The sequence below is a fragment of the Pseudomonas sp. NPDC090592 genome (genome assembly GCF_044769185.1).
Taxonomy (GTDB): Bacteria; Pseudomonadota; Gammaproteobacteria; order Pseudomonadales; family Pseudomonadaceae; genus Aquipseudomonas.
In genome coordinates, this window is sequence record NZ_JBIVXJ010000006.1 from 56,544 (window position 1) to 113,857 (window position 57,314).

Consider the following 57,314-nt stretch of genomic DNA (forward strand, 5'->3'; position numbering starts at 1 on the left):
CGAACCCGGCTGGTAACGGTAAGCGTCGCACCGTCGTCCTCCACCCGGACTACAAAAATGCCACCGCCTTTGGCGTTTGGCTCTGCACCGTAAGTACCCACAAAGGCAACAAGGCCGGCGCCAACGTGTTGTTTTTTATTATTGTTCATTTCAATCATCCTGATGGTTCATTCGACTAATTTTCCCAGAAATCTCGATGCGATTGGCTGGAAAATGAACGATGAATCCTTTTTGTCTGTATTTTCTAGCACCCAATCGCGAATGGTTCAAACTGTTTAAGCTTTTTTTGAGCTATCTCCATCGCAACGGCAGTGGCAACGGAGTGCCAGCAGCTTGAGCAACGAGTGGTCAGGCCTCAATGGTGCATCACCCTTGGGCAGTGGTGGTGGCCCTGTGAGTCGTGGTGCACTGTTACAAGCAGTTCTTCGCGACGTCGGTCTTGAGAGGGAAGGGAGCGGTTTGGCGTGGAAATACGATACGCTGACAGGATTCAAGGTTTTCGGCGCGTAGCTGTCGCGCCGCTATCGATAGAGTGCGTACATGGCTGTTCTAAATATGAAGGATCTGCCCAATCTCATGCATTTGCGTACCCTCGTCAGGGTGGCTGATCATCGAACCCTGACCAAGGCTGCTCGCAAGATGCTCCGCTCGCCTTCTGTGGTGCACGATGGGATTGGCGAACTGGAAGCACAGCTGGGGGTAAGCATGTTCGAACGTGTCCACGGTGGTTGGAAAATAACTGCCGAAGGACAGTGCGTTCTGGCACGCGCCAGGCGAATTCTGGCCGAACTTGCCGTTTTGCCAACGCTTCTAGGGCAGCCCCCCGTCACCGTGCATGAGCAGTTGTACTTGCTGAATGCCCGACGTCTGATCGCCTTTATAAAATTATGCCGCATGCGCAACATGGGTAAGGTCGCCAGCGAGATGGCGGTGACCCAGCCTGCAATCAGCAGTGCGATAAAGGCAATGGAGGCGGGAACGGATGTGAAATTGTTTGATCGCCATGGCCGCGGAGTGCAACCAACCGAGATCGCTCTCGCGATTTTGCCAGTCATTAAAAAATCCATTAATGAGCTCCATCACATCGCTCAGGACCTGTCTGCGTTGGCCGGCGAAGTAAAAGGGAAGGTCAGGATCGGGGCTCTGCCGCTTGGGCGAACCCGCATCATTCCTCAGGCAATCATTCAACTGCTCACCGCCCATCCAAATGTCCAGATAGAGACCTTCGAAGCAAACTATGAACAGCTTGAAGCAGATCTACGCAACGGCGATCTAGATCTAGTGTTTGGAGCCTTACGGCTAGATGATGGCAGGGGTTTGCTCAACGAAACCTTGTTCGAAGAGCGGCTGTTGATCATCGCGCGGGCGAATCACCCGCTGGTTGGAAAAAAAATTCCGCTTCAAGCCCTGTCTGCTGCGCAATGGATACTGCCGCGAGCACCAAGCCCTGCGCGAACGATGATTGACAGAAGTTTTGCGCAGCACTCAATTCCGGCACCCTTGGCTAGAGTCGAATCCGGTGATATGGCCGTAATCCGGGGGCTCTTGGCCACCACGGATTGGCTGGCGATCGTCTCGTATCACCAGTTTGAGATGGACCTGGCAAACGGTGAGTTGACCGCTCTAGATGTTCAGCTTCCCGAAACCAACCGTCAAATTGGGATCATCACCCGGGTGGAGGCGTTACATCCTCCCGCTGTTGCAGCAATGATCGAAGCGCTCAAACAGCAGAAGCCATAAACAAAACCGATGCCCTTCTAAAAATTTCCGCCCCCCGCGCTGCGGCGATACGTCATACAGTCTACGCACCCCAGCACCGCTGACTCAGGAATGCGTATGGCCAGAATAATAGGGGGGCTTGCAGTCTCCCACACCCCAACCATCGGCTTTGCAGTCGATCACGATAAGCAGGAAGAAGCCGCGTGGGCGCCGATATTTGAGAGCTTCGAGCCGATCAAGGTATGGCTTGAGACCAAGAAGCCTGATGTCCTGTTCTACATCTTCAATGACCACATCACATCCTTCTTCTTCGACCACTACGGTGCATTTACTTTAGGCGTTGATGATCGCTATGGCGTTGCGGACGAAGGTGGCAATCCCCGGGACCTGCCGGCGGTAGGCGGACACGCCGCTCTGTCCAGGCACATTGGCAGAAGCTTGATGGCGGATGAGTTCGATATGGGCTTTTTCCGTGACAAGCCGCTGGATCATGGGTTCTTTTCACCCATGTCAGCTTTGCTGCCTCATCACGATGGCTGGCCAGTGCAGATCGTACCGCTTCAGGTCGGTGTGCTGCAGTTCCCGGTGCCGAGTGCACTGCGCTGCTACAAGCTGGGTCAAGCTCTGCGGCGTGCAATTGAAAGTTACCCCGAGGACTTGAAGGTCGCCATCGTAGCTACGGGTGGTGTTTCGCACCAGGTGCACGGAGAGCGCTGTGGTTTCAACAATCCAGAATGGGATGCCCAGTTCCTGGATATGTTGGTCAATGACCCAGTGGCGCTGACCCGTATCACGCAGGCCGAATACGCAACGCTTGGCGGCATGGAAGGTGCGGAAGTGATCACCTGGCTGATCATGCGCGGTGCTTTGTCGGGCAACGTGAAGCAACTGCACCGCGATTACTACCTGCCTTCCATGACTGGCATCGCGACTTTGCTGTTGGAGAACCAAGCTGAGCCGCTCTCGCCTAAACAGGTTGAGGAGCACTTGGTGCATATCAATCATCAAGTGGCTGGCATTGATGCGTTGCCCGGCACGTATCCCTACACCCTTGAGCGCAGTGCACAAGGCTATGCACTCAACAAGTTTCTTCGCCGCTTGATCGAGCCTGATTTCAGGGCGCGTTTCCTCAGCGAGCCAGAGACCCTGTTCGCTGAAGCCGAGCTGACTGAACAGGCGTGCGATCTCATCCGTCGGCGGGACTGGCGCGGATTGATCCACCATGGCGTGATTTTCTTTGTGCTGGAGAAATTGGCCGCCGTGTTGGGGGTTCCTAACCTGGTCGTGTACGCCGCTATGCGCGGTGAGCCACTTGAAACCTTCATGAAAAGCCGTAACCAGCAGGTGCTGTATTCCGTTGCAGCCAAAGCCAGCAGCTAGTCCTCACAGAAGAGTAAACAATATGACAACTGTTCAAAAAAGCGCTTTGGTAGTCAGCGCGCACTCTGCCGATTTTGTCTGGCGCGCAGGCGGCGCTATTGCACTGCACGCAGCCCAGGGTTACGCAGTGCATGTGGTGTGTTTGAGCTTTGGCGAGCGCGGTGAATCCGCCAAGCTGTGGCGCAAAGGCAGCGACATGACCGAAGAGAAGGTCAAGGCTGCTCGCCGGGAAGAGGCTCAGCAGGCAGCAGACATTCTCGGCGCTACTGTTGAATTCTTCGATATGGGCGATTACCCGTTGCGAGCGGGGACTGAAGACTTGTACCAACTGGCAGATGTGTTCCGTCGGGTTCAGCCTGAGTTCGTGCTTAGCCACTCGCTGAAAGACCCTTACAACTACGATCATCCTCTCGCTATGAACCTGACCCAGGAGGCGCGGATCATCGCCCAGGCAGAGGGCTATCATCCGGGCGAGAAAATCGTTGGGGCGCCCCCGGTCTATGCGTTCGAGCCGCACCAGCCTGAGCAGTGTGAGTGGCGGCCAGATGTGTTGCTGGACATCACCAGCGTGTGGGACAAAAAGTACGCCGCGATCCAGTGCATGGCCGGGCAGGAGCACTTGTGGGAGTACTACACGCGCGTAGCGCTGCAGCGCGGCGTGCAAGCCAAACGCAACATCGGCATCACTGCCAAACGAGACATCATTTATGGCGAGGGTTACCAAAGCATCTTCCCTCGCGTGACTGAAAATCTTGCCTGATTGCGCGTGGAGGGCACATGAATAAATTGATTGGTAAAACTGGCGTAGTCGTGCGCCACATCGCACGTGCGGACCAGTCAGTGATTGATGCACTGGCACCTCTTGGCGTGGCGACTGTACATGAAGCTCAAGGCCGCAAAGGTCTGCTGGCGCAGAATGTACGGCCTATTCAGGAAGGGCGCGGTATTGCCGGAAGTGCAGTCACAGTGCTGGTAGCGCCAGGTGATAACTGGATGTTCCATGTGGCTGTTGAGCAGTGCCAGCCAGGTGACATCTTGGTCGTTGCTCCGAGCTCTCCTTGCCACGATGGCTATTTCGGCGACTTGCTCGCGACATCGCTCCAGGCGCGCGGTGTGCGTGGCCTTGTAATCGCTGCCAGCGTGCGCGATAGCAAGACGTTGCGTGAGATGGAGTTCCCGGTCTGGTCCGAAGGGCTGAGCGCTCAAGGCACGGTCAAGGAAACACTGGGGTCAGTTAACATCCCTGTAGTCTGTGCCGGGCAATTGGTCTACCCGGGCGATGTTGTGATCGCGGATGACGACGGCGTGGTTGTTGTGCGTCGTGAGGAAGCGCGTCAAGTTCTGCACGAGGCGACTGAGCGTGAGGGCAACGAGCTTGCCAAGCGTGAGCGGCTTGCCAATGGTGAGCTCGGGCTGGACATCTACAACATGCGTCCACGCCTCGCCGAGCGCGGTCTTCGTTATGTCGATCATGTAAGCGAGCTGGAGGTCTGATATGGCTCAAGTGCGGATCCCTTGCCTTCTGATGCGCGGTGGCACCAGCAAAGGTGCTTACTTCGAAGCGGGTGACCTGCCTGCCGAGCCAGACAAGCGCGATCGTCTTTTGCTTGCTGCAATGGGATCACCGGATTCGCGCCAGATCAATGGCATCGGCGGAGGAGACTCGCTCACTAGCAAGGTTGCCATCATTCGTCGCTCGCAACGCAGTGATGCAGATATCGACTATTTGTTTGCGCAAGTTCTGGTCGATGAGGCCCGGGTCGATTACGGCCAGAACTGCGGGAACATCCTTGCGGGCGTCGGGCCTTTTGCTCTGGAGCGTGGCATGGTGCCGATCACTGGAAACTCCACGACGGTGCGGATTTTCATGGAGAACACCGGCCAGATCGCAGTTGCCAAGGTACCGACCCAGCAGGGGCGGGTGGAGTATGAAGGTGAGACGCGCATCGATGGCGTGCCGGGTGGGGCTGCACCGATCGTCATTGAGTTCGAAGATGTCGCCGGCTCTAGTTGCGGCGCGCTGCTGCCCACTGGCAATGCCCAGGACATGGTCCAGGGGGTGCCGGTGACCTGCATCGACAATGGCATGCCGGTTGTATTGATCCGTGCTGCAGATCTCGAGCGAACTGGCTTGGAGTCGTGCGCTGAGCTGGACGGTGACCTGGAGCTGAAGGCGCGTTTGGAAGCCATTCGATTGCAGGTTGGACCGATGATGAACCTTGGTAACGTTGCCCAGCGTAATGTTCCCAAGATGACACTTGTCAGTGCACCGCTTTCGAATGGTGCCATCAATACTCGATCCTTCATTCCGCACCGTTGCCACGCCTCGATTGGGGTCTTCGGCGCTGTCAGCGTGGCGAGTGCCTGCTTGCTTCCCGGTACTGTGGTGCATCCTTTGGCGAAGGTAACGGATGACGCCGTCCAGCGGCTTTCCGTCGAGCACCCCAGCGGAGAGTTTACTGTGCAGATCCGGCGGGAAGGCGCGAGCTTGGCCTGTGGTCTGGTGCGAACCGCCCGCGTGCTTTTCGATGGTGTGGTGGTGATCGACGCGGTTGCCTAGCTCTGCTGTAGATTCAACTGAAAGGCCCGGCAGGAAATTGCCGGGCCTTTTCATTTGTACTGGAGCCGCAGCGGATTCAGTGGTATGCGACAGGGCTCGCGTTGGATCTGCGGGCCCTGTCGAAGGCGTCAGGAGAAGCTGCGGTGTGGATCAATGACGAATTTCTTGGGTACGCCGGCGTCGAACTCCCCATAACCCGCAGGCGCTTGATCCAGGCCGATCACCTGCACCCCTACGATTTCGGCAATGTTGATGCGGTCCCACATGATTGCCTGCATCAGTGCCCGGTTGTACTTCATCACCGGTGTCTGGCCGGTGTGGAAACTGTGTGACTTGGCCCAGCCGAGGCCAAAGCGGATGCTCAGAGAGCCGATCTTGGCCGCAGCATCCGTCGCTCCTGGATCCTCGGTTACATACAGGCCTGGGATACCGATCTTGCCAGCGACACGGGTCACCTGCATCAGAGAGTTGAGTACGGTGGCCGGTGCCTCGTGTTTGGCGCCTTCATGGCCATGGCCGCGGGCCTCGAAGCCGACGGCGTCGACGGCGCAGTCCACTTCAGGCTCACCAAGAATGTCGATGATCTGCTCGTGCAGTGGGGTGTCTTTGGACAGGTCAACCACTTCGAAGCCTTGTGCCTTGGCGTGAGCCAGGCGGGCCGGATTGAGGTCGCCGACGATGACGCAGGCGGCCCCCAGCAGGCGTGCCGAGGCTGCGGCGGCCAAACCGACCGGGCCGGCCCCCGCAACGTAAACGGTGCTGCCCGGCCCCACGCCGGCGGTCACTGCACCGTGGTAGCCGGTGGGCAGAATATCGGACAGGCAGGTCAGGTCACGGATCTTCTCCATGGCCTTGTCGCGGTTGGGCAGTTTCAGCAGGTTGAAGTCGGCGTACGGTACCAGCACATATTCAGCCTGGCCGCCGGTCCAGTCGCCCATGTCGACGTAGCCATAGGCACCGCCTGCGCGTGCCGGGTTGACAGTGAGACAGACCCCGGTATGCATTTCTTTGCAGGAACGGCAGCGTCCGCAGGCGACGTTGAACGGCACAGAGACCAGATCGCCAATCTGCAGGTGCTCGACGTCGCGACCCTTTTCAATGACTTCGCCGGTAATTTCGTGGCCAAGGACCAAGCCAATCTGGGCAGTGGTGCGGCCGCGAACCATGTGCTGGTCAGAGCCGCAAATGTTCGTCGAAACTACCTTGAGGATTACACCATGCTCGATCTTCTTGCCGCGCGGGTCTTGAAGTTTTGGGTAGTCGATATTGCGAACTTCAACTTGCCCGGGGCCTGCGTAGACGACACCTCGATTAATCGAACTCATTGAACCTCCAGTCTTGTAGTAAGTATTGCCAGAACAACGAACTGCCAATGTTCCGGCGATTTCAAACTACACCACCCCATAACTGTTCTACCAGCCTGCTCCGAGCGGTGGATCATAGGGCGATACCGCTATTTTAGCGGCCTCGCCCGCGTGCCATGAGCGTTTCGCCCTGTTCCGACCAGTCACTACCGATAAGGAGAACCGATGAAGCTATAAAGGCAACCGCCACGACAGCGGCCAAGGCTATCGATAACGTATCCCTCACGAGTCACCACCGGCTCATATAACAAAAACGGGAGATTAGCCCATGCTGCAAACTACCCCTCGGCCTGCCCGTCAGCGCAACCAGGCGATGGCGGACCATCGGACCCCTCTCATCAAGAATGCCTGGTACGTCGCTGCGCTGAGCAGCGAGGTTGGGCGGACCTTGCTTGAACGTCGCCTGTTGGACATCTCTGTGGTCATGTACCGCACTGAAGCGGGCGCCCCGGTCATTCTCAATAATCGCTGCGTTCACCGGTCTTTCCCTTTGAGCAAAGGCCGCCTTGAAGGCGACGACGTGATTTGTGGCTATCACGGCATGGTCTACGCCCCAAGTGGCCAGTGTGTCGGTATGCCTGCTTTAGCCAACCCGCCGAGTCATGCATGTGTTGCCAGTTACCCGGTGGCTGAGCGCGGGCCTTTCATCTGGGTGTGGATGGGAGACCGGGAAAAAGCGAACACGGACTTGATTCCGGACACTCATTGGTTGGCCGACCCGAAATGGAAAACGCTGGGTGGCGAGTTCCAGTTCCGTAGCAATTACGTGGCCATGCATGAAAACCTGCTGGACCAGACCCACTTCTCGATCCTGCACGCCAAGACGGGTATCGGTACTCCAGCATACGTTCGCTCTGATCTGGATGTGCGTCAGGACGGTGATCGCGTGATCATTCTGCGGGCATTGAAAAACTCACCGCCACCCCCTGTCTATGCCGTACCGATGAAGCTTGAAGGGCGTGCAGTCGACAGATTTTCGGATGCTCGCTTCGAGTCGCCAGCGATTCACATTGCACACGCCAAGATTGTGAACCTTGAGCCGCGGGATGGTGAAGCACAGGAATACCTGGTGAACATCACTCACGCCTTTACTCCTGAGAGCCAGAACACGCTGCACTACTGGTGGTTCAACAGCCGTGATTTCCATCATGAGGATGCGGAAATTGACCAGTATGTTTTGGACAGTCACCGTGCCGCTTATCTGGAAGACGTTGAAGCGCTGACCTGGATTCAGGAGTTGCTCGACAAGGAACCAGGGGCGGTTGAGGAACTGAGCTTCGCCCCGGACCGTCCAGGTATCATGTGCCGTCGTACCCTGCTGCGCCTGTCGCAGTTGGAGTCCGGCATTCCCGTGCAATCGGCCTGATCGCGGGGAGCCGAACATGATTGAAGTCATCGTGGCGAAGAAGCAGCTCGAAGCCGAAGGAATCTGCAGCTTCGAACTGGCCCGTGAAGATGGTCAGCCACTGCCTGCTTTCAGTGCGGGTGCGCATATTGACGTCCACTTGGCTGGTGGATTGACCCGCCAATACTCGCTCTGCAACAGCGCGTCGGAAACCCATTGCTATCAAATTGCTGTCCTCAAGGAGCCGACTTCCCGCGGCGGTTCCCAGCAGATGCATGAGGCAGTTCAGGAGGGGCAGCGACTTTCGATAAGCGCGCCTCGTAACCTTTTTGAACTGGATGCCAGTGCAGAACATTCGCTGCTGTTCGCCGGCGGCATTGGTATCACGCCGATCCTCTGCATGGCCGAGAGACTCAGCCATGCAGGTGCCTCGTTCACACTCCATTACTCTGTACGTAGCAGAGATCGTGCTGCGTTCTTGGTCCGCCTGCAGAGCAGCCCCTTCGCGGATCGTGTACATGTGCACTTCGACGATGAAGTGCCACTAAATGCCCGCACCGTTCTCGCCAACCCCGCGGCAGGCACTCATCTGTATGTCTGTGGACCGGGCGGATATATGGAGTACGTTTTGTCCAGCGGTCGAGCTGAAGGCTGGCCGGACGAACTGCTGCACCGCGAGTACTTCAGTGCGAGCGCAGAAGTGAGTGCGCCAGGCGAGGCATTCGAGATCGAAATTGCCAGTTCAGGTGAGGTCATGCGCGTGGAGGCAGACCAAACCATTATCGATGTCTTGTATGACGCCGGGATTGATGTCCCCGTGTCTTGCGAGCAGGGCGTGTGTGGCACCTGCGTGACGCGCGTACTGGACGGCATTCCCGAACACCGTGACAGCTTCCTTACCGATGCCCAGCGGGCTGCGAATGATCAGTTCACACCATGTTGCTCCAGGGCCAAATCACCACGCCTGATTTTGGACCTGTAACGACAGGCCGGTCCGCCGGCCTTTTCAGTTGTACCCGACAATAAAAACAAAGATGGGCATTTATGAAAAATACAATAACCGCGCTTAAGCTCGTGGTTGGCGCTTGTGCCTTGCTGTGTGCTAGCGCCACCGTGTATGCCGATGATGTACTGGCTCCGCCTGATGTGCAGAATGCGAGACCACTGCGGCCGGGCATTGCACGCTGGGCTGAGGACTACAGCTTTCTGAGGGATCCAGCAAAACGTACCGACCCATTGGACGCGCTTCGCTATGTCCCTTTTGGAGAGAGCAATTGGGTTACGTTTGGTGGTGAAATGCGTTATCGCGCAGACAGTCACCAGGAACCTTTCTTCGGTTTGCGTGGGCGTGACTCCAACAGTTACCTACAGCAGCGGCTTCAGGTGCATGCCGATGTGCACTTGCTGGACGATCAGTTTCGGATTTTCGCTCAACTCCAGGACACGAAGTCTTGGCGCAAGGCATTTTATTCACCGAATGACCAGAGTGATACCGAGTTCCAACAACTGTTTGTGGACTGGAATCTGCAACTGCCAACAGGTTACAAGTTGACCACGCGAGTCGGTCGGCAGGAGATGGTCTACGGCAGTCAAGTTTTCATCAGCGATCGCGATGCACCGAATCTTCGCTTCAATCTTGACGGTGTCAGGCTCATGCTCAAGACACCTGGCGGGTACAAAGTTGACGCGTTCGCCATGCGGCCCGTGGCATATGGTTTGAAGTCTTTCGATGATGAATCGAGCGACGATATTTTCTTTGCTGGCCTGTATAGCACGTTCAACTTCAGCAAACCCTGGAACCTCGACGTTTACGCGTTGGATCTGGAAACCAAGAATCGCAGCTTGGCCGGTGTCAGCGGGGATGAGGTTCGCTACACCACGGGTACGCGCATTTTCGGTAAGGCTGCAGGTTTTGACTGGACCTGGGATGTAGCGGGGCAGTTCGGCCATCTCGATGATGCCAATATCCGCGCATGGGCAGTTGCTGGTACCAGTGGCTACACCTTTGATGCTCCCTGGCAGCCGCGGATTGGCCTTCGAACCGATGTTGCCAGTGGTGACAGCCGGCGCGGCGACAACCGAGTGGGCACTTTCGACCCCCTCTACGGAAAAAATGGCTACTACGGTGAGGCAGGGATTACCACCTTGTCCAACTTGATCGTGGTGGGGCCCCAGGTCGCATTCTCTCCGTTGCCCAGCTTACGGATCGAACCCGCCATATTTGGCGTCTGGAAACAGCAGGCCGAAGACGGTGTGTACTTCACTGGTATGGGGTTGGCCCCGGGTACGACCAATACCGAAAGTCGCCATGTGGGGACGATCTACAAGACCAACGTACGTTGGTTGGCGACCCGAAACCTCACGGTTGACTTCGACTGGGAATATCTGGCTGCGGGCAATGCGCTGCAGGAAGCCGGCGGCAAGAGCGTTCATTTCGTCAGCGTGCGCCCAACCTTGCGTTTCTGACTGCATTATCCATAACAACAATCGAGATCAGCACCATGACAATGCCTATCGTGAACATTCGTGAATGGATCGATTCACGGCCGATGACCCGCTATCAATGGGGTATCCTTTTTCTCTGTTTCTGCATCGTCACATTAGACGGCTTCGATGCAGCGATCATGGGCTTCATCGCACCTGCCATCCTGCAAGAGTGGGGCATTAGTAAAACCGCATTCGGTCCCATTATGGCCGCCGCGATGGTAGGGCTCGCAGTGGGGGCGCTGGTCTCGGGGCCTTGGTCCGATAAGATCGGACGCCGTCGGGTTCTGCTCGCTTCGGTCATCACATTCGGGACATTCAGCCTGCTCAGTGGTTTCGCTCAAACCCCGACGCAACTGGCCGTCTTGCGCTTCCTCACAGGTCTCGGGCTCGGTGCAGCCATGCCGAACTGCACCACGTTGCTTTCGGAGTTCATTCCGGCTCGGCTGCGTGGCTCGCTTGTTACGCTGATGTTCATGGGGTTTGGCTTGGGGTCAGCCATGGGGGGATTCGTTTCCGCGTGGATGCTGCCGCACTGGGGCTGGACCTCACTGTTGATTCTAGGAGGGGTGTTGCCTCTGCTGATGCTGCCTTTGCTCTGGCGTGGTCTGCCCGAGTCTGTCGAGTTTATGGTAAGTAAAGGTCTGCCAAGCGCTCGCATTGCAAAGGCTCTGCGCCCATTGGGTGGACAGTTCGATGACGCTTGCCAGTTTGCAATCAACGGCGGGAGTCCGGCAGAGCAAGCCCAAGGCCGGATTGCAGGTCTCTTTGGGCCCAGCTATCGCCGAATTACGCTCAGCCTCTGGGCTACTTACTTCATGGGTTTGCTGGTGATCTATCTACTTACCGGCTGGCTGCCGACTCTGATAAAAGATGCCGGCTTACCTATCGAGCGGGCGGCTATCATCACCGCCCTGTTCCAGGTCGGTGGTTTGGCGGGCATACTTCTCGTCGGCTATACCATGGACCGAGTGAGCGCGCGCAAAGTGATTGCAACTGCATATGCAGGCGGTGCTGTGTGCGTATTCGCCATCGGCTTGCTGGCGGTTGACAGTTCCTTGCTGGGTGTTCTGGTCTTGCTCGCTGGCTTCTGTATCAATGGCGCGCAGACAGGCCTTAATGCCTATGCACCTGGGCTATACCCAACGGCATTTCGAGCAACGGGTGTTAGTTGGATGCTCGGCATGGGGCGGTTCGGCGGTATCGCTGGCTCGATGATGGGAGGCGCGCTGCTCAGCCTCGGAATGCCGATGAATTTGATATTCGCGGTTTTGGGGATTCCTGCCATCCTGGCGGCTCTTTCACTGCTGGCGGGTCCGCGTGTCAGTGCACCGCGGGTAGCGGTATCGCTGGGGCACTGAGATTCTATCGGACATAGTCTTGGAACCTGCGTTGGTTAGGCCGGCGCAGGTCTCTTTGGCCAAGGTTTTGCAGTTTAATTTGATTTTATTTTTATATCATTGGCGGATCGTAATGGCGGGTTTGTTGATTTTTACTTAAGTATTGCGTTAGGGAAAAACACCTATAATTTTCTGGAACATGATCAAGCTTTAAACCATCATGCGCTTACTTCTTCATAAGCATGAGACATCATGAGCAAGGTATGGCGCACCCTCAGGCAGCAGGCTGAGCAGTTTGCAGGATGGAATCCTGTTCTGCGATGGAACGTGGAGTATCGCGTGCTTGAACATGACTCCTTGGAAGCCGCTTTGGCGGCCAACCTTGGCCTCAGCTTGAGGCATTTGGGCGGTGACAAGCTTGAGGCTTGGCTTGCCGCGCTACTCCGCTCTGAGCCGGCAATAACCATACAATCTGCTGCAGATATCGATCGCTTCGTGAAGGATGACCCTTCCTGTGTCGATCACTATGTCGCGTTGTCATCATGCGCAGGCTTCCAGGCATTGCAGCTCTACCGGATCAGTCACATGCTCTGGCTCAACCGAGAACACCACAATGCTTTGATGTTGAAGAATTGGGGTGCACAGGTATGGAGTATCGATATCCACCCTGGTGCGCAGATCGGCAAAGGTGTTGTCTTCCGCCATGGCCAGGGCCTTGTGATCGATGATGGTGTGGTGATCGAAGACGACGTCACGCTCTGGAACGCCGTCAGCATTCTTCGCGGCCCGGCAGGGGAACGTAAAAGTCCTATCCTGAAGCGGGGGGCCACTGTTCATGCACAATCTGTGGTGTGTGGGGGGGTCACGGTCAAGAAGGGCATCACTCTGCCGGAATGTACCCTGTTTACTGAATCGGTTGCCGATCTGTCGAGTTAGGCCGGCTGCCGTAGAAAGTCGCGCTCCAGGCATTTCATCAGGTTGCGAATTTTCGTCAGGGATTCCTGGTACTCGTCTCCCGCGGTCGATTCGGCCACTATCCCACCACCGCCCCAGCATTTGATCGACCCATGGCTGGCAACTAGCGTACGGATCGTGATGGAGCTGTCCATGTTGCCGGACGTGTCCAGGTAGAAGATAGACCCGCAGTAGATACTGCGTTCGGTCGTTTCCAGTTCATCGATGATCTGCATGGCGCGTTTCTTCGGTGCGCCCGTGATCGAGCCACCGGGGAACGCATCGAACAGCAGGTTTATTGGATCTCTGCCATCTGCCAGTTGGCCGCGAATGACGCTGACCAGATGATGGACATTTGGATATGACTCAATTTTGAACAACTCGGGGACGGTTACCGAGCCAAACATGCAATTCTTGCCAATGTCGTTGCGCAGAAGGTCAACGATCATCAGGTTTTCTGATTTGTCCTTTTCGCTGGCTGCGAGCCTGCCTGCATGGTCGCGGTCTTCAGCGTGTGTCCGGCCTCTGGGCATCGTGCCTTTGATAGGCCGTGTTTCAACCTGCCCGTTGTTGCACTGTATGAAGCGCTCGGGGGAAAAGCTCATAATGGCGTCATGTTCGCCCAGGTTGATGTAGCCACCGAATGGGGTAGCGCAGTGATTGCGCAACGCCTGGTAAGCACTCCACGGACTGCCCATGTAGTCGGTGGAGAATTGCTGTGTGAAATTTACCTGGTAGCAGTCACCTGCGGCGATGAAATCCTTAATGCAGCAGATCGCATCATGGTAACTGTCGTAGGTGATGGCCGGTGCGAATGGGGCGGCGAGTATGAATGGTGCGTCCTCGTTCTTTGCTGCGCCCGACAGAAACAGCGAAATGATGCGCCGGCGTTCCTGTTGATTTACAACGGGGTGAAATATCAGTCGAGTTTGGCGTGCTTCGTGATCTGACACCAGCGCCCAGGTATACAAGCCGATGCGGGCTATGGGGAGATTTGCGGCCTTGGGTGAGGGCAGCAATCCAAGCAACGTGCGGCCAAAATCGTAGCTGAGATATCCCATGAGACCTCCCGTGAAGGGTAAGTCCGCATTGGCCCAGTCCCCTTTCAGGCCCGCGAGTGCCGACCGTAGACGTTCTGCAAATTCGCCTGCAGGCTCGCCTGGAAAAGGTTGAAAGTTGCACACCGGCCATGCACTCATCAAGTCGTAGCGACCTCGTAGGGACGCAGGGCGCCCTGAGTCGAAAAGAACAGCACCGGGGGCACTCCGGATTGCTGAAAAATAGCCGGTGGGGTCTGCGAAGTAGGGGAGAGGATGCACGTGAAAAGGCTGCATGCAGGGCTCCAGGAAATTCAGTGCGGATGGGGTGAGGACAGGGCTGTTTCATGAGCTGCGAGCTGGCGCCGATCGCCAGGGCGTTTAAAGTTGCCAGCTTGCATTGCAAGACGAAACGAGCTGACGGCGAAAGAGTGACGCACAGGCGACAGCGACGGGCCAGGCTGCAGCTGGCTCCACAATTCGGCGAAGGAGACCCCAAGCCCTGGATGCGTGAGGTGTGGGGCGATCTGCTGCAGCGGATAGAGTACGAATGCCCGGTCAAGAATTTCTGCCCTGGGCAGCTCTATTCCTTCATGGATGCCCGTTAGGTCATCGAACAGCAGAATATCGATATCAAGCGGAACGCAGCGGTGAGCGCTGCCGGCGCGTCCATGAAGGATTTCAATTTCTTTGATCCACTCATGGAATTCCGCCAAGCAGAGGTCGGTACTGCCACTTACAACCAGGTTGTAGAACGGGCTCTGTCGAGCGTCGGTCGATACGCTTTCATAAACCGGAGAGCGACGAAGACAGATGAGGTGTTCTTGTAGCATCTCCAAGGCCATCTCAATGTGGATTTCCCGCTCTACATTGCTACCTAGGCCGAGATAAACGTGATGTGTTGGCATGAGTTGAATCCACACGTTCTCACCTATTTGACGTCCATTCCATTTGGCGTCAAATAGGTCGGGGAAGGGTGCCATCAATGGCGATCAGCTTCAGTCAGCCTACGACGTAGTTCAGCAGCAGCGTGGCTAGCAGGGCGACGATGGAGGCAACGACAGTACCTCCGGTGAATTTCTTCAGCGCCTCCGATAGAGAGACGTTCAAGTACTCTTTCACTACCCAGAACGCCGAGTCAGTAACGTGCGCCCAGCCAATTGAACCTGCACCGATTGCGATCACCAGGATCTCTGGTTTCAGATGGGGATCGGCTGCCAGCATCGGATTGATCATGCTTGCCGCGCTCACCATGGCGACCGTGGCCGACCCTACGGCGAAGTGCATCAACCAGGCGATGAACCAAGCCAGGATGATCAGGTTGATATCGGTGCCGGCCAGCATGCTCGAGATGGCCTTGCCGACGCCGCTCTCTATCAGTACGGCGTTGAACGCGCCGCCGGCACCGATCACGAAGATGATGTTCGCCAGTGCCGGGAAGCTGCGCTGGGTGATGTCCAGCAGTTGCTGCATCGTGCGGCCTTGACGCAAGCCAAGTGACCAATAGGCGAAGGCCACTGAAATCATCAGTGCGGTGAGCGGGTTGCCTACAAACTGTGCTACGTGCTGCACAAGGGAGTCCGCGGGCAGCCCGGCCGCCGCAGTTTTGAACACCATCAGGATGAGCGGCAGCGCGATGGTGAGCAGGGTAATGCCGATCCCGGGCAGTGTCCGATCAGCCGTCAGATGCTTGCCATGGGATTCCAGGAAGGTCTGTTGTTTGTCACTGGCGGCCTTGCTGCAGAACAGGCTGACCCAGATTGGCCCGGCAATGATCATGGTCGGAATGCCAACCAGAAGGCCGTACAGAATCACGGTACCGACATCCGCATGCAGCATGCCGGTGATAGCCATAGCGGCGGGGTGCGGGGGGAGAATGCAGTGAATGGTCATCAGGGAGATGGCCAGCGGAATCCCCAGGAACATCAGGTTGATTTTCGTTTCGCGGGCAACGACGTAGACCAGCGGGATGAGCAGTACAAAACCCACTTCGAAGAACACCGGAATGCCGGCAATCGCACCCACGATAGCCATGACCCAGTGGGCTCGGGTAGACCCCAGATTATCAAGCAGTGTCTTGGCCAGCCGCTCGGCCCCGCCAGACTCCTCAAGCATTTTGCCCAGGATCCCCCCGAGCCCGATGATGGCGATCAAGAACCCGAGGGTTCCGCCGATCCCGGCTTCCAGAGATTTCACGATTTGAGTGGCCGGCATACCGGACCCGAAGCCGACAACAAAGCAAGCAATGATCAACGCCAAGAAGGCGTGAAGCCGTACTCTCATGATCAAAAAAATGATCAATGCAATCGAGGAGAACAGAACTCCCAACAGCCAGGTTGTATCTTGCATTTCTATGCCTCGCACCTTGTTTTCTTTATTTGTGCAGCTATAAATGAGATGGATAAAGTGCCGAAGCCTTATTGGTTTTGCATGGTTGCTTCAACTTGATGATTAAGAAAAGTTGGAATACCCCCTTGGACTGATGCCCAAGAGGGTACGAGTCACCTACACGACTTTTTGATCAAACACGTAGGCGCTATGGCGAAACGAGCGCAAGGCGCGGTCATTTCAACCGATAGACTCAGAGATGTACGAGTCAGGCGATGGCGGGAACACGATCGTCTTGTTCTCGTTCATGAACACACGGCCATGGACATAAGCGTGAATCGCACGGGCCAACACTTGGCTTTCCACATCGCGACCCAGGGATACGTAGTCATCAGCGCTTTGCGCATGGGTGATGCGGACGATGTCCTGCTCGATGATCGGGCCTTCATCGAGATCGGCGGTGACGAAGTGCGACGTGGCGCCAATCAGCTTAACGCCGCGCTCGAAGGCTTGCTTGTAGGGGCTGCCACCTTTGAAGGACGGCAGGAACGAGTGGTGAATGTTGATGATTCGTCCCGACATCTGCTGGCACATCTCGTCCGACAGAATCTGCATGTAACGAGCAAGCACGATCAGCTCTGCGCCGGATTCGCGCACGATGTGCATCTGCGCGGCTTCAGCTTCTGACTTGTTCTCCTTGGTCACCTTGATATGGTGGTAAGGAATGCCATGACCCTCGACTACTTTCTGGAAGTCCAGGTGGTTGGAGATGACGCCGACAATGTCGATGGGCAGCGCGCCAATGCCCCAGCGGTACAACAGGTCGTTCAGGCAGTGACCGAAGCGAGACACCATCAGGATGACTTTGCGTTTGGCACGCTCATCGAAGAACTCGTAATCCATCTTGTACTTGGCTACAAGCGGTTGGAATGCGTTGCGCAGATCCTCCAGCGACTGACCTTCTTCCGAGCGGAAAGTGATTCGCATGAAATAGTGGTCGGTGCTTTCATCGTCGAACTGCGCGCTATCACGAATGTTGCAGCCGCGAGCGGACAGGAAACCAGTGATGTCAGCAGTCACGCCGCGGATCGAAAGGCATGTTACTCGAAGTACGTAATTGTTCTTTGTATTGGTCATGTTGAATCACCTTAGACGGCAACAGCTTCTTTATTGGTTACGATCTTGTGCTGGCGCTTGAACGCGGTCACGGTGTTGGCCAGCAGGCATGCGATGGTCATCGGGCCTACTCCGCCCGGCACGGGCGTAATCGCCGATGCATGGCCGGCTTCGTCAAAGGCCACGTCACCGACAATGCGCGAGCGACCATCACGCTCAATTCGGTTGATACCCACATCGATCACCACTGCCCCTGGTTTGATCCAGTCCCCCTTGACCATTTCGGGGCGACCCACCGCCACCACTAGAATGTCGGCGGTGCGGCACAGCGCGGGAACGTCGCGGGTCTTGGAGTGCGCCACGGATACGGTGCAGTTTTCCGCCATGAGCAGTTGCATCATTGGCTTGCCGACGATGTTGGATTTGCCGACAACCACTGCATTCATGCCAGCCAGGCTGCCCAAGCGATCTTTGAGCATCATCAGGCAACCCAATGGGGTACAGGGCACCAAGGCGTCCTGACCGGTTGCAAGGCGGCCTGCATTGAGGATGTGAAAACCGTCGACATCCTTGTTCGGGTCTATCGCGTTGATGACCGCGTTGGTGTCAAGGTGCGCTGGCAGCGGCAACTGCACCAGAATGCCGTTAACTTCCGATGCGGCATTCAACTCAGCCAGCAGCGACATGAGCTCGGTTTGAGTGGTAGTGACCGGAAGCTTATGAACAAACGACTGCATGCCAATCGCCAGCGTCTGGCGGTGTTTGGCGCTTACATAAACGCCACTGGCTGGATCTTCACCCACCAATACAACTGCCAGACCTGGAACAAGTCCGGTCTGCTCTTTAATTTCGTTTACATCATCTGTCAATTTTTCGACGAGATTAGCCGCAAAGCCTTTACCGTCGATACGGTCGGCCAAGAATTGGTCGTTCATGAAGTTATCACCTCAACGTCATTGACTGGCGTGATTGGTTTTCTTTGGCGCTGCATTTCGAGACGGGGATATGAAATTGCATATCCCCAGAAGCCGCGCAGGTCTTATTTGACCAGCGAGGCTCCGCGCGCCATGAATGCCTGGAACTGTTCTTCAGGAACGAAAGCGCCACCCGTTGTCCAAACGACGTGTGTTGCCTGAGCCAGTTTATTGCTCAGTCCGTGAGCTTCTTGATAGGTGCGACCTTGCTTGCTGTTGACGATGAACGCCGGGCCGGCAAAACCTGCAGTTGCCGAAGGTTCAAGACGAATGTCCTGAGTGGTTTGAGCCTTCCAGAGCCAGCGGAACAGATCATCGTCATCGACCGTAAACACACCGGACAGCATCGGTTTCATCACGTCGGCAACGAACTCCGACATCCGAGCCACTGCCATGCCATCGGCCTCAGTACGGTTGGTCAGGCCTACGTCGTAGACCGATACCAGCTCTTTGGCGCCGCTCATCATGTGCACCAGCGCGCATGGTGACTGCACTGGCTCGACGAAGAATGCGTGGGCTGCGTCGCCGAAAATGGCTTTCAGGCCGTAAGCAGCACCACCGGGTGCGCCGCCGATACCGCACGGCAGGTAGATGAACAGGGGGTGGTCTTCATCGATGGTGACGCCCTGGTCTTTCAACTGTGCTGCCAGTTCGCTGGCGGCAGCGCTGTATCCGAAGAACAGCACCTGCGAACGTTCGTCATCCACGAAGTAGATGCTGGGGTCGGCTTCTGCATCGATGCGAGCATGTTCAACAGCGGTGGTGTAGTCGGCCTTGTGCTGCACGACTTCAACACCCAGGCGAGTGAGGCGATCAACCTTCCATTGTTTGGCGTCTGACGACATGTGCACGACGGCACGGAAGCCCAATGCACGTGCAGCGATGCCAACGCTCAAACCCAAGTTGCCGGTACTGCCCACCGCAATCGTATGCTGATTGAAAAGGGCCCGTGCCTGCTCCCCAGCCAGGACGGTGATGTCGCCGCCTGGATTCAGGATGCCGCGTTTTTCAGCCATCTTCTTGGCGTGCATGAAGACTTCGTAAACGCCGCCGCGTGCCTTGATGGAGCCTGCAACAGGCAAATCGCCGTCGGCTTTGACGAACACCCGACCGTACTGCGAGGTGCCGTAGCCCAGCGCGCCGCGGAGGTCTTCTGCTTCGATCAGCTTGGACTGGATACGGCCCTTCGATGCTTTCAGTTCGGGGAAGCAAATCTCCAGCAGCGGAGCCAGCATTTGCCAGTTATCTTCGGCCTCTTTCACCTGAGCAGCCCGGACCGGCAGCGACGGTTCGGCGATGCCGTTGGCCTTCAGGTTCGGGTTCAGCCAAAGCGCAGGGCGGCCAGCCAGAACATCGTCGCGCGCTGGATCATTGGGAAGTTGAACGCTCATTTTTTATTTTCCTGCAGCGTGAAGTCGGGCGGGTGATCTACGCACCCGCCACATACCCCTTAGGCATAGATTGGGAAGTCTGCAACCAGTTTGGCAACCACTGCACGGCTCTTTTCGATGACGGCTGCGCGGGTCGCTTCGTCGGCGCGTTGAGCATCGAAAATATCGGCGATCAAGTTGCCGATCACTTCGAACTCTTTGGCGCCGAAACCACGGGTGGTGCCCGCCGAGGAGCCCAGGCGCAGGCCTTTCCACTCCGAGGGCTTGGCGCTGTCGAAAGGAATCGGATTCTTGTTCGAGGTGATGTTGATTTCGGAGAGCGCGTCTTGCGACTGCTGGCCGGTCAGCTCTTTAGACGAGACGTCTACCAGAACAACATGAGTATCAGTGCCACCGCTGACGATGCGTACACCACGCTTCTGCAGAACTTCTGCAAGCAAGCGAGCGTTAGCTTTGACGTTTGCACCATAGGTCTTGAATTCATCGCTTAGGGCCTCGCCGAGGCAAACAGCTTTACCGGCAATGGTCGCCAGATGCGCGCTGCCTTGCACGCCAGGGAAAACTGCTGGTTGAAGCTTTTTGAACAGGTCTTCGCGGTTGGTCATGACCAGGCCACCGCGTGCACCGCGCAGGGTCTTGGTGGTGGTGCAGGTCACGATGTCAGCGTACGGGATCGGTGATGGGTGCACGCCTGCGGCGACCAGGCCTGCGAAGTGAGCCATGTCCACCAGGTAGGTTGCACCAACCTTGTCGGCGATCTCACGCATACGTGGGAAGTCGATCTCGCGCGGGTAGGACGAGCCACCTGCAATGAGGAGTTTTGGCTTGTGCTCCAGGGCCAGTGCTTCAACGTTGTCGTAATCGATACGACCGGTTTCGCGATCAACACCATACGAAACAATCGAGAACCAACGACCCGACTGGTTAGGCTTGGCGCCGTGGCTCAGGTGGCCGCCCGAGGCCAGGTCCAGACTCAGGACGGTGTCGCCTGGCTGCAACAGTGCGAAGAACACGGCCTGGTTGGCCTGAGTGCCCGAGTGCGGTTGCACGTTCACGAAATTGCAGCCGAACAGCTCTTTGGCTCGATCGATTGCGGCTTGTTCGACAACGTCAGCGAAATCTGCGCCTCCGTGGAAGCGCTTGCCTGGGTAGCCTTCAACGGTCTTGTTGGTGATGACCGAACCGATGGCTTCCAGAGAGGCCGCGCTTACCGAGTTCTCAGAAGCGATCAGCTCGATTTGGCCCTGTTGACGCTTTTTTTCGTCCTGGAGAGCCTTGAAGACCAGCGGATCGCGCTCAGCAAGGTTGTCGTTGAAGTAGGAGTGGGTCATTACGGCGGTACCTTTCTTGGGGTTTTTTTCAAACCTATACCCTGTCCTAGATCAAAAAAAGCGAATAATATTTCAATAATACGTAAGCAAGACTTAACTATTTTTTTGAGCTTGTGCTGGCGGGAGAAAAACATGGATATCAGTAAGTTACGTGCGCTGCGAGAGCTCTCTGTGCGCAAGACAATGGCTGCTGTTGCTGACGCGATGCACGTTTCGCCATCCGCGGTCTCCCAACAAATTTCGTTGCTGGAACAGGAAGCCGGCATCGACCTGGTTGAACGACGCGGGCGCGGCGTCGACCTGACCATTGCAGGCAAGAAGCTGGTGGAGCGCGCCAACCGGATCTTTGAGGAACTCGAGGCGGCCCGTGCTGATATGGCTGAGCTGAAAAAAGTGGTGGCCGGCGACTTGCGGATCTCCGCGTTCCCTTCCGTGGCGGCAGCATTGATGCCCAAGACCATCCAGACGCTCCACGTTGCTTATCCTCGGCTCGAAGTGCTGTTCGAGGAAATGGAGCCGGAGGAGGGCATGAACGCTTTGCGCAGCTGGCAAACGGACATAGCGTTGATCGATGACCTGAATGTGCCGCCTGGCCTGCTCGACCCGAGCATTGAAATTACTCCGCTCATTGAAGACGTGTTCAACGTCATGATGTCGCCCGATCATCGCCTTGCCGGCATGGAAACGGTCACCTGGAAGGACCTAGAGCACGAGCACTGGGTGATGGATACGGCGTCTTCCACCTACACACGGATGCTGACCGATGCCTGTCAACGATCAGGTTTTACCCCCAACATCATCGCTCGCTGCAAGGGATTTGAAGTTACCCAGGCCCTAGTCAGCGAGGGCTGCGCGATCGCCATCTTGCCAGGGCTGCGGTCGCGCACCGACATGCGAGGGACCAAGATCTGCCGGATGGAGCCGGAAATCCGCCGAAGCATCTCCATCGCCTATCGCAAAGGCGAAAAGAAGAGCCCTGCACTCAAGGTGTTCATTGAGTGCCTTGAGCAGCACGCCGCCGAATACCGCTGAAACGACGTCGATCTCACCTAGGAATCAACAGCGCAGTGGCGCGATGCCTCACTCGTAAGTTGAGCTTACGTAATATTGCAAAAATAGTCGCTTTTTCTCTTTTCCCGCAGGCGCTAGGTTGATCTCAACCGGGGAGACTCCTCGGTTGGGCACGCTCTATTGCTGACCCTGACATTCAGTAATTCAGTGGGTCTGACGGTGCTTCACATTTCGCCCCGGCAACGGGGCTTTTTGAACAATAAAAAGAGGGCAGACTATGCCACTTAACAATTATCCACTGATGTTGTCTCCGGGCCGCTATGGCCTGTCTGTTGTTTTCTGCCTCTGAAAGTCGGTTGAGTACCTGCTCGAGTTCCAATGCTCGGGTGGAACGTCTGTGCTGCAATCCATGAGAGCAATAACATGAAAAAAGAAAACAAGACCTTCAAAGTTGGCCTGACAGTCGCAGCACTGACGCTGGGTTCGATGATGTCGATGGGTGCCATGGCCGGTACAACGCTGGATAACGTCAAGAAGAAAGGGTTCGTCCAATGCGGTGTCAGCGATGGCCTGCCGGGCTTTTCCTACACCGATACCAAAGGCAACTTCCACGGCTTTGATGTTGATGTGTGCCGTGCCGTTGCTGCCGCCATTTTTGGTGACTCGAACAAGGTCAAATACACCCAGCTGACCGCCAAGGAACGCTTCACCGCCTTGCAGTCGGGTGAGGTCGACCTGCTTTCCCGCAGTACCACCTGGACCTCCTCTCGTGATGGATCGATGGGCATCTTGTTTGCCGGCGTTGCCTACTACGACGGCCAAGGGTTCCTGGTAAACAAAAAACTGGGTGTGAGCAGTGCCAAGGAACTGGATGGGGCAACCTTCTGTATCCAGGCCGGCACCGTCACCGAACTCAACCTGGCGGACTACTTCCGCGCCAACGGCCTCAAGTTCACGCCGATTTCATTCGACACCTCCGATGAGTCGTTCAAGGCGCTGGAGTCGGGCCGCTGCGACGTGCTGACTGCTGACCAGTCGCAGCTCTATGGCCAACGCCTGAAACTTGCAGTGCCGGACGACTACACCGTCCTTCCAGAGATCATTTCCAAGGAGCCGCTTACCACCGCTGTTCGTCGCGGTGATGAAGAGTGGTACTCGGTGGTGCGCTGGACGCAGATCGCCATGCTGAACGCCGAAGAGCTCGGTGTGACCTCCAAGAACGTCGCCGAGATGGCCAAGAGCACCAAGAACCCTGACGTGGCACGTTTGTTGGGCAGTGAGGGTAGCCTGGGTAAGGATTTGAACTTACCCAACGACTGGGTGGTGAAGATCGTGTCCCAGGTCGGCAACTATGGCGAATCGTTTGATCGCAACCTGGGGACGGGCAGCGACATGAAAATCAAGCGAGGCCTGAACGCGCTTTGGAACCAGGGTGGGCTCCAGTACGGCCCACCTGTTCGCTGATTGCGAGGTTTGCCCACCCCCTGCTGGGCAAATTGTTCTCTAGTCGTTTTGGTAGAGCCTGAATCATGCAAAATCTCGCCCCCACGACGCGCAGGATTTCCCTGAGCGATCCAAGGCTTCGCGCCTTGATCTTCCAGATCGTGACCGTTGCAGCGGTCTGCTCGATCGGTCTGTATCTGTTTCACAATACACAAACCAACCTCCAGCACCGAGGGATTACATCTGGCTTCGAGTTTCTGGAGCGCAGTGCCGGCTTTGGCATTGCCCAGCATCTGATCCCCTACGCCGAGTCCAACACCTATGCGCGGGTGTTCGTCATCGGGTTGCTCAACACGCTGCTGGTAACCTTCATCGGCATCGTGCTTGCCACCATCCTGGGCTTCATCATCGGGGTCGCGCGGTTGTCTTCGAACTGGATGGTCAACAAACTGGCCGCTGTCTATGTCGAGACGTTCCGCAATATTCCGCCGCTGCTACAGATCCTGTTCTGGTACTTCGCTGTTTTCCTGACCCTTCCAGGGCCACGTGGCAGCATCAACATTCAGGGCATGTTCTTCATCAGCAACCGGGGGCTGAACATGCCGGGTGCATCGGTTGCCGAGGGCTTCACGGCGTTCGTGATTGCGGTAGCCGTGGCGATCTTCGCGGTCATCCTCATGGTGCGCCATGCTAATCAGCGATTTGATAAAACTGGGCAGCCGTTTCACAAGTTCTGGGTGGGGCTGGCGATTATGGTCGTCATTCCCGGTGCATCTGTCCTGGCGTTTGGCAGCCCGCTACATTGGGAACTGCCTGAACTCAAAGGCTTCAACTTCATCGGTGGCTGGGTACTGATACCCGAGCTGCTGGCGCTTACGCTAGCGCTCACCATCTACACCGCGGCGTTCATTGCCGAGATCGTCCGCTCAGGAATCTGTTCGGTCAGCCATGGGCAGAGCGAAGCCGCCCGGTCGCTCGGTTTGAAGGAAGGCCAGGCCCTGCGCAAGGTGATCATCCCGCAGGCGCTACGCGTCATCATTCCCCCATTGACCAGCCAGTACCTCAACCTTGCCAAGAACTCCTCACTCGCTGCCGGTATCGGTTATCCCGAGATGGTCTCGTTGTTCGCAGGCACCGTACTCAACCAGACCGGACAAGCTATCGAGGTGATTGCCATCACGATGAGCGTTTACTTGGCCATCAGCATCTCCATCTCGCTGCTGATGAACGTCTACAACAAGCGCATTGCGCTGGTCGAACGGTGAGGTATCGAGGATGAATGCTTTCGTTTTCAAACCCGACATGCCGCCTCCCGTGAAGACGGTGGGTATCATCGCCTGGGTGCGCGGCAACCTGTTTTCCAGCTGGCTCAACGCCCTGCTGACCTTGCTTGCGCTTTACCTGATCTGGCTCATCGTTCCACCACTGCTGCAATGGGCGTTGGTGGACGCGAACTGGGAGGGCACCACGCGCGCGGATTGCACGAAGTCTGGAGCGTGTTGGGTCTTCATTCAGCAGCGCTTTGATCAGTTCATGTACGGCTATTACCCCGAGGCCGAACGTTGGCGGGTGAATGTCACAGTGGCTTCGGCGATCCTGGGTGCCGCGCCGCTGTTTGTCCGGTGCTTTCCCCGCAAGGCTGTGTATGGCGTGGGTTTCCTGCTTGCCTATCCGGCGCTGGCCTTCACCCTGCTGCACGGCGGCTACTTCGGTCTGCTGGCGGTTTCGACCAGTCAGTGGGGCGGGTTGATGCTCACCCTGGTGATTGCCACAGTGGGTATCGCAGGCGCATTGCCTTTGGGCATCCTGCTCGCACTGGGGCGCCGCTCGAATATGCCGGCAGTGAAGGTCGTGTGCGTGACCTTCATCGAGTTCTGGCGTGGTGTCCCCCTTATCACCGTGTTGTTCATGAGCTCCGTGATGTTGCCGCTGTTTCTGCCCGAGGGCATGAGCTTCGACAAGCTGCTGCGCGCCATGATCGGGGTGGTGCTGTTCCAGTCGGCCTATGTGGCTGAAGTGGTTCGGGGTGGGCTTCAGGCGATCCCCAAGGGCCAGTACGAAGCAGCCGCTGCCATGGGCCTTGGTTACTGGCGTGCCATGGTGCTGGTGATCCTGCCGCAGGCGCTGAAACTGGTGATACCCGGCATCGTCAACACGTTCATCGCCTTGTTCAAGGACACCAGCCTGGTGGTGATCATCGGCCTGTTCGACCTCCTCAACAGCGTCAAGCAGGCCGCCTCTGACCCCGCCTGGCTGGGGATGGCCACCGAGGGCTATGTTTTTGCCGCCTTGGTGTTCTGGATCTTCTGTTTTGGCATGTCCCATTACTCCCGCAGTCTGGAGCGCAAGCTCGACACGGGCCACAAGCGTTAGGAGCATTTTCATGAGCCAAGCTATCAAATCGTCTGTGGTCTCCGAGCCCATCATCCAAATCCGCGACATGAATAAGTGGTACGGGCAATTCCATGTCTTGAAGAACATCAACCTGACTGTCCAGCAGGGCGAGAGAATTGTGCTGTGCGGGCCTTCCGGCTCGGGCAAATCGACCACCATTCGATGCCTCAATAGCCTTGAGGAACATCAGCAGGGGCAGATCGTGGTTGATGGGGTGGAGTTGACCAATGACCTGAAACAGATCGAGGCTATCCGCCGCGAAGTCGGCATGGTGTTTCAGCATTTCAATCTGTTCCCGCACCTGACGATCCTGGAAAACTGCACCCTGGCGCCCATGTGGGTACGCAAGATGCCTCGGCGGCAGGCCGAAGAAATTGCCATGCACTACCTGGAGCGCGTTCGCATCCCGGACCAGGCACACAAGTACCCTGGGCAGCTGTCAGGCGGGCAGCAGCAACGGGTGGCGATCGCACGCGCGTTGTGCATGAAGCCCAAGATCATGCTGTTCGATGAGCCGACCTCGGCGCTTGATCCGGAAATGGTCAAGGAGGTGCTCGACACCATGGTCAGCCTGGCAGAGGACGGCATGACCATGCTCTGTGTGACCCACGAAATGGGGTTCGCCAGGACTGTCGCCAATCGAGTGATCTTCATGGACAAGGGTGAAATCGTGGAGCAAGCGACGCCAGACGCTTTCTTCGATAACCCACAAAACGTGCGGACACGCATGTTCCTCAGTCAGATCATTCACTAGGGGACTGTTATGGCAAAGGCAACCGATGCTAGAGCGTGTGACTAAAGACTTGCCTATAAGGTCGGGCATGTCTTTGGGTTTGGTCGCCTTCGGTCAGCGTGTTATGTGATTTGGCTTTCTGAAACTTCAGAAAGCCTTTTTTATTTATGTGATGTAGAGAGGTTAAGGCATGGCGCATTACTATGTTAACAAAATACCCAAGGCAACCGGTGACTACGAAGTCCATACCAGTATTTGCATTGCGCTGCCGAGTTCAGATGAGCGCCTGGCGCTTGGCTATCATGAGAATAGCCGCGAGGCGGTGGCGTATGCGACCTTGAATTTTCGACAGGCAACACCCTGCAAGAAGTGCTGTTAAGTTTTAACGGTCGTGCCGTGCGCTAATATTTTCGGCGTGAGTGAGTGTAAGGCAATGGTTGATGATCGAAGCGTTTAGTCGATTATCAGCCGTCCTGCCAAAGGCTTTTTTAAATGAGGTAACCCCATGCTCGACCCCAAACAGTTACGTGCCCAGCTCCAGGACATTGCTGATCAGTTGGCCACCCGTGGCTACCACCTCGATAAGGCGCGTATCGAGTCGCTGGAGGAGCGCCGCAAAGCTGTGCAGACCCGCACCGAGCAACTGCAGGCCGAGCGTAATGCTCGTTCCAAATCGATTGGGCAGGCAAAAGCCAAGGGGGAAGATGTTGCTCCGCTGATGGCAGACGTTGATCGCATGGCGGCGCAGTTGGATGCTGGCAAGGCCGAACTGGATAGCATCCAGGCTGAACTCGACAGCATTTCCCTGATGATTCCAAACCTGCCAGATGCAAGTGTGCCGGTGGGTGGCGGTGAAGAAGAAAACGTCGAGGTACGTCGATGGGGCGCCCCGCGTCAGTTTGACTTTGAGATCAAGGATCATGTCGCCCTAGGTGAGCTAAGCGGCGGTCTGGATTTTGAAACCGCTGCGAAGCTGTCCGGTGCTCGTTTTTCTGTGCTCCGCGGGCCGATTGCGCGCCTGCACCGAGCGCTGGCGCAGTTCATGATCAATTTGCACACCGCGAATCATGGTTACGAGGAAACCTACATTCCCTACATGGTGCAAGCGCCTGCCATGCAGGCCACGGGTCAACTTCCCAAGTTCGAGGCAGACCTCTTCAAGGTCACTCGGGAAGGGGAGGCTGATTTCTATCTGATCCCGACTTCCGAGGTTCCGCTGACCAACCTGGTCGCGGGTCAAATCCTGGAAGCCAAGGCGTTGCCCAAGAAATTCGTCGCTCACGGGCCGTGCTTTCGCAGTGAGGCCGGTGCATCCGGTCGCGACACGCGCGGCATGATTCGTCAGCACCAGTTCGACAAGGTCGAGATGGTTCAGGTCGTCGAGCCTTCGAAATCCATGCAGGCGTTGGACGAAATGACTGCCTGTGCTGAGCGCGTATTGCAGGCGCTCGAACTGCCGTATCGAGTCCTGGTGCTTTGCACGGGCGACATGGGCTTCAGCGCGGTTAAGACTTTCGACCTGGAAGTGTGGGTACCTAGCCAGAACAAGTACCGTGAGATCAGCTCGTGCTCGAACTGCGGGGATTTCCAGGCGCGTCGGATGCAAGCCCGGTGGCGCAATCCGGAAACTGGCAAGCCGGAACTGGTACATACGCTGAACGGTTCGGGCCTTGCGGTCGGGCGTACCCTGGTGGCGGTTTTGGAAAACTATCAGCAGGCGGACGGCTCCATCCAAGTGCCGGAGGTGCTCAAGCCGTACATGGGAGGCATTGATATTCTTCGCTGAAGGGTGCTGCGGTTCCTCGCGGTAGCATCGCTCGAGCCGCTGTCACTCAAGGGCGGCGATCACTGGCGGCGTGTCCTGGCTGCTCCGCCGCCATCACGAGGAGCTCCATTGATGAGGGGCAAGACGCTAATTTGCTATCGACTGTTATTCTTGTTCTCGGTTTTCAGGTGTGATGCCTTTAAAGTAGGGTAGGGTGACTTAGTATAAGTAGCTGAATTTAGTGATAAAAATATCAGTTTGCAGGAGTGGTTTCATTTTCCTGGCCGATTAGCGCAAAGGTGGAGATGGCGAAAATCTGATACTTAACGTCGATTTGCAGGCAGCGAGGGCGGGCGCGGCGGGTTTATTGTTTTCTCATCAAGGCAGGAAAACAATAATCATGCAGCCCTCGAACGAACGTATTGATAGCCACGTCCATTTCTACACCTCAGCTGATCTAGAACGCGTGTCTGGCGGTCTGCCCTATCAACTGCCGGCTCCTCATCCCCTGACGGAGTATCTTGATCGTCTGATTGAGTCAGGGGTGACTCCAGTGATGCTCAATAACGTTCATTTGAGCATTTTGCCTGATTCGGAAAATGTCTTTGCATCCTTTAGCGAACTGGCGCGTCTGCAAGATCAGAATCCAGCGCGTTATGGCATGATCAAGTTAGTCGGTACGATTAAAGCCGATCCTGAGTACGCCACAGTAGAGCGACTTTCGCACCCTCAAATTGTTGGCGTGCGTATCGTACTTCACGATGCGAGACCAGACACCGTTGTAGGCGGACAGTTTAGCAGTGCGGCCTGGCTTGAACTTTACGCTCGTCTGCGTGTAAACCAACACGTACACATCTATGCCAAAGAGGCTGAAACCGGCCATCGCGTTTTGCAGCAAGTGCCAGAAAATGTCAGGGTCGTAATTGACCATCTCGGTAGCTGCCACAGTGAGCGCGGTGCGGAAGAACCTGCGTATCTGAAACTCTTGGCAGAAGCAAAGCGTCGGGGAAATGTTTGGTTCAAAGGCCCCGGTTATCGCACGGATACTGACCCGCTAGAAACAGCAAAGTTTGTTTCGCGGATTGTTCGTGAGGTCGGTTGTGATCGGATCCTGCTAGAAGCTACTGATGCACCCCATGTCGGTATGTCTAATAGTGGTGAAGTGTATAAGGATCTGTTTGATGTCGCCAAGGCGTACAGCTTTGTTGACGAGGTTGCAAGGAGTGCTTGCTTAAGTGCGGGTCTGTCAGAGCGACATTTACTGCAAGGGCAACTCGAAATAATTGATATTTGATCTATAACCGTCGTATTAACATCATAGAGATGCTACAAAAATGACTAACATCATCACTAAAGACATTACCTTTTCTGTTAATTATGGCGGCGAGATTCTGAGCCTCAAGGGCGCCACCTTTGAGCCGGAAACTCTGGATGCAGCTGCCAAATCCCTGCCTCCAGTGGTGTTTAACTCCGGGTTCACCGGTGGTGTCACCATGTACGGTCAGCTTTTTGGTCGCGCGCTGGCAGCGCGTGGCTATCGTGTAATGACCTATGACGTAGCCGGCTTCTTCTCCAACAAGGAGATTCGCAACACGCTGCGCAAAGACGGTCAAGTCATTACCAATGTCAGCCTTGAAGATCAGAAGGACGAAGTCATCGGCGCCGTTCAATGGGCGCGTGAGAACTTTGGTGAAATGCCGGTTGTAGCATCCTGGGCAATGGGTTCTGTTGCGAGCCTGGGCGCTGTAGTAGAGCTGGCCGAAAAAGGCGCTGAACAGATTCGTTTCTGGGTGCCCATGAGCTACACCAACATCCGTAACCTGCAGAATCTGCGGGCTGACAAGGCCGGTGCCGATGCCGAGATTCTGGCTCTCCCTGACGATGCTGCAATTCCACCGTTCGATACCGGTACCGCGGCGACCAAAGTGGGTTACTACCCTCTGGATCCTGAAACCCAGGCTTACGTTGATCAACAGCTGGGCGGTTACACCGAGGCTGGTGGCGCAGATCGTTGGCCTGGCTGCGTGACTGTGACGGCGAAGTCCTACAAGTCGTATGTCGCCTACAACCCAGAGCAGCGTGTTGAAGGGGCCAAGGGCTTCCCGCCAGCCCTCATCATCCATGGCGCCGACAACACTCTTCATATGCCTGCTGAGTCTGAGCGCCTGCACCGTATCTACCCTGCAGATGCAGGCGCAGCTGCTCTGATCATCCCAGGTATGCAGCATGGTCAGCAGAATCAGGTCGACAGTCCAATCTTCAGCTCGATGATTCAAAGCATTGACGAGGCGATCCGTAAGCGCGCCTAAGTCGAATCCAGGCCGTAGGGCTCGTGCAAACGGGCTCTGCGGTACTATCGCAATATCCTCCCCGCCATTCCTCGCAATGCCAAACCCAAGCTTAAAAATCTAGCTGAATATCGCTCCAAGGCTTACCATAGAGCGGTTTCACAGCTTTGTCTCGCGTCATCGCGAGCGCCGCGCCAAAGCGTAACTAATAAAAAACGGTGCCTAGATGAAAAGTTGGACGGCGTACAATTCGTCCTCGCGTGATCCTTCAATCAAGCGAATCGGATTACTTATTCTTCCCCAGTTTTCAATGATGGCTTTGGCCGGTGCCAGTGAGCCACTGCGGGCGGCCAATCGACTTGCGGACAAGACACTTTATGAGTGGAGCCTTCTCTCTGAAGGTGGCGGGATGGTCAGGTCCAGCAGTGATTTCGAGATTCAGACTCTTCCAATTGACCAGGCTCCAGAAATCGACAGGGTGTTTGTCCTTGCAAGCCTTGACATCGAGAATCAAAAACCTCCCAAGATGCTTCGTTTCCTGCAGCGGCTAGCTTCCCAAGGCAAGACTGTGGGAGCTTTGAGTACAGGAACGTTTATCTTGGCACGTGCAGGCTTGCTCGAGGGAAAGCGGTGCACGCTACACTGGGAGTCCATCAATCAATTTTCTGAGGAATTCCCGGGAATTGAGGTCACGCGTGAGCTGTACATCAACCACGGTAATCGATGGACATGTGCTGGTGGCACGGCGGCTATCGACTTGATGCTCGCCCAGATCTCGGTAGATTTCGGCAATCAGCTTGCAGCAAATGTGGCTGAGCAGTTTTTGCATGCCCGCATCAGGGCGCCTGATGAGCACCAGCGGATGTCCATCCAGTGGCGTTTTGGGGTGCATGATCGTAGGCTGACCGCTGCCATTGCCTTCATGGAGAGCAATTTTGAAAAGGTTGTCAGCATCGAAGAAATCTCGGAGCGCTGCAACGTTTCTCAGAGGCAGTTGGAGAGGTTGTGGCATCAGCATTTCGGCGCGACGCCACAAAAATTCTACCTGGAGCTTCGACTCCATGAGGCCCGACGCTTATTGCGTGAGAGCTCGCAGTCGATAGCTTCAATCGCCTACAGCTGTGGCTTCGTCTCTGCGTCCCATCTCGGAAGTGCCTATCGGCGACTGTGGGGCTGCACACCAGGGGAGGAACGGCGAAAATTTGATGGGGCTCATGCTTGAGGTTGGCAAAGTTTCGTGCTTGTAACATCCCGTTTTTTGGGCGCTTTTGACCTATGCTTGCTTAAGGTTGGCCTAATAAAATAGCAAGCTAAGCACCTTCAGTGCCGGGTTGGCAGCGCTTCCTCGCAGTCCTGTGGCGTCCACAACAGCGGATCCATGAGGTCGCAAACCCGTAGCACGATATCCAGTGCTGAGTGTCGGGTATGTCGAATATTTGATAGAGTTCGTCGAACCTTAGGGCACGGTTTTATGCCCTCTCGCGTTAATGTTTTGCCAAGACCGGCATCCTCTCCCAGATGCATTCCGGTAAAGACAAAAACGTGGAGAAGGCATAACAACAATGGAAACTATAAGTTTCATACTCGAAAATGCTGGGTTAATCGGTACGTTACTGGGGCAGCACTTGGTAATCGTTCTGGTGGCTGTTGGCCTGGCAATCCTCACCGGCGTGCCCGTTGGAATAGCCATTTCCCAGCACCCTCGCACCGGTCGCGCTGTCCTGGCATTTGCAGCCATGCTGATGACCATTCCTTCTGCTGCTCTCTTTGGTTTGATGATCCCGGCACTTTCCCTGATCGGGCATGGTATTGGCGTCGTGCCTGCGGTCATTGCGCTATTTCTCTATTCCCAATTGCCTATCATCAGGAACACCACTACTGCGATTGCCAACGTTGATCCTGCTCTGCGTGAAGCAGCCAGGGGCATGGGCATGTCAACGGGGCAGCGTCTGCGCAAAGTGGAGTTGCCAATTGCGGTGCCGCTGATTATGGCGGGTGTGCGCGTTGCTACTGTCATCAATATCGGCATCGCGGCTATCGCCGCTTATATCGGCGCCGGTGGTTTGGGCAGTCTTATCATTCGTGGTATCGCCCAATCGGACAGTCGCCAGCTCTTGGCGGGCGCAATTGTGATCAGTGTCATCGCCATCGCAGCCGACTACGCGCTCTTTGCTCTGCAGCGCATCTTGACACCCAAAGGCCTGAGCAAGTCGACCCTTGGCCAACTGAAGGAAGCCACCTCGTGATCCAGATCGATAATTTGAATAAACAATTTGGCTCAATCACCGCTGTCGAGGATGTCTCGTTCAAGGTCGAAGAGGGGCAGATTTGTGTGCTCCTGGGCCCTTCCGGGTGTGGTAAGACAACCACGCTGAAGATGATTAACCGCTTGATTCCTCTCACCTCCGGCAAGATTCAAATTGGCGGTAAAGATACCTCGGAGATGGATACCGTCACATTGCGGCGCTCCATTGGGTACGTGATCCAGCAGGTGGGTCTGTTCCCAAATATGACGGTAGAGGAAAACATTTGTGTGGTTCCTGACCTGCTCGGTTGGGACAAAGTGAAGAGCCGCAAGCGTGCAGCTGAATTGCTTGAGGTCGTTGCACTTGAACCCTCCCGTTTCCTGAAGCGCTATCCGTGCGAGCTTTCGGGTGGGCAGCAGCAGCGAGTAGGTGTCGCACGCGCTTTGGCAGCCGACCCGCCCGTTATGCTGATGGATGAACCTTTCGGTGCTATTGATCCGATCAACCGCGAAGTCATCCAGGATGAGTTCATGCGTATTCAGCGCCAGGTGGGAAAAACAGTCCTGTTCGTAAGTCATGACATTGATGAAGCAGTAAAGATGGCCGATTGCGTAGCACTGTTCCATGCGGGGAAAATCGAGCAGTTCGGCACGCCGGACGATCTCCTCGCAAGGCCGAATAGTGAATTTGTCGCCGACTTCATGGGTGGTGACAGAATCATGAAGCGTCTGCGCCTTATCAGCGCTGCAGATGTAGCCACCAAGGTCCCTCCACGTGATCACATGCAAGTAGTAGGTGGTCAATCAACCACGTCGAGCCACACGCCATTGGTTGTTAAGCCTGGTGATGATCTTCGCCAAGTGCTTTCTCTTTTGCTCGGGCAAGGCAAGGATTGGGCGGTTTGTAATGATCAGGACGGCCGCTTTGTGGGTTACGTCCATCAATCGGATATCTTGGCCAAGCTGGTCGAGAACACCACGCCGGTAGGGCATTGAGCATGTCTGACTTTCTCTTGAAATTGTGGGATGGGCTTCAATTCTACTGGGGCGATATCAGCTACTTGTCTGTGCAGCATCTTGAGATTGTTGCAATCAGTGGCGCACTGGCGATGGCGATTGCTTTTCCACTGGGTATCTGGATGAGCCGACCGAAGAATCAGAATCGGTCGATGGTGGTGATGCAGGTGCTGAACGTCGGGCAAGCGGTACCGAAGCTGGCTTTGCTCGCGCTCGCGATGAGTTTGATGGGGGTTGGCAGTCCAGCTGCCATCTTCGGGCTTTGGGTTGCGACTCTCCTTCCCGTGGCAGTAAATACCTATGAGGGTCTTCGAGCAGTGCCTCAGCACCTGGTCGAGGCCGCTGAGGCGATGGGTATGACCCCAAGGGAGATATTGTGGAAGGTCGAAATCCCCAATGCTTTGAATGTGATTTTCGCCGGCGTTCGGACTGCGCTGGCAATTAATGTGGGTACGGCACCCCTCGCGTTTCTCGTAGGAGGAGGTGGCTTGGGTGAGCTCATTTTCACCGGTATCGATCTCAACGATTTCGGAATGATGCTGGCTGGAGCAGTTTCCACCGCGCTGCTGGCGATTGCCGTGGATTTGTTGTGCGGTTTTGTTCAAACGATGACCGTTTCTAAAGGCTTGCGCTTGTCTGCGCGGTAACTTTAAAGATGCTGGTTCTTACAATAAAAATGAGGTGAGTATGTTTTTGCGAAATCTTGCTAAGCGTGTAGTCGCCACTGCCGTATTTGGTAGCATTGCCAGTGTCGCCTTAGCACAGCCTAACGTGGTTGTTGGTGGTAAAAAGTTTACCGAACAGCAACTTGTCGCAGAGATGACGGCTCAGTTGCTGCGCGATAAAGGTTATAGCGTCGATAAACGCGCAGATCTCGGATCTTCAGTGCTCAGGGCCGCTCAAGAGAATGGCCAGGTTGATGTCTACTGGGAATACACCGGGACATCGCTGGTTATTTATAACGGCGTCAAAGACAGGATGGATGCAGCATCAACCTATGAAAAGGTAAAGGAGCTCGATGCGCAGAAGGGATTGACTTGGCTGAACCCTTCCCAAGCCAACAATACCTACGCCTTTGCAATGCGCAAAGCTGAGGCAGATAAAGACGATATTGCATCTATCACTGATCTCGCCAATAAGGTTAACGCTGGAGAAAATCTCAAATTTGCCTCGAATGCCGAATTTTTCTCCCGGCCAGACGGGCTGCGCCCCTTGCAAGATCTTTATAAGTTTGAATTCCCGCGAAAAAATGTGGTACGTATGGATGGCGGCTTGACTTATCAGGCGCTTCAGGACGGCCAGGTAAACGTCGCGCTGGTGCTTTCAACCGATGGTCGTATTCCCGCCTTTGGGTTCGTGGTGCTCAAGGACGATAAACAGTTCTTCCCGAGTTACGCGCTGACCCCGGTAGTGCGCACCAAGCTGTTGCAAGAGTCTCCTGAACTTAGCGGTCTTTTGAATGGTCTGTCCTCGAAGCTCGATGATAAATCAATTGCTGTGCTAAACTCGCGCGTGGATGTTGGGCGAGAGTCTGTAGAGAGCGTGGCGAAAGAGTTTTTGCAAAAAAATGGGTTGATCAAATAGTTTTTGGTTGACTGCTTTGATCAGTTGATTAAAGGCGCCTCGTGAGGCGCCTTTTTTGTGCGAAATCATTTGACGTGCACTGCGCTGGGGCGCGTTGCTGGTCGCTTGCGCTGGGTGTTTTTAGTTGGCCTGCGTTAGAATTGAGTCAGGCTGTATGCCATTAACCGTGGAGAGTGCCAATGTGTGAGCAGTTCATTGGCGCCCAGAATTATCTGCACGAGATAGGAGCATTTGAAATGCGCTTTACCTACACGCTAACAGTGCTTTCGCTCGCGGTCTTCGCCTCGAGCGCCTTTGCCAATACTGACGGAATTGACCGGATGAACCTTGCCGAAATGCGCCAGGCACTGGATGAGGGCGAACTGACATCAGAAGAGCTGGTGCAGCATTATCTTGGCAACATCCAAGCGAACAATCGCCAAGGACAAAACATTAACGCTGTGATCACGGTCAACGAGAAAGCTCTAGCCCAAGCCAAGGCTTGGGATGCTGAGCACGCCAAGAACCGCAAAGCGGCTAATGCGCCATTGGCAGGGATTCCCTTCATAGCCAAAGACAATTTTGATACTCAAGGAATTGCGACTACCGGCGGTTCCTACGTCTTGGCGTCGTCTGTCCCAAGCCAAGACGCCTTTGCGCTCAAAAAGCTGATTGATGGGCAAGCGATCTTGCTTGGCAAGGCCAACATGTCTGAGCTCGCCGCCTCTTATGGATGGTTTGGGTACAGCTCGTTCGGTGGGCAGACCCTCAATCCTCGGAACACCAAGCGTGACGCATCCGGTTCGAGCAGTGGCTCCGCAGCCGCTGTTGCTGCAGGCTTTGCTCCTTTCGCTCTGGGGTCGGACACCAGTGGTTCCATCCGGGCACCTTCCAGCGTGACGGGTACTGTAGGGTTACGTCCATCGCTTGGCCTTATCAGCCGCAGTGGCATCATTCCGTTGTCGCTGACATTTGATACGGGCGGCGTCATCACCAGTAACGTACGTGATCAGGCGATCGTGCTTGATGTCATTAAAGGACAAGATAAAGCAGACGCTGCCACACTCAATTTGGCCTCTGATAAAATTAACTTCCAGCAAGCGTTGAGTAAGGACTCGCTGAAGGGCAAGGTTATCGGGGTGGTTACCAACTTCAAAGGAGGGAATCCTGAAGTCGATAACGTGTTCCAGGTTGCTCAGGAAACGCTTGAAAAACGCGGTGCCAAGGTCGTAGCTGTCACACTTCCAAAAGCGTTCGAAACGCTTTGGGGGGATGTGCTAGGCCCTGTAGGGGAGAGTGAGTTCAAACCTCAGTTCGAGCGGTACCTGGCGTCTTTGGATAGTCATCAGCCGAAATCGCTTGACAGTTTCCTTGAGGCTGCCAAAAAAAATCAAGGTGCGAACAATGGCCACCTTATGAACCCTGCCCGTCTTGACGGAATTGAAAGCACCTTGAAGGCAGGTGCTCCCGATAATCCCCTTTATATTTCTATCCTTTCCAGAAAAATTCCAGCGCTTAGAGCTCAACTGGTAAACGTTATGGCTGCGCAAAAAATCGACAGTCTATTCTTTGCCACCATCAATTGCCCCGCTTCGGTTGTGCATGGTGTTGCCGATGAGACGTATGTCTGCAATGCCGACGACACGTATGCCAGTTCCTACATCGCTTCGGCCACCGGCTTCCCTGAGGTCACCGTACCCGCAGGTACTATTCAAGGCAACCTACCTGTCGGTGTTTCGTTCCTTGGGGGCTACGGTGAAGATGCCAAGATCCTGGGTTTCGGTTATGCGTTCTTAGGTAGATAGGCTCATCTGGGCTGACTACTGCTGCGCGTAGGCCCGCCAGAGTAACAGGCGGGCTTTACGATCCATTTATCCAGGAGGACATTTTTCGATGTCTCGATGAGTCATATCGGTTTCAACGGCTGTCCACGTTTTAGTAATGGCCAAGTTGGCTGCTATTTGATGCTCGGTTCCCGTGTGGCGGAATCTTGATAGGGAATGTCGAGCCCGTGATTGATGGTTTTCTTGCTCCGGCCTGAACATGGCGGTGTGGGAATAGCTTGTTTAATAAATGGTCGCTCCCTACCTGTGGCCTTGAGCGCCAAACGCTTTCTCACTTTTAGTCTGCCAACACATGAGCACGCTAGCTGACAGGCAGCTGCTAATAACATTCACAAAAAAATGTTGGGGTGGTCAATGCTGGGGAATAACACTGGTCGCGCTTTCTCGCGGGCGGAAGGTTTTAATCATTCGTTTTTTGCAAAGCTTAAGCAGTGCGGCGCAGCGGCTGGCTGCTTTGGTTTGGTTGCATTGGCATGCAGTGATGTCCGTGCTGCACAGGCTGACGCCAAAGGCTTTCTGGAAGACAGTAAGCTTTCTGTTCTGGCCAAGAACTACTACTTCAATACCGACCGGGCCAATGGTCGAACCAACCAAAAAGACTGGTCTCAGGCGTTCATTGCCAACTACGCTTCTGGATTCACGCAGGGCACTATTGGGTTTGGTGTAGATGCGTTTGGTCTTTGGGGTATCAAGCTCGACGCTGGCAGTGGCAGGACAGGTACTGGGAACCTGCCGGTTGGGGACGATGGCAACCCGGATGACAGCTATGGTCGCGCGGGTGGTGCAGTTAAAGTTCGAATTTCCGATACGGTTCTCAAGTATGGGCAGATGATCCCTAATGTACCGGTGTTCGCGCAGAGTACCAGCCGACTCATGCCCCAGACGGCCACAGGTTTCAATTTGCTCAGTACAGACATCAAAGATGTGTCGATTGATGCAGGGCATTTCACCTCTGGCACTGACCAAGTCAACACCAACCGCGACGGAGAGCTGTGGGCAACCTACGCCGGTGTGACCACTCCGACAGTGGATTACTTCGGTGGTAAATATAAAGCCAGTGATAACTTGAGTGTTGCACTGTATACCAGCCGTTTTGAGGATATCTGGAAGCAGCATTACGGAAATGTCAATTACAAGTACGTAATTGATAGTGATCAAGATGTGACTGCTGATTTTAACGTCTATCGAACGCTCGATAGCGGCCAGGCGAAGGCGGGCGAAATTGATACCACCGCTTACGGTTTGCTGCTCGCTTATCGAATCTCAGCGCATACGTTTACAGTGGCTCACCAACAGGTGCGCGGTGATCAACCCTTCGACTACGTAGGGTTTGGCGATACCGGTCGAGCGGGGGGCTCCATTTACCTGCCCAACTCGGTTCAATACTCGGACTTCAACGGCCCGGGGGAGAAGTCTTGGCAGGCTCGTTATGACCTCAATATGGCATCGTACGGTGTGCCAGGCTTGTCATTCATGATTCGCTACCTCCACGGTACCGACATTGATGGAACGCACGCTACATCAGGTGCTTACGCTGGTAAATATGGACGTGATGACCGAGAGTTCGAGACTGACTTTGAAGCCCGCTACGTCGTTCAATCCGGCCCAGCTAAAAACCTGTCTGTCCGCGTTCGAACCGCGTGGCATCGAGGTGACGCGACAACCGGCGGCGATCAGGATCAATTCCGCCTGATCACGGAATACCCGATCAATATCTTCTGATCATCCAGCAGTAAAGAATGACGCGCGACATTTGCTCCTTGAAGGTAGACCTTTATCCGAAGGTCTGCCTTTTTTTTCGACGCGTAGGTGTCGTTTTTGTGCGCACATGAGGTCATATGAGCATTCGAGTAAAGTTGTTGATGTTTTTTCTCTTGAGTTCACTGTTGCCGATAGTGACGCTAGGGGTGTTTGTTGTTGAACAGATGATGCAGCGGGAGCGGAATTTTTTTGAAGAGAGCAGTCAGCATCAGCTAAGGCAGGTGAGTAACAGCTTCGCACTTGTGCTTAAAGGTGTCTCCGAGAATTTAAAATTTCTGGCGAATTCGAAACAGGTAACCGAGGTTGATGGCAGGTTGCCCTCATATATCGATGTATCTTCGGTGTCCGATGCGCAAGCACCCGATCAAGGAAAGGCTGGGGACTTGTTTACCTTGCTCCGTCAGGTTGGGCAAACCCATCCAAGTTATTCCTATGTGTACGTGGGTACCGATTCTGGTGATTTTTTAATGTGGCCGGCTACAAAGGTCAAGGCCAATTACGATCCTCGCAAACGTGGTTGGTATCAGCGAGCAGCAGAGAATCCAGGGCAGTTTGGAAGAGTCAAGGCGTATAGTTTTGAGGAAGACAACACGGCGCTCATTTCCACGGGGCTGACGTTTACTACCGGTGCGGGTATTCAAGGTGTTGCAGGGATCGATATTTCCCTGAAGGACCTCACGGAAATGGCCAAAAGTATAAAGTTTGGTCGGACCGGCTACGTCATGATAGTCGAGGACTCTGGGAATATTATCGCTGACTCGCGATACCCAGAAAATAACCTGAAATCGCTTGCGGGCTTGGGTGGAGGCTATAAGGATATTTCGCTGCTGGCTTCCGGGAACGGCGAGGTAGAGATTGCAGGGGTCAACTATGCTGTAAGCGTATATTCCTCCGATGAGTTGGGTTGGAAGTTTTTAGGTCTAATCGAAACGACGGAGCTTGCCGAGGGCTCTATGTCGTTGGTGGGTACTATCGCAGTGGCAGTTATTGTGATTGTGATAATGTGCATGCTGGCGGGTGGCATCTTTACTTTCAGAATTGTTTCGCCCATACAAAGTGCGTCGCGCCGATTGAAGGAAATTGCAGAGGGTGAAGGTGACTTGACGCAGCGACTGGATGTTGCTCGCAAAGATGAGATGGGAGGGCTGGCGGATAGTTTCAACAGCTTCGCTGTTAGCATTCAAAAAATAATTAAAGATGTGAATGTTTCGAGCGTAAGTGTTGAGTCGAACTCGTTGGAAATTGCCCGTCAGGCAGAGTCTTTGAGTACTGCTTCAAATCGACAGGCTATCGCCGTTCATCAGTTGTCCACTTCATTCAATGAAGTGGTCGCAACAGCGGGTGAAGTTGCTCGCAATTGCAGCCTGGCCGCCGAGTCTGCGCAGGCAGGCGGCAGCGAGGTGGAGGCCGGGAAGCAAGTGATCAAGCAGATGATGAGGTTTGTTTCCGAAGTCGAGGAATTCATTAACCGTTCCTCCGGTTCAATCAAGGAGTTGGAGCACGATGTCAATTCCATCGATATTATATTGTCGAATATACGCGGTATCGCAGAACAGACGAACCTTCTCGCCCTGAATGCTGCTATCGAGGCGGCGAGGGCGGGGGAGCAGGGGCGAGGATTTGCGGTTGTGGCTGATGAAGTACGGGCCCTGGCTAAACGAACAACCGACTCCACTGAGCAGGTCAATGCCTTACTTAATGGATTGGTCGAAAGTACCAAGAAAGTTTCGATAACCATGCAGCAGAGCCTTGAGTGCTCTCGAGAACTGGCGGGGTGTGCATCTTCTGTTTCCCACGCATTTATGAACATCGACGCCGCGGTCGTGGTGATAAGAGACATGAGTATTCAAATATCTGCGGCGGCTGAAGAGCAGCATCAGGTTGCGGATGATATAAACGGCCACATCATGGCTATCAGTATTGATGCGGGTGAGATAACCAAGGGGGCTGAGTCGACGCAAGCGGTTACTGTTGGATTGAAAAGCGCGTCTACTGAGCTTGGCAATATAGTGCGTCGATTCAAAATCGAATGAGGGTGGGTTTGGCTGGCTGTCGAGCATAACTGTTTGTGCGCGCCAAGGGTGGCCACCATCTCTGAAAGATGGTGGTTGGCAAGCTTATATTAATCGTAGGCCTCTTGTCGGGCAAAGTGTCGTGACTTGCGAACACTTATTTCTCAAAGTAGTCTCGAATTTTATCGATGCTGTCCCCCTGATTAAGGGCCAGCATCAACAGGATTCGGGATTTCTGCGCGTTGTATACGCCTGCTCCAATGCCCAGGTCTTTTTCTGAAACAATGCCAGCGCCTGTGCGAGAGGCCATGATGACAGGAATGCCTTTCGCAATTGCTTCTTTGACTGAAGATTTGACGCGGGCAGGTACGTTGCCATCACCTGTACCGTCCATGATAATGCCTTTCACGCCATTTGCGACGGCGGTACGTATGAAGAGATCATTTTGGTCTTGGTGCCCGTAGATGATCACGACATTCGGCAACGTATCCGTATTGCTGACGTCGAAATAAGGTAGGTTGAGTGGGCGGGCTGCAGGGTAGTAAAACCTGGGCTTGATGCCGACGAATATGCCCAGGTAGCCTTGTTCGACTGCCTTAAATGTATCCAGTGCAGTAGCATTGGTTTTAGTTGTAAATGTTGCGGAGCTGATTCGATCGTTAAGTACCACCATGACCCCACGGTTTTTCGCGTCGGATTTAGTGGCGACTGATACGGCTTCAAGCAAATTCATAGGGCCGTCTGCGCTGATGGCAGTCGCCGGGCGCATTGAACCGACCAGCACGACGGGCTTTGGATTTTTTACGGTCAGCTCCAGGAAAAAAGCAGTTTCCTCCAGCGTGTCTGTGCCATGGGTGATCACCGCACCGCTGATTGCAGGGTTGCTGAGAGATTTGTTTACAGATTTGGAAATTTTTAATAGTGTTGGAGTGTCTGCATCTTCAGAACTAATGTTTGCTACCTGCTCGCCTGTAACGGTCGCGATATCTTTTAGTTCTGGCAAGTTATTAATCAATGTGTCGATATCGAATTGGCCGTCTTTATACTTGGTTGTATCGATTTTCGATGCTGATCCTCCCGAAATGGTACCCCCTGTCGCAAAGATTTTGATCTCAGGAAGGGGGTCAGCATTTACCGTTAGCGATAGAGCTAGCCCGGCAGTCATGAGTAGGGAGGAGGCGATAAGAGAGGTGAATGTCACGTTTAGTACTCCAGATAGTATCCGAGTTGATCGGGATTACCCCGGTCGAGAGTATTAAAGGGGCGTGAAGCCCACTCTGTCGGGCTGGCGAGGCTCGCGGCGATTTACCTGACAGATGATCTTGCCTGGCCAAGATGAACCCTATCAGGGGGGGGGAATTAGTAAATAACAAATCCCGATTATCGGAACCATTGGTGCCGGAAATAATTCTATTCTAGTGGGGTCAGCAGCCTAGACTTGTTCGATCAGGAGATGTGATGAATTCGCAAAAGCCTTTCAGCCGTAAGGATTACCTGAACACTTCAGATCCTCTCCAGATGACCGTGGACGTAGCGGCCCTTCGATGGAATTTCAGCCAGCTTGAATCGATGGTCGGTGAAGCCACCAAGATCATTCCGTCGATCAAGGGGGATGGTTATGGCGTAGGGGCGTCACTCGCTGCGCAGGTCTTCAAGGAGTGCGGTGCATATGCGGTGGCTACCGGGTCGATCCACGATGCGATCGCTATTCGCGATGCAGGTAACGACATCCCCATTCACCTTTTTCCGGGGATACTGCCGGGTGCGATGCCGCTCGTGCGAGAGCTGGGCTTGATGCCAACGATCTACTCCAAGGAACTCGCGCTGGCAGCCTCCGAAGCTTCTCATGGGCGATTGAAGGTGTTCGTGAAAGTGGATGCTGGGTTTGGACGCCTGGGTGTCCCTGTCGAGCAGGCCCGAGATCTAATTGACTATGTTGCCTCATTGCCTGGTCTGCAGATCGAGGCGGTGTTTACCCATGTGCCATTCTCTGATGGACCAGGTTTGGAGTGGGCTAAATTTGGGCTGGCCAAGTTCGACAGGTTACTGGGTGAACTCAAGGACGCGGGCTACCAGATACCGATCAGTCAGTCCTTGGCAAGCAGCGGTGTTCTCAAGGATGTGCCCACCCACACGAATGCGGTCTGTGTAGGCCACCTCCTGTACGGAGGCCTTGGAAAAAGTTCGGTCGACGCAGAGAAAACAGCTCGTTTTCGCCCCGCAATCAGTGAAGTGTCGGCTAGCATTGTCCATATCCGCAAGCACGGCTCGCAAGCGAGTATCGGAAATGGTGGGCGGTTGCAGGTCGAAGCCTCGACTGTTGTCGGTATCGTGCCGATCGGGCTGCATGAAGGCTATCGTTCTGCAGCGGCCGGTCAGACCGCTTACGTGCTCCACAAAGGGCGCCGGCTCCCGCTCATGTTCGTCTCCCAAGAGTATGCAGCGGTCGACCTCTCGAGAGGTGATAGCCCAGCGGTCGGCGACACGATCGTGATTTATGGTCGTTCTGGGGATGAGCAAATTACGATAGAGGATCTGGCGGGATGGCAAGGCCAGAGCCCCCTGCATGTGGTGATGAACATGTGCGGAAGGGTTCGCAAGAACTACTCGCTCGGGAACTGAGCTGCGGCCAATGCCTTGCTAGAGTCCTTCGTCCTCGGCCACTGCGAGGCAGGCTGTGATCCGCCTCGCAGCATCACTCATCAGAGGGATGGCCTTGATAAGGTCTCCTTCTGTCTTGCGAGCCTGAGGGGCTGACACGCTCACGCATCCGACCAAGCGATTCTCCGCGGTGAACACCGGGACAGCTGCACCGATCACGCCCAAGGTGTATTCGGAATCTGTGATCGCATAACCGTTCTTGCGTGTTTTCGCGATGACCTTTGCGAGCTCGTCTGGCTCGCAAACGGTCCGAGGAGTGAAGCGCTCCCACGGCCCGCTCGCCAAGTACTTTGACAGGTCCCGGTTGCTCATCAGCGAGAGAATGACCCTGCCACTGGATGTGCAATGTAGAGGTGCGCGTTGGCCCGCTTGGAACTGTAGAGTCAGTCGAGTATCGGCGGTGGCGCTGTCAATGTATTCGAGCTCGTGGCCGTTCAGAATGCCGAAACTGGCGCTTTCGCCTGTCGCGCGCGTCAAGCCCACCAGAATCGAGTGAATGGGGGCCTGCGCATGTGAGGCGATGGAGATCATCGCTGACAGCTCAAGCAGCCGTGGCGCGATTTTGAAGCCACGACCTTCTGACTTGCGGATATACCCAAAGCTCTCAAGGTTGCTCAGCAATCGATGAGCAGAAGTCTTGGGCATGTTGAGGTACTGAGTCAGATCCGAGATATTGATACTGCCTCGATCGGCCAATAGCTCCAGCGCCAGGAAAGCACGTTCGGTAGGGGATACGTCTTCGGTCATTTTGTTTGGCATCGTTCACGGTGAGGAAGCTGGCGGGCAAGCGATAGCGTTCCGTTAAATGGAACTGTTACACGCTGCGTTCGGATTGGCAAGCGTCTTCCTGTGGGGGCGAACGTCAGAATAAACTCATAAAACGGCACATTTAGTTCCATTTATAGGGACTTAATGTTGTTGCTTGGCTTTGGTCATAGCTACTGTGGGGTCATCTTGAGGTTTGGCGATCACCCTGGCTCACTGTCGGATTACGCCGGGTGTGCTCGACCTCTGGTACCCACCTATGTCACGGCTTAGCGGTTGTGACATCCCTACTGCATACGCTTGGCTGAGGTGTCCTCATGAATGTTTTCAACGGCGAAATCCGCAAACATTTTCCTGCTGCAGACAATACGCTGTATCTCGATTCCGCCCACCAAACCCCGCTGTCAGTCCCGGTGAAAGCCGAGCTCGATGCCTTCTACACGGCAGCGCTCAATTACGCTGGCCCGAAGTACGGCTGGCTGAACCGCGTGGAAGAAGTTCGCGCCAAGCTGGCGGCCTTCATCGGCGCCCAGGCTGACCAGATCGCATTCACCAAGAACACTTCCGAAGGCCTGAACATCTGCGCCAGTGGCCTGCAGTGGGAAGCTGGTGACAACGTGCTGCTGCTCGACACCGAACATCCGAACAATGCCTACGCCTGGCTTTCCAAGCGTGAAGCAGGGCTGGACGTACGTCTGGTGCCTTCGGGCAAGAAGTGGGCTGACGCTGATACCTTCGCCCCCTATGTCGACGAGCGCACCCGCGCGATCGCCATCTCCCACGTGATGTTCCACAACGGCCAGCGTAACGACATGGCGAGCATTACTGCTTTCGCCAAATCCAAGGGCATCGCCGTGATTGCCGACTCCATGCAATCGATCGGTGTGTTCCCGATTGACGTGAAAACGCTCGGCGCCACGGCCATCGCTTCGGGCAGCCACAAGGGCTTGCTGACGCCGCAAGGCCTGGGCTTCCTCTACACCGAAAGCAAGGACATCGTGCCGACCTACGTTTCCAATGCCGGTGTTGCCAATGCGCGCGCTGACTTGGTGCCGGTGAGCGAGCCACTCAGCCTGCGTGACAACGCTCACCGCTTCGAGATCGGCAACTTCAACTTGCCGGCGATCCACGCCCTGGGTGGTGCGCTGGATCTGATCAACTCGATCGGTCTGGAGAACATCGCTGAGCACGTGCTGGGCCTGGGTGATGAGCTGATCAAGGTCTGCGACGAGCTAGGCGTCGAACTGGTCGGCCCGCGCGAGCGCGAATTCCGCTCGCACATCTACGTGCTGGATCTGACCGAGCCGGAGTGGGCTGAGTTCTTCAAGTCCGAGAACATTCGCCTGTCCCCAGTGCGCGACGGCATCCGCGTGTCCTTCGCTATCTTCAACACCACTGATGACGTCGATCGCTTCGCAACCGTCCTCCGGAAAGGTCTGAAGCAAATCAAGCGTAAAGCCGCGTAATCGTAATATTAGGGCAAACCCTGTAGATATGGGGTTTGCCCTCGGTCATGGAAGGCCTCGAATAATAAAATTTTCATTGTTTTAGACTGCCCGTAGTTAGCTACAAAAATAAAAGTCTGAGGTGTAGTCATGAATCATAAGAAACTGCCAAGGCTCATTGCCCTGGCGATTGTTGTCGGTGTTATCGTTGGCTGGGCTAGCCATAACTATGCAGTTGACGAATCGACTGCGAAAGAAATTGCCTCGTACTACGGGTTGATTTCTGAAGTTTTTCTCCGCTTGATCAAGATGATTATTGGCCCTCTGGTGTTTGCTACGTTGGTATGTGGCATCGCGTCAATGGGTCAGTCGAGCGCAGTGAGTAGCATCGGTTTTCGCGCCATGGCATGGTTCGTCACTGCCTCCTTCGTTTCGTTACTTGTTGGGTTGATGTTGGTGAATCTGTTCCAGCCTGGTGCAGGCTTGAATATGGATCTACACCAATCTGCCTCAGCGCCTGTTGCAGTTAATGCTGGGTCATTCAATCTGGCGAGCTTTATTACTCATGTATTCCCGAGAAGCTTCGTTGAAGCGATGGCGAATAATGAAATACTGCAGATTGTGGTGTTCTCCATTTTCTTCGGTTCAGCCTTGTGTGTGATGAAGGGGAAGGGAACAAGCGTAATTTTCTACGCGCTTGAAGAACTCTCCAAGATCATGTTCAAGATCACCGACTACGTAATGATGTTTGCACCACTTGGTGTGTTTGCGGCGATTGCCTCCGCAATCACCGTCAGTGGCCTAGGACTGCTCGTAGACTACGGATGGCTCATTCTTCAGTTCTATCTGGGGCTGGGTATTCTCTGGATGATACTCTTCGGTGTCGGTTTCCTGTTCCTCGGGCGCTCGATCTTCACCTTGGGCAAGCTGATTCGTGAACCATTAATGCTCGCGTTCTCTACTTCGAGCAGTGAAACCGCATTCCCTAAAACCATGGAGGCATTGGAGAAGTTCGGGGCGAATAAGCGGGCATCCAGTTTCATTCTGCCCCTTGGTTACTCGTTCAATCTGGACGGCTCGATGATGTACCAAGCCTTCGCGGTAATTTTTATCGCCCAGGCATTCAATGTCGAACTCAGCTTCACTCAGCAACTGCTCATGCTATTGACCTTGATGCTGACGAGTAAAGGTGTCGCTGGTGTAGCGCGCGCGTCCGTGGTCGTAGTGGCTGCCACTCTGCCGATGTTCAATCTTCCAGAATCAGGCATCTTGCTGGTTCTCGCGATTGACCAGTTCTTCGACATGGGGCGTGCTGCTACCAACGTTGTAGGTAACAGCATTGCTACTGCGGTAATCGCCAAAACCAGTGAGCGTGATGGTGTTTTGGATGCTGGTTACTCGGGGAAAATTGAACCCAAAGCTACAGAGTCCGCATCTGCCTAATAGGTACTGCGCTATGAGAAAGCCTGGCTGGATGATGTGAAACTGGAGCTCATCACGAAGTTTTAAGGGGTTGGTCACCCTGTGGCGATACTCAAAGGCTCTCGATATATGTCGGGAGCCTTTTTTTGTTCTTATCGAGCCAGATTAGCTTTGATCCACGATGCTACCGTGGTGGCATTCTCGCTGGGATTGGGGATGTCGGTGATAATGTGCAGAATTGAACCGTCCTTGATAATCAGGGCTGCTCTTGAATAGAGCAACAAATCGCCGGCTTGGAAGGTTGGCAGCCCAAGTGCTGCAGCAAGGCGGCAGGCCTCATCTGACAGCAGGTCGAGGCTAAGTGACTGACGATCTTTCAGTTCATTTTGATAGTCGCTGCTCTGAGATGAAAGACCGTAGATGTGCGAAACGCCCAGGAGCTCTAGATCATTGCGGTGGTTGCTGAACCCGCAGGCTTGAGGTGTGCAGCCTTTGGCACTGGGGATGGATTCGAGTTCTGCGGGCGCCGGAATGGCCGGGTTGCCTGTGCGGGGGTAGATGAACAGGACGGTCAGCCCAGTCACTGCAGCCAGGTCAACAATTTCCCCGCTCGTCGAAATGAACGGGATGCTCGGCATCTGTTGACCAATAAGGGTTTTTTGCAGTTCATCTTCTGTTCGATGGTAAGCCATAGCAGTGTCCTCTTGTATTACGAACCAATAAAACGATCACGGTACTCTTTAGGTGATACGGAAAGGTGCTTTCGAAATCCGACGCGCATCTGGTCAGCTGTTGCAAAGCCACATTTGAAAGCAATGCTCTTGAGCGGTAATTCGCTTTCGCTCAAGAGCCGGCGAGCCTTGTCGATTCGGGCCTTCTCGATGAATTCTGATGGTTTGAGCCCGACTTCTTTACTGAAGAGTCTTGTGAAGTTTCGCAGGCTCATTGAGGCTTGCTCGGCCATCTGCGGGATCGATATTTTCTTGTCGATGTTTTCGATAACCCATTCTTGAACATCACGCATGCATGTCGAAGTAGTCATCTGGCTTGTCAGGTTTGAACTGAACTGTGACTGCCCCCCTGGACGCTTCAAGAAAATCACTAAATCTCGTGCTACATCCAGGGCCAGTTCGTGGCCAAAATCCATCTCGACGAAAGCTAACGCCAAATCTACGGAAGCGCTTACGCCTGCCGATGTCCAAAGATTCTCTTGCTTGATGAAAATTGAATCTACTTCTACTTGGATGTTGGGGAATCTTCGCTTAAGCGTATCCGCCATGCGCCAATGCGTCGTTGCGCGCTTGCCATTCAAGTGGCCCGCTGCCGCAAGGAAAAAGGCACCTGAGCATAGGGCAGCAAAGCGCTCTACTTTGGGTGCAGCCTGTTTAGCCCATTGGACGATATTCGGATTTTTCTCTACTGCTTGCTCAATGTCGTGCGCTCCGACGAGCATAACGGTATGTGGTAGGTCGAGCAGGTTGAGCGCTAGAGTCGCTTCAAGGCTCATCAAGGTATCGGATTGCACGGGGCCTACCTGAGTAGATATGACTCTTACCGAATAACCTGGCTCTTTACCTTGGGCTTGAAGGTGCTTGTTGGCATAAGTGAATACCGTCATCGGCCCGATAGCTTCGAATGATTTAAATTCGGGATAGATGACCATGTCGATCGAACGAGTTGTCATGTGGTCACTATTTATCACGTTCATCTCCAATAGCCAGTCTTTGGCCTGATTCTGGGCGACCTTGGCCTAATTTGCTGTGAGTTTGGCGTGCAGGCCAGCCTCGATTTCCATATCGTAAAAGCACCTGCAATACAGTCAAAAGGTGTTAAATTCATGATCAAGTCGCGCGCCGCTGTTGCTTTTGGGCCAAATCAGCCACTCGAAATTGTCGAGGTCGATGTTCAACCGCCGAAGGCTGGTGAGGTGCTGGTTCGCATTGTCGCGAGCGGCGTTTGCCACACTGACGCCTACACACTTTCCGGCCAGGATTCTGAGGGAGTTTTTCCCTGCATTCTGGGACATGAAGGCGGCGGGATTGTTGAGGCCATTGGTGAAGGTGTTACTTCGCTTCAAGTCGGTGACCATGTCATCCCGCTGTACACGGCGGAGTGCGGAAAGTGCAAATTTTGCACCTCGGGTAAAACCAATCTTTGCCAAGCCGTTCGTTCCACTCAGGGCAAAGGCTTGATGCCTGACGGTACCACCCGTTTCAGCTACAACGGTGAGCCAGTTTATCACTACATGGGGTGCTCTACTTTCTCGGAGTACACCGTTCTTCCAGAAATTTCTTTGGCCAAAATCCCGAAAGAAGCACCTCTTGAGAAGGTGTGTCTGTTGGGTTGTGGTGTCACTACCGGTATCGGTGCAGTGCTCAACACTGCGAAGGTGCAAGAAGGGAACACCGTCGCAATCTTCGGTCTCGGCGGGATCGGCCTGGCTGCCATCATTGGCGCAAAAATGGCAAAGGCCTCGCGCATCATTGCGATCGATATCAATCCTTCGAAGTTTGCAATCGCCGAAGAGCTGGGTGCGACTGACTTCATCAACCCCAAGGAATTCGATCGTCCAATCCAGGACGTGATTGTCGAGCTGACTGACGGCGGCGTTGACCACTCCTTTGAATGCATCGGCAATGTGCAGCTGATGCGTGCGGCACTGGAGTGCTGCCACAAAGGGTGGGGCGAGTCGACCATCATCGGTGTGGCGCCTGCAGGTGCCGAGATCACCACCCGCCCATTCCAGCTGGTAACAGGCCGAGTATGGCGCGGCTCCGCGTTCGGCGGCGTCAAGGGCCGTACAGAGCTTCCCACCTACGTTGAGAAATCTGAGCAGGGCGAAATCCCGCTCGACAAGTTCATCACCCACACGATGGGCCTGGATGAGATCAACGAAGCGTTTGAGCTGATGCACGAAGGCAAGAGCATTCGTACCGTCGTCCATTTCTGACTCCAATTCGGCGTTGGCTGTGCCAACGCCATTTTTCAGCAAACCCCACCTAGATGGAGATTCACATGTCTGTTTTCACTCACGTAACTGTCGGCACCAACGATCTGGAAAAAGCCCGTAAGTTCTATGACGAAGTGCTGGGCCAAATCGGCCTGAAGCGCATCGCTGACCTGGGCGACAATGGTTCGATCTGGGGCGTCGACAAGCCATCCTTCTTCGTGCTGAAGCCTGCCAACGGCCAACCTGCAACCGTTGGTAACGGCGGTACCGTCAGCTTCGAAGCGCCAAGCCGCGCGGCCATCAATGCATTCCACAAATCGGCCCTGGCCGCTGGTGGTAAAGACGAAGGCGCTGCTGGTGAGCGTGGCTGGGCACCGAATGCCTACGCCGCTTACGCCCGCGACCTGGACGGCAACAAACTGGCTGTCTACAGCTTCAAAGCCGAGTAATCGGCGCGGCATCTAGATGCCGCAGGTAGTGCACGGCTGCAAAACCAAACCCCTGATTCAGCTCACGCTAGATCAGGGGTTTTTCTTGCGAGCCGAATAGTGTTAAGCAGCTGATTTCTTGATGACGCCAATCCCTTTTTTCAGAGCATCGCCAAATCGCTTCACATCATCAGTGGTGTTGTAGATGCCGAACGAAACCCGGATTCCATCGCGCACTGGGGAGAGACGGATGTTCTCGGACTTGAAGAATTCAGCCCACTCCGGCTCGGTCAGATCCAGCACGTAGATGTGCGAGCGGAACTCGCGCTCGCGCGGGCCGACCAGCTCAACGCCCAGCTCGTCGCAGACCTTGATCAGCTCGTCACCCAGGCCCAGTACGTGCTCGGCGATGTTCTCCAGACCGATCGAGTTGATCAGATCCAGCGCACCACCCAGGGCGTGGATCGCCGGCAGGTTGAAATTGCCGATCTCAAAGCGGTGAGCGTTGTCACGCAGGCTGAGTGGCTCGCTCACCGGCACCAGGTCAGCGCGCGCATTGGCAACACCGGCATTGGAAACGTAGGTCGGCACGATGTCCTTGCTTTCGGTGTAGAGGAAGCCCAGGCCTTGCGGCGTCAGCAAGCCCTTGTGGCTGCCCGAAGCGATGGCCGTGGCGCCGAGCGTTTTCACGTCAATCGGGAACACACCGATCGATTGCATGGAGTCGGCAATCACGGCGATGCCCTTGGATTTGGCGAAAGCAGTAATGCTCGCCATGTCGTTACGCTGGCCGTTGTGGAACATCACGTGGGAGATGGCGATCGCACGGGTGCGCTCGTCGACATAGGGGGCGAAGGTATCGGCATCAGCCCACTTCTTGTCCGAAGGTACCAGGCGTACCTCCAGGCCTGCTTCACGCTTGGACAGCCAAGCGTAGGCATTGTTTGGGTGCTCAGTGTCGAGCAGGAGCACGTTGTCACCGGCTTCCCACTGCAGGCCACTGGCGCAGATGTTCAGGCCTTCGGAAGTGTTCTTGGTGAACGCGATCTGGTTGGCCTGGGCGCCGATGAAGGCCGCCAGCTTGGCGCGAACTTCTTCCACGCGGTTCAGCCAGCCGTACTTTGGGCCAGCGTAATTGAGCGCTGCGGTGTAGAAAGCATCGAGCTCAGCTTTCACCGGTACTGACAGGGGAGTTTGATGGGCCGCGTCCAGATAGAGCAGATTTTCGACAGCAGGAAACTGTTCGCGAACACTCGCAAATTTAGAGTTTTGCATTTGATAAACCTCGGATTCTGCTATGGCGTTTTTAATGTGCGATCTGGCGCAGGAAGTTTTGAACGCGTGGCTGGTTGGGGGAATTGAAGAAAATTTCCGGTGGGGCTTCCTCGATAATCTTTCCACCGTCGATGAAGATGACGCGATCAGCGACCTTCCGGGCGAAGCCCATTTCATGGGTAACGCAGAGCATGGTCATGCCGTCTTCGGCGAGTTTGCACATGATGTCCAGCACCTCCTGAACCACCTCAGGATCCAGAGCAGAGGTGGGCTCATCGAAGAGCATCACGGAGGGGGACATGCAAAGTGCTCGGGCGATTGCGGCGCGTTGCTGTTGACCACCCGAAAGCTGGCCAGGGTACTTCAGGGCGTGTTGGGAAATCTGAACCTTGGCCAAGTAATGCTCGGCTCGTTCGGTTGCGTCCTTCTTGCTGAGCCCCAATACGCTCATGGGCGCCAGGGTGCAGTTTTCGAGGATGCTGATATGGGGGAAGAGGTTGAAGCTTTGGAACACCATGCCGACCTCGCGGCGTATATCGCGAAGGCCCTTGATGAAGCCGCTTCCCTTGGGATCGGCGACTTTGATTTCGCCGGCCTGATAAGTCTCAAGGCCGTTGATGCAACGGATGAAGGTGGACTTGCCCGAGCCTGAAGGGCCGCAAATCACGATCTTCTCACCGCGTTTTACTTCGAGGTCGATCCCCTGAATCACCTGGTGGTCGCCATAGCTTTTTTTAAGGTCTTTGACGGTCAAGACGATGCCAGTGTTGCTTTGCGTCGAGGACATTTCAGTGCTCCCCATCAGATGGTTTTTGCATTGTTGGTCGCAGAGGTCGGCTGGCTTGCAGCTGGGCTGAGCCGCAGGGCAGAACGTTTCTTGCGTCGTTTTTCCATGTAGTTGACGAGCTCTACGGCCAGCGAGCTGATGACGAAGTAGATGACCGCCACGGTGACGTACATCTCCAGAAGGCGAGAATCCCGTTGTGCTACCTTCGAGGCCGCGCCCAGAAGATCGGTAAGCGACAGGACGTAAACCAATGAGGTGTCCTGGAACAGGATGACCGCCTGAGTGAGCATGATGGGTGTGGTGGTAACCAGTACCTGAGGAATGATCACCTTGCGGTACATCTGGAATTTAGATAGCGCCAGGGCCTCAGAAGCCTCGTACTGACCTTTAGGTATCGAGCGCAAACCTGTTCGGATGATCTCTGCGAAATACGCCGCTTCGAATAGGGTGAAGGTGATGAATGCTGTGTTGGTTGGGCCCAATGGAATGGGCCGGCCATCTGGACTGATCAGCTGCAGAATCGTGGGCATCAGGAAGAACAACCAGAACAGCACCAGGATCAGTGGTATCGAGCGCATCACTGCAACGTAGGCGGTTGCAATCTGCGCGAGGACTGGAACATTCATATGACGAACCATGGCCAATACCAGACCCAAGGCCAACCCGCCGATGAAGGCAACCGCTGTCAGTTGCAGGGTGAACGAGAGGCCCGTCATCAGGTACGGGAAGGCGTTGACGATGACTTGGAAGTCGAAGTCGTTCATCTCATTTCACCTTCTTGGCGTTCGGTTGATTGATAGGCGTCAGGCCAGGTACGTGCATACGCCGTTCGATTAGCGTCATGACGGAGAACACCGTCAGCGCAAGGAGTACGTAGCAAACAGTCGCGGCGGTGAATGCCTGAAAGGTCTTGTAGGTAAACTCGTTGATCTGCTGGGCCTGGGCGGTCAGCTCGAGCAAGCCGATAGTGAGCGCCACGGAGGTGTTCTTGAAGACGCCCATCGCTTCGCTTGTCAGGGTTGGGATCACGATGCGAAGGGTCTGGGGCAGCTGCACTTTCTGATAGCGCTGGAAAGTCGTGAGCCCCAGTGCCTCGCAAGCTTCGCGTTGGCCAATAGGCAGCGAGGCCAGGCCCGCCTTGATCTGCTCTGCGACACGTGCGCTGGAGTAGAGGCTCAAGCAGATCAGCGCAGGCCAGAAACTTCCCCAAGGCTGAGCCAGCTGCTTGACGGCGTCCCCCCAGGCGGTGGGCAGTAGTTCAGGTAGCACGAAGTACCAGAGGAACATTTGCACAATGAGTGGGATGTTCCGAAAAATCTGCACGTAGGCCCTGCCGGCAATCGCGACGGCCAAGTTGCGAGAGTTGCGAGCGACACCTACCAGTACGCCCAGGCAAAACGAGAAGAACGCCGCGCTGAGTGCAAGGGTGAGCGTCCAAATCAAACCGGAAAGAAGCCACTCGATGTAGAGGGTTCCATCGGGTGAGGTTTCGAGAAGTATGTTCATTTTTTCCTCGTCCACTTCGCTCGCCCAAGGCATCACCGAGGGCGAGCAACTCGGTTGATCAGAACGGTTGGTCGCTAGGCTGCTTGATGCGTTCCTGGAGACCTTCGCTCAGTTGGACATTGAGGTTGGTGTTGTGCGGGGCGATGGGTCGGGTGAACCACGTGTCGTAGACCTTTACGAAGTCGCCCGACAGCATCATCTGCTTCAGGGTCGCATCGACTGCGTCCTTCAGCGGCGCATCGTCTTTGGGAAGCATCAGGCCGTAATAGGTCTTGGCGTAGCCCTCGGGGAGGATAGTGAACATCGAGGGATCCCGAGCTTCGGCTTTCTTGGCGGCGAGAAGGATGTCGTCTTCAAGGAAGGCACTGGCCCGACCCTGTTCAAGCATGAGCATGGACTCGGCGTGGTCTTTGCCCTGGAGCATCCGCGCATTCAAACCATCCGCAATCAGCTTCTTGGCCAGTGGGACGGCGTTGGAGCCTTGCGTCACGACTACGGCTTTGCCCGCCAGATCTGCCGGGCTCTGGATACCACTGTTGCTCTTGACCAGCCAGCGCGGCTGGCTCACAAACGTGGCCACAGAAAATGCCACTTCCTGCATGCGCTCTGGGGAGCTGGAGGTGCCGCCGCACTCGATATCGATCGTCCCGTTCTTGATCAGTGGCATACGGTTTGCCGAGTTAACTGGAAGGTACTTCACGTCCAGCTGATCAAGCTTCAGTTGTTCCTTCAGATGCGAAACCACGTGAGAGCAAAGGTCGATCGAATAGCCGATGGGTTTCTGCTCGTTGTCCAGGTAGGAGAACGGTACCGAGCTTTCCCGGTAACCCAAGGTGATTGTCTTGGTCTGACTGATTTTCTCAATCGCACTGCTTGCAGCCTGCGCCTGCACTGCGCTTACCACCACTACCGATGCAAACAGACAAGCGATGTACTTACTGGGCATGGCGAGAATCCTCGAATGGTCGATCTATCCAATCATGTTCCGTAAATCGGAACAAAACGTTCCGTTGAATAGATTTAGCAATCGCCGTGCCGGAAGTCACCGAACATCTTCCTCACTCGTATCTTGCAGCACAGGCGTCTCTTTGAGGCTAGCTACGGCGGCACTCTGTGCTGGAAAAAGTGGCGAGAGCCGCGTTCCGTGCGCCGCAATGGTGCATGCACGGCTACGAGGTAGCTGAGTGAAATATGCCAATTGTGTTACCGAGGGCCACGATCAGGTCGGGTAATCTTTACTCAAAATCTCAATAATCGGTTTTTTTTGTTCCTATTATCGGTTAATGGTGTAGCCTTCGATGGGGCGGCGTAGTTTTACGCCTGCTGAGCCTACAGCTCCGGGGGGACAGACGATGACTGCAGCAACTACTCCCACAGAGAAGGCCTTCGAGGTCATGGAGCTGCTGACCAAGAGGCGATTTGTTCGCTTTTCAGACTTGGTCGACGAGGTTGGTATGTCTCGAACGGCTGCTCACAGGCTCCTCGCTAACCTTGAGCAAGGACGGTATCTGCAGCGCGGTGCACAAGGTTTTGAAATCGGCCCGAGAATGCATCAGCTTGCAGCTGCTCTTGTGGGCACGGTGCTCTCTGGCGGGTCAATGCAGAGGATACTCAGCGAGCTGTCCAAGCTGACCGGAGAGAGCTGCGGTTTGGCGATTCTGAAGGGAGGGGAAGTGGAATACGTGCAAAGCTACGTGGCAGGTGCGCGGCTGACATCGGCATTCCAGCCAGGCCATCGGGGCCCATTGCACTGCACATCCAGCGGACGGATCTTTCTCGCATCGATGACCAAGACTAACTTGGAGCACTTCTACGCCTCATCACCGTGGACGCGCTTCACGGCCAATACGATCTGCGAAGCGCGCTTGCTTCGCCCCATCGTAGAGGCAACCAGGCGCCAAGGTTACGCGGTAACAGGGTCGGAGTTTACGGTGGGGCTGGTCGGAGGAGCGGTACCTGTGAGGTCACCACAGGGTACCTTGCTTGGTTGTTTGAATATTTTTGCGCCCGCCGTGAGACTCAGCGAGAGCGATGTTCATCGTCTGATCCCATTGCTCAAGCACACGTCTTCTAAAATTACAGATTTTTTTTGAGTTTACTCGGAGTGGTTGACAGCTAATGTTCTTTGACCGAGGACGCGACACTGGGCCTGACTTTTGCGAGGGTTTCGGGTCGAGAGAGCATCGCCAGTTTGGGGGCGGTACCCGCTGAGAATGCAAGCCACCGTATCGCATCAAACTTCGCCAACATTGACGGGAAGAAGGCAACGGCTCAGTCCAATCTTCAGGCCACTAATGTCTTCGACAAATGTAACCGCCGCAACTTCGAGCAGGCGGGTCATTGGTACGATTACGATTTTTGTAAGATCGGCTGGCGGTGGGTGCTTCGCGAAAGTCAGATTGGCGGTGGTGTGGGAAAGCGGGGATAGGATGAAGGAAAATGGCGCTTCAGCAGGTCGAGCGGCAGGCAAGGGTTGAGCGGAGGCGGTGGTCCTTGACTGCGGAGGGAAATGAGTCCAGATTTGAGGCTACGGCCAAATTTTGACCAGCTAAAAAACTATAGGATTCAACGGCTCGCAAGCCCGATGCGAGTCTCGTTTCCCGCTCCAAATATCGATCTACAGAGTTCCATGGAAGTCTGTAAGTCATTGAAAAAAGACGCTTAGGCGTCTTTTTT

General features: G+C 55.0%; 50 protein-coding genes and 1 pseudogene (1 of these 51 only partly in view). 33 read left to right on the forward strand and 18 right to left on the reverse strand.

Features of this window, described 5'->3' with window-relative positions:
• Positions 1–158, reverse strand: partial view of a lactonase family protein gene (locus ACIQUI_RS06870; protein ID WP_403196316.1) — the 5' end (the start) only. 1,057 nt of this gene lie to the left of the window's left edge; only the first 158 of its 1,215 coding nucleotides appear in the window; its start codon is at positions 156–158; the stop codon falls past the left edge of the window.
• A 382-nt stretch (positions 159–540) separates the two neighbouring features.
• On the opposite strand from ACIQUI_RS06870, the gene ACIQUI_RS06875 reads away from it, so the two are divergent.
• From ACIQUI_RS06875 to ACIQUI_RS06895, 5 genes are all read left to right on the forward strand, one after another.
• Positions 541–1,740 (forward strand): LysR family transcriptional regulator, encoded by a 1,200-nt coding sequence (locus ACIQUI_RS06875; RefSeq protein ID WP_403196319.1) that lies wholly within the window; start codon positions 541–543, stop codon positions 1,738–1,740.
• 96 nt (positions 1,741–1,836) lie between these two features.
• Positions 1,837–3,099 carry a gallate dioxygenase gene (locus tag ACIQUI_RS06880; protein ID WP_403196322.1) on the forward strand — a complete coding sequence of 421 codons (1,263 nt, stop codon included), beginning with the start codon at positions 1,837–1,839 and terminating at the stop codon, positions 3,097–3,099.
• 22 nt (positions 3,100–3,121) lie between these two features.
• Complete coding sequence (gene galB / locus ACIQUI_RS06885) at positions 3,122–3,859, forward strand: 4-oxalmesaconate hydratase (RefSeq protein ID WP_403196324.1); 738 nt, start codon at positions 3,122–3,124, stop codon at positions 3,857–3,859.
• Positions 3,860–3,876: 17 nt separating this feature from the next.
• Positions 3,877–4,593: a 4-carboxy-4-hydroxy-2-oxoadipate aldolase/oxaloacetate decarboxylase gene (locus tag ACIQUI_RS06890; protein WP_403196327.1), complete on the forward strand. Its 717-nt coding sequence runs from the start codon at positions 3,877–3,879 to the stop codon at positions 4,591–4,593.
• A 1-nt stretch (position 4,594) separates the two neighbouring features.
• The gene (locus tag ACIQUI_RS06895; protein ID WP_403196330.1) at positions 4,595–5,659 is read left to right on the forward strand and encodes a 4-oxalomesaconate tautomerase; all 1,065 of its coding nucleotides are present in this window, start codon (positions 4,595–4,597) and stop codon (positions 5,657–5,659) included.
• Between the two features lie 128 nt (positions 5,660–5,787).
• Here the strand turns inward: ACIQUI_RS06895 and fdhA are convergent, their stop codons facing one another.
• On the reverse strand, positions 5,788–6,984 hold the full coding sequence (gene fdhA / locus ACIQUI_RS06900) for a formaldehyde dehydrogenase, glutathione-independent (protein WP_403196332.1): 1,197 nt from the start codon (positions 6,982–6,984) through the stop codon (positions 5,788–5,790).
• A 307-nt stretch (positions 6,985–7,291) separates the two neighbouring features.
• Here fdhA and ACIQUI_RS06905 point away from each other — a divergent pair, with 307 nt between their 5' ends.
• The 5 genes from ACIQUI_RS06905 (at position 7,292) to ACIQUI_RS06925 (ending at position 13,128) form a co-directional block, all read left to right on the forward strand.
• Positions 7,292–8,389: a Rieske 2Fe-2S domain-containing protein gene (locus tag ACIQUI_RS06905; RefSeq protein WP_403196335.1), complete on the forward strand. Its 1,098-nt coding sequence runs from the start codon at positions 7,292–7,294 to the stop codon at positions 8,387–8,389.
• A gap of 16 nt (positions 8,390–8,405) precedes the next feature.
• Complete coding sequence (locus ACIQUI_RS06910; protein ID WP_403196338.1) at positions 8,406–9,350, forward strand: PDR/VanB family oxidoreductase; 945 nt, start codon at positions 8,406–8,408, stop codon at positions 9,348–9,350.
• Positions 9,351–9,412: 62 nt separating this feature from the next.
• A complete protein-coding gene (locus tag ACIQUI_RS06915; RefSeq protein WP_403196340.1) occupies positions 9,413–10,834 on the forward strand; it encodes an alginate export family protein in 1,422 nt (473 codons plus the stop codon).
• Positions 10,835–10,869: 35 nt separating this feature from the next.
• Positions 10,870–12,213, forward strand: a complete 1,344-nt coding sequence (locus ACIQUI_RS06920) for an MFS transporter (RefSeq protein WP_403196343.1) — start codon at positions 10,870–10,872, stop codon at positions 12,211–12,213.
• Positions 12,214–12,444: 231 nt separating this feature from the next.
• Positions 12,445–13,128 (forward strand): serine acetyltransferase, encoded by a 684-nt coding sequence (locus tag ACIQUI_RS06925; RefSeq protein ID WP_403196346.1) that lies wholly within the window; start codon positions 12,445–12,447, stop codon positions 13,126–13,128.
• On the opposite strand, the gene pabB is transcribed toward ACIQUI_RS06925, so the two are convergent.
• From pabB to glyA, 7 genes are all read right to left on the reverse strand, one after another.
• Positions 13,125–14,480 (reverse strand): aminodeoxychorismate synthase component I, encoded by a 1,356-nt coding sequence (gene pabB / locus ACIQUI_RS06930; protein WP_403196349.1) that lies wholly within the window; start codon positions 14,478–14,480, stop codon positions 13,125–13,127. The genes ACIQUI_RS06925 and pabB overlap by 4 nt on opposite strands.
• A gap of 17 nt (positions 14,481–14,497) precedes the next feature.
• Positions 14,498–15,091, reverse strand: a complete 594-nt coding sequence (folK, locus tag ACIQUI_RS06935; RefSeq protein WP_403196352.1) for a 2-amino-4-hydroxy-6-hydroxymethyldihydropteridine diphosphokinase — start codon at positions 15,089–15,091, stop codon at positions 14,498–14,500.
• Positions 15,092–15,185: 94 nt separating this feature from the next.
• Positions 15,186–16,532, reverse strand: a complete 1,347-nt coding sequence (locus ACIQUI_RS06940; protein ID WP_403196355.1) for a gluconate:H+ symporter — start codon at positions 16,530–16,532, stop codon at positions 15,186–15,188.
• A gap of 219 nt (positions 16,533–16,751) precedes the next feature.
• A complete protein-coding gene (gene purU / locus ACIQUI_RS06945) occupies positions 16,752–17,648 on the reverse strand; it encodes a formyltetrahydrofolate deformylase (protein WP_403196358.1) in 897 nt (298 codons plus the stop codon).
• Between the two features lie 11 nt (positions 17,649–17,659).
• Entirely contained in the window at positions 17,660–18,562 is a 903-nt protein-coding gene (gene folD / locus ACIQUI_RS06950) for a bifunctional methylenetetrahydrofolate dehydrogenase/methenyltetrahydrofolate cyclohydrolase FolD (RefSeq protein ID WP_403196361.1), read from the reverse strand.
• Positions 18,563–18,666: 104 nt separating this feature from the next.
• Positions 18,667–19,992 (reverse strand): D-serine ammonia-lyase, encoded by a 1,326-nt coding sequence (locus tag ACIQUI_RS06955; protein ID WP_403196365.1) that lies wholly within the window; start codon positions 19,990–19,992, stop codon positions 18,667–18,669.
• 59 nt (positions 19,993–20,051) lie between these two features.
• Positions 20,052–21,323 (reverse strand): serine hydroxymethyltransferase, encoded by a 1,272-nt coding sequence (gene glyA, locus ACIQUI_RS06960; RefSeq protein ID WP_403196367.1) that lies wholly within the window; start codon positions 21,321–21,323, stop codon positions 20,052–20,054.
• Positions 21,324–21,455: 132 nt separating this feature from the next.
• Between glyA and ACIQUI_RS06965 the strand changes: the two genes are divergently transcribed.
• From ACIQUI_RS06965 to ACIQUI_RS07045, 17 genes and pseudogenes are all read left to right on the forward strand, one after another.
• The gene (locus ACIQUI_RS06965; RefSeq protein WP_403196370.1) at positions 21,456–22,355 is read left to right on the forward strand and encodes a LysR substrate-binding domain-containing protein; all 900 of its coding nucleotides are present in this window, start codon (positions 21,456–21,458) and stop codon (positions 22,353–22,355) included.
• Between the two features lie 465 nt (positions 22,356–22,820).
• Positions 22,821–23,798: an amino acid ABC transporter substrate-binding protein gene (locus ACIQUI_RS06970; protein ID WP_403196684.1), complete on the forward strand. Its 978-nt coding sequence runs from the start codon at positions 22,821–22,823 to the stop codon at positions 23,796–23,798.
• 65 nt (positions 23,799–23,863) lie between these two features.
• Positions 23,864–25,042 carry an amino acid ABC transporter permease gene (locus ACIQUI_RS06975; RefSeq protein ID WP_403196373.1) on the forward strand — a complete coding sequence of 393 codons (1,179 nt, stop codon included), beginning with the start codon at positions 23,864–23,866 and terminating at the stop codon, positions 25,040–25,042.
• A gap of 10 nt (positions 25,043–25,052) precedes the next feature.
• On the forward strand, positions 25,053–26,150 hold the full coding sequence (locus ACIQUI_RS06980) for an amino acid ABC transporter permease (RefSeq protein WP_403196686.1): 1,098 nt from the start codon (positions 25,053–25,055) through the stop codon (positions 26,148–26,150).
• 10 nt (positions 26,151–26,160) lie between these two features.
• Positions 26,161–26,925: an amino acid ABC transporter ATP-binding protein gene (locus tag ACIQUI_RS06985; RefSeq protein ID WP_403196375.1), complete on the forward strand. Its 765-nt coding sequence runs from the start codon at positions 26,161–26,163 to the stop codon at positions 26,923–26,925.
• Between the two features lie 484 nt (positions 26,926–27,409).
• Positions 27,410–28,690 carry a serine--tRNA ligase gene (serS, locus tag ACIQUI_RS06990; RefSeq protein ID WP_403196378.1) on the forward strand — a complete coding sequence of 427 codons (1,281 nt, stop codon included), beginning with the start codon at positions 27,410–27,412 and terminating at the stop codon, positions 28,688–28,690.
• 379 nt (positions 28,691–29,069) lie between these two features.
• The gene (locus ACIQUI_RS06995) at positions 29,070–29,963 is read left to right on the forward strand and encodes an amidohydrolase family protein (RefSeq protein ID WP_403196381.1); all 894 of its coding nucleotides are present in this window, start codon (positions 29,070–29,072) and stop codon (positions 29,961–29,963) included.
• Positions 29,964–30,003: 40 nt separating this feature from the next.
• Positions 30,004–30,978, forward strand: coding sequence for an alpha/beta hydrolase (locus ACIQUI_RS07000; protein ID WP_403196384.1), 975 nt, complete (start codon positions 30,004–30,006; stop codon positions 30,976–30,978).
• Between the two features lie 205 nt (positions 30,979–31,183).
• Positions 31,184–32,179 carry a GlxA family transcriptional regulator gene (locus ACIQUI_RS07005; protein ID WP_403196387.1) on the forward strand — a complete coding sequence of 332 codons (996 nt, stop codon included), beginning with the start codon at positions 31,184–31,186 and terminating at the stop codon, positions 32,177–32,179.
• A 340-nt stretch (positions 32,180–32,519) separates the two neighbouring features.
• Positions 32,520–33,203 carry an ABC transporter permease gene (locus ACIQUI_RS07010; RefSeq protein ID WP_403196389.1) on the forward strand — a complete coding sequence of 228 codons (684 nt, stop codon included), beginning with the start codon at positions 32,520–32,522 and terminating at the stop codon, positions 33,201–33,203.
• Positions 33,200–34,198 (forward strand): ABC transporter ATP-binding protein, encoded by a 999-nt coding sequence (locus ACIQUI_RS07015; protein WP_403196392.1) that lies wholly within the window; start codon positions 33,200–33,202, stop codon positions 34,196–34,198. The genes ACIQUI_RS07010 and ACIQUI_RS07015 overlap by 4 nt, the downstream gene beginning before the upstream one ends.
• A 2-nt stretch (positions 34,199–34,200) precedes the next feature.
• On the forward strand, positions 34,201–34,866 hold the full coding sequence (locus ACIQUI_RS07020; protein WP_403196396.1) for an ABC transporter permease: 666 nt from the start codon (positions 34,201–34,203) through the stop codon (positions 34,864–34,866).
• Between the two features lie 40 nt (positions 34,867–34,906).
• The gene (locus ACIQUI_RS07025) at positions 34,907–35,803 is read left to right on the forward strand and encodes a glycine betaine ABC transporter substrate-binding protein (protein WP_403196399.1); all 897 of its coding nucleotides are present in this window, start codon (positions 34,907–34,909) and stop codon (positions 35,801–35,803) included.
• A gap of 179 nt (positions 35,804–35,982) precedes the next feature.
• Positions 35,983–37,587: an amidase family protein gene (locus ACIQUI_RS07030; RefSeq protein ID WP_403196402.1), complete on the forward strand. Its 1,605-nt coding sequence runs from the start codon at positions 35,983–35,985 to the stop codon at positions 37,585–37,587.
• Positions 37,588–37,980: 393 nt separating this feature from the next.
• Positions 37,981–39,348 (forward strand): OprD family porin, encoded by a 1,368-nt coding sequence (locus tag ACIQUI_RS07035; protein ID WP_403196404.1) that lies wholly within the window; start codon positions 37,981–37,983, stop codon positions 39,346–39,348.
• Between the two features lie 206 nt (positions 39,349–39,554).
• Positions 39,555–40,559: pseudogene (locus tag ACIQUI_RS07040) on the forward strand (cache domain-containing protein); the annotation flags it as partial.
• Positions 40,560–40,586: 27 nt separating this feature from the next.
• Entirely contained in the window at positions 40,587–41,420 is an 834-nt protein-coding gene (locus ACIQUI_RS07045; protein ID WP_403196688.1) for a methyl-accepting chemotaxis protein, read from the forward strand.
• A 136-nt stretch (positions 41,421–41,556) separates the two neighbouring features.
• Here the strand turns inward: ACIQUI_RS07045 and ACIQUI_RS07050 are convergent, their stop codons facing one another.
• Complete coding sequence (locus tag ACIQUI_RS07050; protein ID WP_403196406.1) at positions 41,557–42,600, reverse strand: asparaginase; 1,044 nt, start codon at positions 42,598–42,600, stop codon at positions 41,557–41,559.
• A 257-nt stretch (positions 42,601–42,857) separates the two neighbouring features.
• Here ACIQUI_RS07050 and alr point away from each other — a divergent pair, with 257 nt between their 5' ends.
• Positions 42,858–44,021 carry an alanine racemase gene (alr, locus tag ACIQUI_RS07055; protein ID WP_403196409.1) on the forward strand — a complete coding sequence of 388 codons (1,164 nt, stop codon included), beginning with the start codon at positions 42,858–42,860 and terminating at the stop codon, positions 44,019–44,021.
• 18 nt (positions 44,022–44,039) lie between these two features.
• Here the strand turns inward: alr and ACIQUI_RS07060 are convergent, their stop codons facing one another.
• Positions 44,040–44,807: an IclR family transcriptional regulator gene (locus tag ACIQUI_RS07060; RefSeq protein ID WP_403196412.1), complete on the reverse strand. Its 768-nt coding sequence runs from the start codon at positions 44,805–44,807 to the stop codon at positions 44,040–44,042.
• Positions 44,808–45,142: 335 nt separating this feature from the next.
• Between ACIQUI_RS07060 and ACIQUI_RS07065 the strand changes: the two genes are divergently transcribed.
• Complete coding sequence (locus ACIQUI_RS07065; protein WP_403196415.1) at positions 45,143–46,291, forward strand: aminotransferase class V-fold PLP-dependent enzyme; 1,149 nt, start codon at positions 45,143–45,145, stop codon at positions 46,289–46,291.
• A 129-nt stretch (positions 46,292–46,420) separates the two neighbouring features.
• Positions 46,421–47,713 (forward strand): dicarboxylate/amino acid:cation symporter, encoded by a 1,293-nt coding sequence (locus ACIQUI_RS07070; protein ID WP_403196418.1) that lies wholly within the window; start codon positions 46,421–46,423, stop codon positions 47,711–47,713.
• A 131-nt stretch (positions 47,714–47,844) separates the two neighbouring features.
• On the opposite strand, the gene ACIQUI_RS07075 is transcribed toward ACIQUI_RS07070, so the two are convergent.
• Positions 47,845–48,384: a peroxiredoxin gene (locus ACIQUI_RS07075; protein ID WP_403196421.1), complete on the reverse strand. Its 540-nt coding sequence runs from the start codon at positions 48,382–48,384 to the stop codon at positions 47,845–47,847.
• 17 nt (positions 48,385–48,401) lie between these two features.
• Positions 48,402–49,376: a GlxA family transcriptional regulator gene (locus ACIQUI_RS07080; protein ID WP_403196424.1), complete on the reverse strand. Its 975-nt coding sequence runs from the start codon at positions 49,374–49,376 to the stop codon at positions 48,402–48,404.
• A gap of 153 nt (positions 49,377–49,529) precedes the next feature.
• Between ACIQUI_RS07080 and ACIQUI_RS07085 the strand changes: the two genes are divergently transcribed.
• Together ACIQUI_RS07085 and ACIQUI_RS07090 are read left to right on the forward strand one after the other, a co-directional pair.
• On the forward strand, positions 49,530–50,642 hold the full coding sequence (locus ACIQUI_RS07085; protein WP_403196427.1) for an S-(hydroxymethyl)glutathione dehydrogenase/class III alcohol dehydrogenase: 1,113 nt from the start codon (positions 49,530–49,532) through the stop codon (positions 50,640–50,642).
• A 65-nt stretch (positions 50,643–50,707) separates the two neighbouring features.
• Positions 50,708–51,091, forward strand: a complete 384-nt coding sequence (locus tag ACIQUI_RS07090; RefSeq protein ID WP_403196430.1) for a VOC family protein — start codon at positions 50,708–50,710, stop codon at positions 51,089–51,091.
• 102 nt (positions 51,092–51,193) lie between these two features.
• Here ACIQUI_RS07090 and ACIQUI_RS07095 read toward each other — a convergent pair whose 3' ends face one another.
• Genes ACIQUI_RS07095 through ACIQUI_RS07115 form a run of 5 tightly spaced genes read right to left on the reverse strand, consistent with a single transcriptional unit; the run spans position 51,194 to position 55,584 of the window.
• Complete coding sequence (locus ACIQUI_RS07095) at positions 51,194–52,345, reverse strand: aminotransferase class V-fold PLP-dependent enzyme (protein WP_403196432.1); 1,152 nt, start codon at positions 52,343–52,345, stop codon at positions 51,194–51,196.
• A 31-nt stretch (positions 52,346–52,376) separates the two neighbouring features.
• The gene (locus ACIQUI_RS07100) at positions 52,377–53,132 is read right to left on the reverse strand and encodes an amino acid ABC transporter ATP-binding protein (RefSeq protein WP_403196435.1); all 756 of its coding nucleotides are present in this window, start codon (positions 53,130–53,132) and stop codon (positions 52,377–52,379) included.
• Between the two features lie 14 nt (positions 53,133–53,146).
• Positions 53,147–53,896, reverse strand: coding sequence for an amino acid ABC transporter permease (locus tag ACIQUI_RS07105; RefSeq protein WP_403196438.1), 750 nt, complete (start codon positions 53,894–53,896; stop codon positions 53,147–53,149).
• A gap of 1 nt (position 53,897) precedes the next feature.
• Positions 53,898–54,638 (reverse strand): amino acid ABC transporter permease, encoded by a 741-nt coding sequence (locus ACIQUI_RS07110; protein WP_403196441.1) that lies wholly within the window; start codon positions 54,636–54,638, stop codon positions 53,898–53,900.
• Between the two features lie 58 nt (positions 54,639–54,696).
• Positions 54,697–55,584, reverse strand: coding sequence for an amino acid ABC transporter substrate-binding protein (locus ACIQUI_RS07115; protein WP_403196444.1), 888 nt, complete (start codon positions 55,582–55,584; stop codon positions 54,697–54,699).
• A 406-nt stretch (positions 55,585–55,990) separates the two neighbouring features.
• Between ACIQUI_RS07115 and ACIQUI_RS07120 the strand changes: the two genes are divergently transcribed.
• Entirely contained in the window at positions 55,991–56,731 is a 741-nt protein-coding gene (locus ACIQUI_RS07120; protein WP_403196446.1) for an IclR family transcriptional regulator, read from the forward strand.
• Positions 56,732–57,314 lie beyond the last annotated feature (583 nt).

Excerpts from the sequence above, each read along its gene's own strand:
- ACIQUI_RS06875 (WP_403196319.1), top strand. The coding sequence starts at position 541 with ATGGCTGTTCTAAATATGAAGGATCTGCCCAATCTCATGCATTTGCGT.
- ACIQUI_RS06880 (WP_403196322.1), top strand. The coding sequence starts at position 1,837 with ATGGCCAGAATAATAGGGGGGCTTGCAGTCTCCCACACCCCAACCATC.
- galB (WP_403196324.1), top strand. The coding sequence starts at position 3,122 with ATGACAACTGTTCAAAAAAGCGCTTTGGTAGTCAGCGCGCACTCTGCC.
- ACIQUI_RS06890 (WP_403196327.1), top strand. The coding sequence starts at position 3,877 with ATGAATAAATTGATTGGTAAAACTGGCGTAGTCGTGCGCCACATCGCA.
- ACIQUI_RS06895 (WP_403196330.1), top strand. The coding sequence starts at position 4,595 with ATGGCTCAAGTGCGGATCCCTTGCCTTCTGATGCGCGGTGGCACCAGC.
- fdhA (WP_403196332.1), bottom strand. The coding sequence starts at position 6,984 with ATGAGTTCGATTAATCGAGGTGTCGTCTACGCAGGCCCCGGGCAAGTT.
- ACIQUI_RS06905 (WP_403196335.1), top strand. The coding sequence starts at position 7,292 with ATGCTGCAAACTACCCCTCGGCCTGCCCGTCAGCGCAACCAGGCGATG.
- ACIQUI_RS06910 (WP_403196338.1), top strand. The coding sequence starts at position 8,406 with ATGATTGAAGTCATCGTGGCGAAGAAGCAGCTCGAAGCCGAAGGAATC.
- ACIQUI_RS06915 (WP_403196340.1), top strand. The coding sequence starts at position 9,413 with ATGAAAAATACAATAACCGCGCTTAAGCTCGTGGTTGGCGCTTGTGCC.
- ACIQUI_RS06920 (WP_403196343.1), top strand. The coding sequence starts at position 10,870 with ATGACAATGCCTATCGTGAACATTCGTGAATGGATCGATTCACGGCCG.
- ACIQUI_RS06925 (WP_403196346.1), top strand. The coding sequence starts at position 12,445 with ATGAGCAAGGTATGGCGCACCCTCAGGCAGCAGGCTGAGCAGTTTGCA.
- pabB (WP_403196349.1), bottom strand. The coding sequence starts at position 14,480 with ATGCAGCCTTTTCACGTGCATCCTCTCCCCTACTTCGCAGACCCCACC.
- folK (WP_403196352.1), bottom strand. The coding sequence starts at position 15,091 with ATGCCAACACATCACGTTTATCTCGGCCTAGGTAGCAATGTAGAGCGG.
- ACIQUI_RS06940 (WP_403196355.1), bottom strand. The coding sequence starts at position 16,532 with ATGCAAGATACAACCTGGCTGTTGGGAGTTCTGTTCTCCTCGATTGCA.
- purU (WP_403196358.1), bottom strand. The coding sequence starts at position 17,648 with ATGACCAATACAAAGAACAATTACGTACTTCGAGTAACATGCCTTTCG.
- folD (WP_403196361.1), bottom strand. The coding sequence starts at position 18,562 with ATGAACGACCAATTCTTGGCCGACCGTATCGACGGTAAAGGCTTTGCG.
- ACIQUI_RS06955 (WP_403196365.1), bottom strand. The coding sequence starts at position 19,992 with ATGAGCGTTCAACTTCCCAATGATCCAGCGCGCGACGATGTTCTGGCT.
- glyA (WP_403196367.1), bottom strand. The coding sequence starts at position 21,323 with ATGACCCACTCCTACTTCAACGACAACCTTGCTGAGCGCGATCCGCTG.
- ACIQUI_RS06965 (WP_403196370.1), top strand. The coding sequence starts at position 21,456 with ATGGATATCAGTAAGTTACGTGCGCTGCGAGAGCTCTCTGTGCGCAAG.
- ACIQUI_RS06970 (WP_403196684.1), top strand. The coding sequence starts at position 22,821 with ATGATGTCGATGGGTGCCATGGCCGGTACAACGCTGGATAACGTCAAG.
- ACIQUI_RS06975 (WP_403196373.1), top strand. The coding sequence starts at position 23,864 with ATGCAAAATCTCGCCCCCACGACGCGCAGGATTTCCCTGAGCGATCCA.
- ACIQUI_RS06980 (WP_403196686.1), top strand. The coding sequence starts at position 25,053 with ATGAATGCTTTCGTTTTCAAACCCGACATGCCGCCTCCCGTGAAGACG.
- ACIQUI_RS06985 (WP_403196375.1), top strand. The coding sequence starts at position 26,161 with ATGAGCCAAGCTATCAAATCGTCTGTGGTCTCCGAGCCCATCATCCAA.
- serS (WP_403196378.1), top strand. The coding sequence starts at position 27,410 with ATGCTCGACCCCAAACAGTTACGTGCCCAGCTCCAGGACATTGCTGAT.
- ACIQUI_RS06995 (WP_403196381.1), top strand. The coding sequence starts at position 29,070 with ATGCAGCCCTCGAACGAACGTATTGATAGCCACGTCCATTTCTACACC.
- ACIQUI_RS07000 (WP_403196384.1), top strand. The coding sequence starts at position 30,004 with ATGACTAACATCATCACTAAAGACATTACCTTTTCTGTTAATTATGGC.
- ACIQUI_RS07005 (WP_403196387.1), top strand. The coding sequence starts at position 31,184 with ATGAAAAGTTGGACGGCGTACAATTCGTCCTCGCGTGATCCTTCAATC.
- ACIQUI_RS07010 (WP_403196389.1), top strand. The coding sequence starts at position 32,520 with ATGGAAACTATAAGTTTCATACTCGAAAATGCTGGGTTAATCGGTACG.
- ACIQUI_RS07020 (WP_403196396.1), top strand. The coding sequence starts at position 34,201 with ATGTCTGACTTTCTCTTGAAATTGTGGGATGGGCTTCAATTCTACTGG.
- ACIQUI_RS07025 (WP_403196399.1), top strand. The coding sequence starts at position 34,907 with ATGTTTTTGCGAAATCTTGCTAAGCGTGTAGTCGCCACTGCCGTATTT.
- ACIQUI_RS07030 (WP_403196402.1), top strand. The coding sequence starts at position 35,983 with ATGTGTGAGCAGTTCATTGGCGCCCAGAATTATCTGCACGAGATAGGA.
- ACIQUI_RS07035 (WP_403196404.1), top strand. The coding sequence starts at position 37,981 with ATGCTGGGGAATAACACTGGTCGCGCTTTCTCGCGGGCGGAAGGTTTT.
- alr (WP_403196409.1), top strand. The coding sequence starts at position 42,858 with ATGAATTCGCAAAAGCCTTTCAGCCGTAAGGATTACCTGAACACTTCA.
- ACIQUI_RS07060 (WP_403196412.1), bottom strand. The coding sequence starts at position 44,807 with ATGACCGAAGACGTATCCCCTACCGAACGTGCTTTCCTGGCGCTGGAG.
- ACIQUI_RS07065 (WP_403196415.1), top strand. The coding sequence starts at position 45,143 with ATGAATGTTTTCAACGGCGAAATCCGCAAACATTTTCCTGCTGCAGAC.
- ACIQUI_RS07070 (WP_403196418.1), top strand. The coding sequence starts at position 46,421 with ATGAATCATAAGAAACTGCCAAGGCTCATTGCCCTGGCGATTGTTGTC.
- ACIQUI_RS07075 (WP_403196421.1), bottom strand. The coding sequence starts at position 48,384 with ATGGCTTACCATCGAACAGAAGATGAACTGCAAAAAACCCTTATTGGT.
- ACIQUI_RS07080 (WP_403196424.1), bottom strand. The coding sequence starts at position 49,376 with ATGACAACTCGTTCGATCGACATGGTCATCTATCCCGAATTTAAATCA.
- ACIQUI_RS07085 (WP_403196427.1), top strand. The coding sequence starts at position 49,530 with ATGATCAAGTCGCGCGCCGCTGTTGCTTTTGGGCCAAATCAGCCACTC.
- ACIQUI_RS07090 (WP_403196430.1), top strand. The coding sequence starts at position 50,708 with ATGTCTGTTTTCACTCACGTAACTGTCGGCACCAACGATCTGGAAAAA.
- ACIQUI_RS07095 (WP_403196432.1), bottom strand. The coding sequence starts at position 52,345 with ATGCAAAACTCTAAATTTGCGAGTGTTCGCGAACAGTTTCCTGCTGTC.
- ACIQUI_RS07100 (WP_403196435.1), bottom strand. The coding sequence starts at position 53,132 with ATGTCCTCGACGCAAAGCAACACTGGCATCGTCTTGACCGTCAAAGAC.
- ACIQUI_RS07105 (WP_403196438.1), bottom strand. The coding sequence starts at position 53,896 with ATGAACGACTTCGACTTCCAAGTCATCGTCAACGCCTTCCCGTACCTG.
- ACIQUI_RS07110 (WP_403196441.1), bottom strand. The coding sequence starts at position 54,638 with ATGAACATACTTCTCGAAACCTCACCCGATGGAACCCTCTACATCGAG.
- ACIQUI_RS07115 (WP_403196444.1), bottom strand. The coding sequence starts at position 55,584 with ATGCCCAGTAAGTACATCGCTTGTCTGTTTGCATCGGTAGTGGTGGTA.
- ACIQUI_RS07120 (WP_403196446.1), top strand. The coding sequence starts at position 55,991 with ATGACTGCAGCAACTACTCCCACAGAGAAGGCCTTCGAGGTCATGGAG.